The organism is Arthrobacter sp. CMU6 (assembly GCF_059090205.1).
The window spans coordinates 168,375-214,093 of record NZ_JBNHFL010000005.1 but is presented as its reverse complement, the minus strand read 5'-3'; the positions used below and the strand labels follow the sequence as shown (position 1 = coordinate 214,093).

The 45,719-nt window shown below is 67.5% G+C and carries 39 protein-coding genes (1 of these 39 only partly in view); 24 read left to right on the top strand and 15 right to left on the bottom strand.

The genetic code is table 11. The features are described from left to right. Positions 1-271: 271 nt before the first annotated feature. The gene (gene menD / locus AC5RWD_RS05620) at positions 272-1,951 is read left to right on the top strand and encodes a 2-succinyl-5-enolpyruvyl-6-hydroxy-3-cyclohexene-1-carboxylic-acid synthase (protein ID WP_494019070.1); all 1,680 of its coding nucleotides are present in this window, start codon (positions 272-274) and stop codon (positions 1,949-1,951) included. Between the two features lie 98 nt (positions 1,952-2,049). Here menD and AC5RWD_RS05615 read toward each other — a convergent pair whose 3' ends face one another. The 4 genes from AC5RWD_RS05615 to AC5RWD_RS05600 form a co-directional block, all read right to left on the bottom strand. Then, positions 2,050-2,853, bottom strand: a complete 804-nt coding sequence (locus AC5RWD_RS05615) for an amino acid ABC transporter ATP-binding protein (RefSeq protein ID WP_494019065.1) — start codon at positions 2,851-2,853, stop codon at positions 2,050-2,052. Positions 2,854-2,863: 10 nt separating this feature from the next. After that, on the bottom strand, positions 2,864-3,655 hold the full coding sequence (locus tag AC5RWD_RS05610; protein WP_494019064.1) for an amino acid ABC transporter permease: 792 nt from the start codon (positions 3,653-3,655) through the stop codon (positions 2,864-2,866). A gap of 97 nt (positions 3,656-3,752) precedes the next feature. Then, positions 3,753-4,559, bottom strand: a complete 807-nt coding sequence (locus tag AC5RWD_RS05605; protein WP_494019063.1) for an ABC transporter substrate-binding protein — start codon at positions 4,557-4,559, stop codon at positions 3,753-3,755. A 199-nt stretch (positions 4,560-4,758) separates the two neighbouring features. Beyond that, the gene (locus tag AC5RWD_RS05600; protein ID WP_494019062.1) at positions 4,759-6,180 is read right to left on the bottom strand and encodes an isochorismate synthase; all 1,422 of its coding nucleotides are present in this window, start codon (positions 6,178-6,180) and stop codon (positions 4,759-4,761) included. A 124-nt stretch (positions 6,181-6,304) separates the two neighbouring features. On the opposite strand from AC5RWD_RS05600, the gene AC5RWD_RS05595 reads away from it, so the two are divergent. The 4 genes from AC5RWD_RS05595 to AC5RWD_RS05580 all read left to right on the top strand — a co-directional run bounded on the left by AC5RWD_RS05595 (position 6,305) and on the right by AC5RWD_RS05580 (position 10,496). Beyond that, positions 6,305-7,084 carry a demethylmenaquinone methyltransferase gene (locus AC5RWD_RS05595; RefSeq protein WP_494019061.1) on the top strand — a complete coding sequence of 260 codons (780 nt, stop codon included), beginning with the start codon at positions 6,305-6,307 and terminating at the stop codon, positions 7,082-7,084. Positions 7,085-7,088: 4 nt separating this feature from the next. Further along, positions 7,089-8,423, top strand: a complete 1,335-nt coding sequence (locus tag AC5RWD_RS05590) for a geranylgeranyl reductase family protein (protein WP_494019060.1) — start codon at positions 7,089-7,091, stop codon at positions 8,421-8,423. A 9-nt stretch (positions 8,424-8,432) separates the two neighbouring features. Next, complete coding sequence (locus AC5RWD_RS05585) at positions 8,433-9,533, top strand: polyprenyl synthetase family protein (RefSeq protein ID WP_494019059.1); 1,101 nt, start codon at positions 8,433-8,435, stop codon at positions 9,531-9,533. A 684-nt stretch (positions 9,534-10,217) separates the two neighbouring features. Then, positions 10,218-10,496, top strand: coding sequence for a DUF559 domain-containing protein (locus AC5RWD_RS05580; protein ID WP_494019058.1), 279 nt, complete (start codon positions 10,218-10,220; stop codon positions 10,494-10,496). A gap of 140 nt (positions 10,497-10,636) precedes the next feature. Here the strand turns inward: AC5RWD_RS05580 and AC5RWD_RS05575 are convergent, their stop codons facing one another. Beyond that, positions 10,637-11,059: a hypothetical protein gene (locus tag AC5RWD_RS05575; protein ID WP_494019057.1), complete on the bottom strand. Its 423-nt coding sequence runs from the start codon at positions 11,057-11,059 to the stop codon at positions 10,637-10,639. Between the two features lie 14 nt (positions 11,060-11,073). Next, positions 11,074-11,745, bottom strand: a complete 672-nt coding sequence (locus tag AC5RWD_RS05570; protein ID WP_494019056.1) for a trimeric intracellular cation channel family protein — start codon at positions 11,743-11,745, stop codon at positions 11,074-11,076. Between the two features lie 60 nt (positions 11,746-11,805). Between AC5RWD_RS05570 and AC5RWD_RS05565 the strand changes: the two genes are divergently transcribed. The 9 genes from AC5RWD_RS05565 to AC5RWD_RS05525 all read left to right on the top strand — a co-directional run bounded on the left by AC5RWD_RS05565 (position 11,806) and on the right by AC5RWD_RS05525 (position 21,989). Next, positions 11,806-12,594 (top strand): sirohydrochlorin chelatase, encoded by a 789-nt coding sequence (locus tag AC5RWD_RS05565; RefSeq protein WP_494019055.1) that lies wholly within the window; start codon positions 11,806-11,808, stop codon positions 12,592-12,594. A 144-nt stretch (positions 12,595-12,738) separates the two neighbouring features. Continuing rightward, positions 12,739-14,478 carry a nitrite/sulfite reductase gene (locus AC5RWD_RS05560; protein ID WP_494019054.1) on the top strand — a complete coding sequence of 580 codons (1,740 nt, stop codon included), beginning with the start codon at positions 12,739-12,741 and terminating at the stop codon, positions 14,476-14,478. Between the two features lie 56 nt (positions 14,479-14,534). Next, positions 14,535-15,275 (top strand): phosphoadenylyl-sulfate reductase, encoded by a 741-nt coding sequence (locus AC5RWD_RS05555; RefSeq protein ID WP_494019069.1) that lies wholly within the window; start codon positions 14,535-14,537, stop codon positions 15,273-15,275. Further along, positions 15,272-16,219 (top strand): sulfate adenylyltransferase subunit CysD, encoded by a 948-nt coding sequence (cysD, locus tag AC5RWD_RS05550; RefSeq protein WP_314194858.1) that lies wholly within the window; start codon positions 15,272-15,274, stop codon positions 16,217-16,219. Before AC5RWD_RS05555 ends, cysD begins: the two co-directional genes overlap by 4 nt. Beyond that, on the top strand, positions 16,219-17,640 hold the full coding sequence (locus AC5RWD_RS05545; RefSeq protein ID WP_494019053.1) for a sulfate adenylyltransferase subunit 1: 1,422 nt from the start codon (positions 16,219-16,221) through the stop codon (positions 17,638-17,640). The genes cysD and AC5RWD_RS05545 overlap by 1 nt, the downstream gene beginning before the upstream one ends. Before the next feature lie 141 nt (positions 17,641-17,781). After that, positions 17,782-18,948: an RtcB family protein gene (locus tag AC5RWD_RS05540; RefSeq protein WP_494019052.1), complete on the top strand. Its 1,167-nt coding sequence runs from the start codon at positions 17,782-17,784 to the stop codon at positions 18,946-18,948. Between the two features lie 126 nt (positions 18,949-19,074). Next, positions 19,075-20,229, top strand: a complete 1,155-nt coding sequence (locus tag AC5RWD_RS05535) for an ABC transporter substrate-binding protein (protein ID WP_494019051.1) — start codon at positions 19,075-19,077, stop codon at positions 20,227-20,229. 55 nt (positions 20,230-20,284) lie between these two features. Beyond that, the gene (locus tag AC5RWD_RS05530) at positions 20,285-21,010 is read left to right on the top strand and encodes an ABC transporter ATP-binding protein (RefSeq protein ID WP_494019050.1); all 726 of its coding nucleotides are present in this window, start codon (positions 20,285-20,287) and stop codon (positions 21,008-21,010) included. Continuing rightward, positions 21,000-21,989, top strand: coding sequence for an ABC transporter permease (locus tag AC5RWD_RS05525; RefSeq protein ID WP_494019049.1), 990 nt, complete (start codon positions 21,000-21,002; stop codon positions 21,987-21,989). The genes AC5RWD_RS05530 and AC5RWD_RS05525 overlap by 11 nt, the downstream gene beginning before the upstream one ends. A gap of 401 nt (positions 21,990-22,390) precedes the next feature. On the opposite strand, the gene AC5RWD_RS05520 is transcribed toward AC5RWD_RS05525, so the two are convergent. Then, positions 22,391-24,844, bottom strand: coding sequence for an Rv1352/Rv1906c domain-containing protein (locus AC5RWD_RS05520; RefSeq protein WP_494019048.1), 2,454 nt, complete (start codon positions 24,842-24,844; stop codon positions 22,391-22,393). Positions 24,845-25,046: 202 nt separating this feature from the next. Here AC5RWD_RS05520 and cobA point away from each other — a divergent pair, with 202 nt between their 5' ends. Both cobA and AC5RWD_RS05510 read left to right on the top strand, forming a co-directional pair. Further along, entirely contained in the window at positions 25,047-26,318 is a 1,272-nt protein-coding gene (cobA, locus tag AC5RWD_RS05515; protein WP_494019047.1) for a uroporphyrinogen-III C-methyltransferase, read from the top strand. Positions 26,319-26,404: 86 nt separating this feature from the next. Continuing rightward, positions 26,405-27,871, top strand: coding sequence for an FAD-dependent oxidoreductase (locus AC5RWD_RS05510; RefSeq protein ID WP_494019046.1), 1,467 nt, complete (start codon positions 26,405-26,407; stop codon positions 27,869-27,871). 47 nt (positions 27,872-27,918) lie between these two features. On the opposite strand, the gene AC5RWD_RS05505 is transcribed toward AC5RWD_RS05510, so the two are convergent. From AC5RWD_RS05505 to AC5RWD_RS05495, 3 genes are all read right to left on the bottom strand, one after another. Beyond that, positions 27,919-29,244 carry an SRPBCC family protein gene (locus tag AC5RWD_RS05505; RefSeq protein WP_494019045.1) on the bottom strand — a complete coding sequence of 442 codons (1,326 nt, stop codon included), beginning with the start codon at positions 29,242-29,244 and terminating at the stop codon, positions 27,919-27,921. A 17-nt stretch (positions 29,245-29,261) separates the two neighbouring features. Continuing rightward, entirely contained in the window at positions 29,262-29,987 is a 726-nt protein-coding gene (locus AC5RWD_RS05500; RefSeq protein ID WP_494019044.1) for a DUF1206 domain-containing protein, read from the bottom strand. Between the two features lie 126 nt (positions 29,988-30,113). Then, on the bottom strand, positions 30,114-30,404 hold the full coding sequence (locus AC5RWD_RS05495) for a hypothetical protein (RefSeq protein ID WP_494019043.1): 291 nt from the start codon (positions 30,402-30,404) through the stop codon (positions 30,114-30,116). A 167-nt stretch (positions 30,405-30,571) separates the two neighbouring features. Between AC5RWD_RS05495 and AC5RWD_RS05490 the strand changes: the two genes are divergently transcribed. After that, positions 30,572-31,105, top strand: coding sequence for a hypothetical protein (locus AC5RWD_RS05490; RefSeq protein WP_494019042.1), 534 nt, complete (start codon positions 30,572-30,574; stop codon positions 31,103-31,105). 89 nt (positions 31,106-31,194) lie between these two features. Here the strand turns inward: AC5RWD_RS05490 and AC5RWD_RS05485 are convergent, their stop codons facing one another. From AC5RWD_RS05485 to AC5RWD_RS05475, 3 genes are all read right to left on the bottom strand, one after another. After that, positions 31,195-32,385, bottom strand: a complete 1,191-nt coding sequence (locus tag AC5RWD_RS05485; protein ID WP_494019041.1) for an AI-2E family transporter — start codon at positions 32,383-32,385, stop codon at positions 31,195-31,197. Between the two features lie 82 nt (positions 32,386-32,467). Beyond that, positions 32,468-33,148: a FadR/GntR family transcriptional regulator gene (locus AC5RWD_RS05480; protein WP_494019040.1), complete on the bottom strand. Its 681-nt coding sequence runs from the start codon at positions 33,146-33,148 to the stop codon at positions 32,468-32,470. A gap of 6 nt (positions 33,149-33,154) precedes the next feature. After that, entirely contained in the window at positions 33,155-34,438 is a 1,284-nt protein-coding gene (locus AC5RWD_RS05475; RefSeq protein ID WP_494019039.1) for an MFS transporter, read from the bottom strand. A 141-nt stretch (positions 34,439-34,579) separates the two neighbouring features. Between AC5RWD_RS05475 and AC5RWD_RS05470 the strand changes: the two genes are divergently transcribed. From AC5RWD_RS05470 to AC5RWD_RS05455, 4 genes are read left to right on the top strand one after another with little or no spacing between them, the layout of a single operon-like run. Further along, positions 34,580-36,244 (top strand): CYTH and CHAD domain-containing protein, encoded by a 1,665-nt coding sequence (locus tag AC5RWD_RS05470; protein ID WP_494019038.1) that lies wholly within the window; start codon positions 34,580-34,582, stop codon positions 36,242-36,244. An 11-nt stretch (positions 36,245-36,255) separates the two neighbouring features. Beyond that, positions 36,256-38,931, top strand: coding sequence for a PEP/pyruvate-binding domain-containing protein (locus AC5RWD_RS05465; RefSeq protein ID WP_494019037.1), 2,676 nt, complete (start codon positions 36,256-36,258; stop codon positions 38,929-38,931). Between the two features lie 57 nt (positions 38,932-38,988). Continuing rightward, on the top strand, positions 38,989-39,267 hold the full coding sequence (locus AC5RWD_RS05460; RefSeq protein ID WP_494019036.1) for a YciI family protein: 279 nt from the start codon (positions 38,989-38,991) through the stop codon (positions 39,265-39,267). 22 nt (positions 39,268-39,289) lie between these two features. Beyond that, positions 39,290-39,745: an alpha/beta fold hydrolase gene (locus AC5RWD_RS05455; protein ID WP_494019035.1), complete on the top strand. Its 456-nt coding sequence runs from the start codon at positions 39,290-39,292 to the stop codon at positions 39,743-39,745. A gap of 51 nt (positions 39,746-39,796) precedes the next feature. Here AC5RWD_RS05455 and AC5RWD_RS05450 read toward each other — a convergent pair whose 3' ends face one another. Next, positions 39,797-41,233 (bottom strand): PucR family transcriptional regulator, encoded by a 1,437-nt coding sequence (locus AC5RWD_RS05450; protein WP_494019034.1) that lies wholly within the window; start codon positions 41,231-41,233, stop codon positions 39,797-39,799. Between the two features lie 142 nt (positions 41,234-41,375). Between AC5RWD_RS05450 and AC5RWD_RS05445 the strand changes: the two genes are divergently transcribed. From AC5RWD_RS05445 to AC5RWD_RS05435, 3 genes are all read left to right on the top strand, one after another. Then, positions 41,376-42,806, top strand: coding sequence for an aminobutyraldehyde dehydrogenase (locus tag AC5RWD_RS05445; protein ID WP_494019033.1), 1,431 nt, complete (start codon positions 41,376-41,378; stop codon positions 42,804-42,806). Positions 42,807-42,836: 30 nt separating this feature from the next. Further along, positions 42,837-44,192 (top strand): 4-aminobutyrate--2-oxoglutarate transaminase, encoded by a 1,356-nt coding sequence (gabT, locus tag AC5RWD_RS05440; RefSeq protein ID WP_494019032.1) that lies wholly within the window; start codon positions 42,837-42,839, stop codon positions 44,190-44,192. 302 nt (positions 44,193-44,494) lie between these two features. Beyond that, positions 44,495-45,361, top strand: coding sequence for a universal stress protein (locus AC5RWD_RS05435; protein ID WP_494019031.1), 867 nt, complete (start codon positions 44,495-44,497; stop codon positions 45,359-45,361). A 52-nt stretch (positions 45,362-45,413) separates the two neighbouring features. Here the strand turns inward: AC5RWD_RS05435 and rarD are convergent, their stop codons facing one another. Continuing rightward, positions 45,414-45,719, bottom strand: partial view of an EamA family transporter RarD gene (gene rarD / locus AC5RWD_RS05430; RefSeq protein WP_494019030.1) — the 3' portion only. It continues 783 nt past the right edge of the window; 306 of the gene's 1,089 nt are visible here — the last part of the coding sequence; the start codon falls outside the window, past its right edge; it ends in the stop codon at positions 45,414-45,416.

Genomic DNA, 45,719 nt, shown 5'->3' with positions numbered 1-45,719 from the left:
CCGGCCGTCGCCCTAGCTGCGATGCCTTTCTCGAACCACGCTACAGCGGCCTTGCGCTGGACCTCTGACAACGAACTAGACGCACGCATAAAACTGCCCCCCACAAAACGGAACTGAATATTTCAGTCCAACTTCCGGGGAGCAGTTCAGAATCTGAGAGAGCGTCCGTTGGTGGCAGACTGGTTCGGTGACTTCGCACGAACCTGCCGAGCCTTCCGGCCCTACTGTCCGTACCCCAGACCACGCTGATCGCGAGCCCGCCCTGACGTCCATGGCGGCCGCACGGATAGCCGTGGCGGCGCTGCTCGACGGCGGGGTCCGGCATGTCGTGGTGGCGCCGGGCTCGCGGTCTGCCCCCATGGCCTACGCGCTTGCGGAGGCCTCCGCGGCCGGGAAGGTCGAGCTGCTGGTCCGGATCGACGAGCGCTCGGCCGGGTTCACCGCACTGGGTCTTGCCCTGGCCACCGGAGCGCCGGCAGCCGTGCTGACGACGTCGGGGACCGCCGTCGGAAATCTTCTTCCCGCGGTGATGGAGGCCAACCACGCCGCCGTCCCGCTGGTGGTGGTTTCGGCGGACCGGCCAGATGAACTGCGCGGAACGGGCGCGAACCAGACCACCATCCAGCTTGACCTGTTTGGCGAGCACGTCCGCTTCGCCGTGGACGTTCCCGCCGGCGAGAGCCCGCAGCGCGCGGTGGAAACCTCGCTTGCCGCTGCGACCGGGGCCTTCGAAGACACGCCGCCGGGACCCGTGCAGCTCAACCTCGCCTTCCGCGACCCCCTCGTGCCGGAGGCGGGGGAGCGGCTGCCGGAGCAGCGCGGCCACGGGACCTTCCGGATCGGCACCGAACCGCTCACCATGACCCTCGATCCCGCCGCCGCGGACCTTCCCGAACGGCGCACCGTGGTCCTTGCCGGGCACGACGCCGGTCCGGTCGCCGAGGCGTTCGCCCGCGCCCATGGACTGCCGCTGCTGGCCGAACCGTCGTCCAACTCGCGTTTCGGCCCCAACGCCGTCGGACCGTACCGCCTGCTGCTGGAGCACTTCGGCCCGGACTCGGACCAGCCCATTGAGCGTGCCGTGGTCTTCGGCCGCCCCACGCTTTCCCGGCCGGTGTCGGCGCTGCTGGCCCGGACGGATATCCCGGCAGCCCTCTATGAACCGGTGCCGGTTGCCTGGTACGAGCCGGGCCGGCGCCGCGAAACGCCCATCGCCGGCCTGGCCGAGCTCGCCGAGTTCGCCGGCTGGGGTCCGTCCGCCTGGCTCGACGCCTGGCTGCTCGCCGGAGCCGCGGCCCAACATGCCGTCGACGGCATACTCGCCACGGCAGAGGCGGCCACCGGTCCCGCCGTCGGCTCACTTGTCTGGCAGCATGCCCGCGGCCAGCTGGTCCTCGGCTCATCTAACGGCATCCGTGACGTGGACCTCGCCGGCCAGCCCGCACCCGAGCCGGCCGCCACGGTTTTCGCCAGTCGGGGCCTGGCGGGCATCGACGGCACCATTTCCACCGGCACCGGCATCGCCCTCGGCGGCCACCAGGAAACCACCCTGCTGCTCGGCGACGTCACCTTCCTGCACGACGCCGGCGGCCTCTTCCTTGGCGCCGGCGAGGAACAGCCGCAGCTGCGCATCGTCGTCCTGAACGACGCCGGCGGCGCCATCTTCAGCCTCCTCGAACACGGCGCGGTTGCCGAGGCCGGCGGCTACGGGGACGCCGTCGAACGTCTTTTCGGTACCCCGCACTCAGTGGACATTGCGGCACTCGCCGCAGCCTACGGCGTCGGGCATTGCTCGGTGAGTACGACGGCGGGACTCGCCGAGGCGCTTGCCGCGCCCCTCACCGGGCGGACCATCATTGAGGTTCGCACGGACCGGCACGAACTCCGGGCGCTGCACGGCAGGATCAAAGCAGCGGTAGGCGCGGCCGTGGCCGGGGTGCTCGCCGGCTAGGACCCGGACCGGGCATCGAAACGGTCCGGGGACACCCGAATGTGAGTGTCCCCGGACCGGTTCCGTGTCCTGAAGGAGTTTGCGTGTCCTGCGAGTCCCTACTCGGCGATCTCGATGTGGGTCGGGTCCAGGACGCGGCGGAGGAATTCCTTGGTGCGGCCCTGGGTGGGGGTGGAGATGACCTGCTCGGCTACACCCTCCTCGACCACAACGCCGCCGTCCATGAACACCACACGGTCAGCCACTTCACGGGCGAAGCCCATCTCGTGCGTGACCACCAGCATGGTCATGCCTTCCTTGGCCAGGTTCCGCATGACTGAAAGGACGTCGCCCACGGTTTCAGGGTCGAGGGCGGAAGTGGGCTCGTCGAACAGCATCAGCTCCGGATCCATGCTCAGCGCGCGGGCAATCGCCACGCGCTGCTGCTGGCCGCCGGAGAGCTGGTCCGGGTACCGGTCGGCGAGGTGGCCGAGCCCCACACGCTCAAGATTGGCACGGGCGATCCTGTCCGCTTCGGCCTCCGGGCGCTTCAGCACCTTGGTCTGCGCCACGGTGCAGTTTCGCAGCGCGTTGAGGTGCGGAAACAGGTTGAACTGCTGGAACACCATGCCCACCTTGCGGCGCATCTTGTCGATGTCCACGTCCGGGTCAGTGGCGTCGAAGCCGCCCACGTGGATGCTGCCCTCATTTGGCTGTTCCAGCAGGTTGACGCACCGAAGGAGCGTGGACTTGCCGGACCCGGACGGACCGATCAGGCACACCACTTCACCCGGTGCGACGTCCAGGCTGATGCCCTTGAGGACCTCGTTGGAGCCATACGACTTGCGCAGGTCTTTGATGGCCACACCGGCGGCGTGGACGCGCCCGCCTTGGGCAGGGGAGTGAATTTCGACGTCGTTCATGACTCTCTGCCTAACGCTTGGTCCGCGCGGAGCGGCTTTCGAACTTCCGGGCCAGGAGGCTCAGCGGGATGGTGACCACGAGGTAGAACGCGCCCGCCACCAGGAGCGGGGTGAGTCCTGCGCCGAGGCTGGAGATGCCGTCGCGGCCGAACTTGGTGAGCTCGTACTGGGACGCCGTCAGGCCCAGCACGTAGATCAGCGACGAGTCCTTGGTCAGCAGGATGACCTCGTTGGTCAGCGGCGGCAGGACAATCCTGAACGCCTGGGGGATGACGATCGTGACCATGGCCCGCCACTGCGGCATGCCCAGCGACCGCGCGGCTTCCGTCTGGCCCTTGGGCACGGCCTGCAGGCCTGCGCGGAGCGTCTCGGCGATGTAGGCGGCCGCCACCATGCCCAACGACACCATGACGACGACGGCAACGTTCCACTGCACACCGAACGCCAACGGAACCCCGTAGCCGAAGGCGATAAACACCAGCAGCGCCGGGATGCCGCGGAAGAATTCGATGTAGCCCGTGGCGATCCAGCGGTACAGCGGGAAGCTGGAGAGCTTCATGAGGGCCAGCAGCAGCCCTCCGGACAGACCCACGATGAACCCGAGGAACGTGTAGATCAGGGTGTTCTTCAGGCCCGACAAGAAGATGTCCGGGAACATCGGGCCGATTTTGCCGAAGTTGAAGACGTTGGTGGTAACGGTCTTCCAGTCGGTGGCCAGGATCAGCGCGGCCACAGCCACAACGAAAATCCCGGCCTGGACGTACAGACTTACTCTGGCCCGCTGTCGTGCGGTCATTGCCATGGTGTACTCACATTCGTTTTGCGCAGTTGAGGCCCCGTTCGGACTGTTGTACAGATCCCGGACGGGGCCCCTGCCACGTGGGTGTCAGGCGCGCCGGCTACTTAGTGGCTTCGCCGAACCAGTGGGTCTCGAACTTCTTGAGGGTTCCGTCGTCGGTCAGGCGCTTGAGCGTCGTGTTGACCTGGTCAAGCATGGCGGTGTTGCCCTTCTTGACCGCGATGCCGAGCTTTTCCCCGGTGGCGTAGTTCTCGACGCGCTTGAACTTGGAGTCGTCCTTGATGGCGTAGCCGAGGACTGACTGGTTGCCCAAAGCGGCGTCGATGGTGCCGGCCTTGAGAGCCTGGACCAGGAGGCCGGTATCCTCAAACTGCTGTGCGTCGAGGCCCTTGTCCTTGGCGTACTTGGCACCCGTGGTGGCCTGCTGGACGCCCACCTTCTTGTCCTTGGCGCTGTCGAGGTTGGTGATGCCGGATGCCTCGGTTGCCACGAGCGTCAGGTCGTCGTTCAGGTACGGATCGGAGAAGTCCATGACGGCCTTGCGCGTATCCGTGATGGATACGGACGAGATGGAAACGTCGCAACCGGTGAGTGCAGTGCCGGTCTCGATGGCCTCGAAGGAGCTGTCCACCACGTTGAGTTCGGCTTTCATGTCCTTGGCGAGCTCGCCTGCGATGTCCATGTCGAAGCCGACGATCTTGCCGTCCTTCTGGAATTCGAAGGGCTCGTAGGGGACATCGGAGCAGACGGTGAGCTTGCCGCCATTGATGAGCTGCACGCCGCTGCTGCTGGTGGCAGCCGGGGTGGAACTGCCGCCGCCGCAAGCGGTGAGGCTGATGGCCCCGACGGCGAGGATTGCGGCTGCCTTGGCGCTGAATTTGGCCGTGGCACGGGACTTGAGCTGCATTTCTTTACCTTTTGTTGCAGGGGTATGCGGAACTAAATCGGTTCATAGTGTATCGCCGAAGAGGAGATGTGCATCACAGAAAACTAAGTTTCACTATTTGATAACTAAACCACAACGTTTTTCAAGGGCTTTAATCGCTGGCCTGTCCGGAATCCGAGACAGGCTGGCCGCAGGCAGCGACACCACCTGCGGCCTGAGGTCAGCTGCTGATCCCCAGCGACTCCAGCATCGGCCGGAACTTGGCCCACGTCTCGGCAAGCTCCGCCTCGGGCTGGGAGCCTTCGACAATCCCGCAGCCGGCATATAGCCGCACAGTCGTGGGGGACTCGATGACGGCGCCGCGCAGCGCGATGCCCCACTCGCCGTTGCCTGCGGCGTCCAGCCAGCCGACCGGGCCGGCGTACGGCCCCCGGTCCAGGTGCTCGAGTTGCCGGATCAGCGCCCCCGCAACCTGCGTGGGCGTGCCGCATACGGCGGCGGTGGGGTGCAGCGCGTTGATCAGCGCAAGGCAGGTGGGGACGTGGCCCTCCACCTCGGCGAGCTCGGCCTTGACGTCGGACGCGAGGTGCCACACATTGGGCAGCTCCAGGATGAAGGGCTCGTCATGGGCATTCATTGCCTCGGAGAAGGGCGCGAGCTGGGTGGTCAGCGACTGGATGGCGATCTCGTGCTCGTGCCGCTGCTTCTCCGATCCGGCCAGAACACGCTCGGCGTAGTCCAGCGGCAGCCCCGCCTCGCCCACGGCGTCCCGGCGGTCCAGTGTCCCGGCGAGCACCCTGGCCTGCGCGGTGCGGCCCTCCACCTGGATGAGCATTTCCGGCGTCGCACCCACGAGGCCGTCCACGCCGTAGGTCCAGCATTCCCGGTACCGTCCGGCCAGCTGCCGGAGCACCTCGGCCGCGTTCACACCCTCTGGAATGGTGGCCACAATGTCCCGGGCCAGGACCAGCTTCTCCAGTTTCCCGGTGCGGATTTCGGCAACACCGGCGGTAACGGCGTCCATCCAGTCCTCTTCGCTGAGGGAACCCGTCTTCAGCGTGGCCGGAGCCCTCAGTGAGGCGGGGGCCGGAAGTACGACGGCGGCCCCCGGGTCCGGAAGTACGACGGCGGCCGCCGGGTCCGCGGCGGCCCCCGGCTCCGCGGGCCGCCCGTCCGTAGCGGAGGCGCCGGAGACGACGGCGGGGGCCTGGCCCGACTCCAGCCACCCCTTCAGGGCGGCGAACGCGCCCGCTTCGGTGAGCTCGACGTCGTCGGCCGTTATCTGGGTTAGCCAGGCGCGGCCGTCCCGGACGCCCACCACGATCTCCGGCACGATCAGGCGGGATTCATGCTCTGAAGCCTTGGAAAATGCGAAGGACCCGAATGCCACCGGGCCGGTGCCGGGACACTCCACGTGGTCGGTGATGTCTGCCTCGATGACCAGGTGGCGCCACCAGATGTCGGCCTCGAGGAACCGCTCCGGGCCAGTGGCGGTGAAGCGCGCGGCTTCGCCGTAGCCCACCAGGCCGGCCTCGCGCCGGGTCCAGCACAGAACGTCATCGCGGACCAGATACGACGGCAGTCCCTCGGGAGCCGATTCTCCATCCAAAGGGACTGTCAGGGTGCGGAGCGTGCTGGTCATGATGGGTCAACAGTACTCTGTTCTACTTAGCCCCCTCGGTACCTTTAAGTACCTCCGGCTCAGCCCACCACGCCCGGCGGCGGCCGTGTCACGAAGCCTGCTGAACTTTTGAGACAATGTCAGGGTGAACCGAGCATCCTTGGATAAGCGTCCGGACGAAGTAGCCACGATGTTTGACGACGTCGCACCCAAATACGACGTCGTCAACGATGTCCTCTCGATGGGGCAGACGCGCCGGTGGCGCAAGGTTGTGGTCGAAGCCATGGACGTCCGGGCAGGCCAGCGGGTGCTGGACCTGGCCGCCGGAACGGGAACCTCCAGCGAGCCATATGCCGATGCCGGCATAAACGTGGTGGCCTGCGATTTCTCCCTCGGCATGCTCAAGGTGGGCAAGCGCCGCCGTCCCGACATCGACTTCATCGCCGGGGACGCCACCAACCTGCCCTTCGCCGACAACACCTTCGACGCCAGCACCATCTCCTTCGGCCTGCGCAACGTCAACGAGCCCAAGAAGGCACTGGCCGAGATGCTCCGGGTCACCAAGCCGGGCGGCAAGCTGGTCATCGCCGAGTTCTCCCAGCCCGTGGTTCCGCTGTGGCGCACCATGTACACCGAGTACCTCATGCGCGCCCTGCCAGCCATCGCCACCAAGGTTTCCTCCAACCCGGATGCGTACGTCTACCTCGCCGAGTCCATCCGCGCCTGGCCGGACCAGGACCACCTGGCTGCTTGGCTGCAGGACTCTGGATGGCAGGACGTCACCTACCGCAACCTGAGCGGCGGTATCGTGGCCGTCCACCGCGCCCACAAACCGGTCACCGGTAACGGCTCGGCGGAAGCAATCGCCGCCCACACCGGCCCGGTGGCCAAGCTGCGCCGCAACCTCCCGCGGACCGCCCGCTGACACTGTGAAAGTACTGATTGTTGGCGCGGGTCCCGCCGGATCCACCGCCGCGTATTACCTCGCCAAAGCCGGCATTGACGTTACGGTCCTGGAAAAGACCAGCTTCCCGCGCGAAAAAGTATGCGGCGACGGACTCACTCCGCGGGCTGTCCGCGAGATCCAGAAGCTCGGCCTGCCGCACCCCGAGCAGGACGGCTGGCGCCGGAACAAGGGGCTGCGCCTCCTCGCCGGCGGCCGCAGCCTCGAACTGCCCTGGCCCGAGGTGTCCGACTTCCCGCAGTACGGCCTGATCCGCACCCGCCTGGGCTTTGACGAGGAACTCGCCCGCCATGCGCAGGCCGCCGGGGCCACCGTCCTGGAACGCCACAGCGTAACCGAGGCGCTCCGCGGCGAGGACGGCCGCGTGACCGGCGTGCGCGCAGCGACCCTGGACGAGTCCGGACGAAAGACGGGGGAGACGCTCGACTTCACCGCCGACGTCGTGCTTGCCGCCGACGGCAACTCGACCCGCACCGCCGTCTCCCTCGGCATCCAGAAGCGTGACGACCGGCCTCTGGGAGTCGCGGTGCGCACGTATTTCCACAGCCCGCGGCACGAAGACGACTGGATGGAAGGCTGGCTGGAACTTCCCGGCCGGGACGGCAAGCTCTTGCCCGGCTACGGCTGGGTGTTCGGCGTCGGCGACGGAACGTCCAACGTGGGCCTCGGCATCCTCAACTCCTCCAAGGAATTCGGCAAGCTCGACTACAAGCAGGTGCTCCGCGAATGGACCGCCGGCATGCCCGCCGAATGGGGCTTCACTCCCGAGAACCAGGTGGGGGAGATCCGCGGCGCCGCCCTGCCGATGGGCTTCAACCGCACTCCGCACTACTCGCCCGGCCTGCTGCTCCTCGGCGACGCCGGCGGCATGGTGTCCCCGTTCAACGGCGAGGGCATCTCCTATGCCATGGAGTCCGCCCGCTTCGCGGCCGAGTTCATTATTGACGCCAGCTCCCGTTCCGCTTCAGGCGGCTGGAACGCGTCCGACGCCGACACCCGGCTCGCCGGGTACGCGGACTACGTCCGGGAACAGTGGGGATCCCACTTCACGCTGGGGCGTGCCTTCGCAGCGTTGATCGGCAAGCCCGTCGTCATGAAGCTCGCCCTGCGGACCGGCATGCCCATTCCCGTGCTGATGCGCTTTGTGGTCCGGCTGCTGGCCAACCTGACCGACCCGTCGGCCAAGGGCTTCGAGGACCGTGTGATCCGCGTGCTCGAACTGCTGGTCCCGGCCACCTCCAACACCTCCGCCCTTGCCTCCTCCGGCGTCAAATCAGCGGTTTCCGCAACAAAAAGTTAGGGTTAACCCGTGACCAACTCCGCGAACCACAGCTGGACGCATGCCGGGCACGGCCTGCCGGGCTCCGAACCCAGCCTTAACACCACCGCCATCGCCACCGGACTGCAGCTGCCGGCAGGTTTCGCGGCCATCGCGGAGGACCCTGACCTGGGTCCTGCCATCACCACCAACCTGGCCCGGGTGGAGAAGAAGCTCCGCGAAGCGATCGCCAACTCCGACCCCCTGGCTGACGCAACGTCGCGTCACCTCGTGGAGGCCGGCGGCAAGCGCATCCGTCCCCTGCTGACCCTGCTCTGCGCCCATCTGGGTGACGCGTCGCTGCCCGCCGTGGTGCAGGCCGCGGTCGTGGTTGAGCTGACGCATCTGGCCACGCTGTACCACGACGACGTCATGGACTCAGCGCCCTTCCGCCGCGGCGCCCCCACGGCCCACGAGGTCTGGGGCAACTCCGTGGCTGTCCTCACCGGCGACCTCATTTTCGCCCGTGCCTCCATCCTCGTGTCCGAGCTCGGCTCCCGTGCGCTCGGCATCCAGGCCCGGACCTTCGAGCGGCTGTGCCTCGGCCAGCTGCACGAAACCGTCGGCCCGCGCCCGGACGAGGACCCGGTGGAGCACTACCTGTCCGTGATCGCGGACAAGACCGGTTCGCTGGTGGCGGCCTCCGGCCAGTTCGGTGCCATCTTCTCCGGCGCCGATGAGGCCTACGAGAACGTTCTGGTGGAATACGGCGAGAAGGTGGGTGTCGCGTTCCAGCTCGCCGACGACGTCATCGACGTCACCGGCGTCAAGGTCAAGTCCGGAAAGTCCCCGGGCACCGATCTCCGCGAAGGCGTCCCGACCCTTCCCGTGCTGCTGCTCCGCAAGGCCGCAGCGGACGGCGACCAGTCCGCCGTCGAACTTCTCAAGCTGATCGACGGCGATCTCTCCTCGGATGAGGCCCTGGCCGAAGCCGTCGCCGGGCTGCGCGAGCATCCCGTCACGGCGGAGTCCTGGGTGGTGGCCCGCGCCTGGGCGGCCGACGCCATCGCCGCGCTGGCCCCGCTGCCCGAGGGCGTTGTGAAGGCCTCGCTGTCCAGCTTCGCGCACGCTGTGGTGGACCGCGCCAGCTAGGTTTTTGGCCAGCCACGGAAGGGCCCGGCACCCGCGAACAGTTCACGCGAGGTGCCGGGCCTTCTGGCTTAACCGGCTTGATCCGCTCAAGGCTTGCCCGGCTTAAACGGAACGGCCCCGGTTCCAAGCAGCGTCACGAGTCATACGCTGCGCGGAACCGGGGCCGTCTCTCCGTTCGCATCAAATCCACCGGAGGCATTCAGTGGATCCGAGAAACACTCTATGACAGCTTTGTCACATTGTCCAAATCAGTTGTTAATCGGCGTGTCACACGGCTTACTGGGGACAGCCTTCCTGACCCTGCTTGGCTTCCCGCGGCAACGGACACGCCGGTGCGGCGGCTTACCCCGTAAGAGATTCCCGCCGAAGTGGGTCACACGACGGACCGGTTGCTTGTGCACATAGGCAAGTCCGGGCCTCCCCGGCGCCGCTCAGCGCGGACGACGGCGTCCTGGCCGCCTTTAGGGCGAACGGCCGGCTCACGTGCGTGTCGGCCGCGCGGTTCTACAGCCTCTGGGTGCTGCATCCACCGACGGAACTGCACCTGAGCTGCGGCAATGGAGTGCCTAGGCCGGGGTAGTTGACCATGGCCGTGTTTCCACGCTCCCGACCCCGGCTATCCCTTAGCGGGCCTGGCCGATGTGCTTCTTCACGCGCTGAAGTGCCGGCAGGAGCCTGAACATTTTGTCCGCGCTGGTCTCCATGCATGTCATCCTGCCAGGGGTGGGCGAGGTGGATTGCCTGGTTGAGGAATGCTTGGTGGTGGAGTCGGACGGCTCCACACATTTCCAGCCCCGGCAGGTCAAGAAGGACCAGCGGAGGAACAACGCGGGCATGCTCGGGGGCTACCTGACGCTGCGGTATTACTACGACGTGGTGTACCGTCCCGCGGCAATGGTGGAGGAGGTGCTGGCGGCGCTCCGGTTCCGGGCATTGGGCAGGTTCGCACCTGAGCACGAGTGATGCCCACCCAGATGAGTTCCGCCGTCGTGACCTTCTTTGCAGGCTCGGCTGCCGCGACACGCCGGCTCGGCGGCGAATCGCAGCCCGTCAGCAGCCAAACAGGGTCAGGACGGCGCCGCAGAGACTAGGAGGCGGGGAACCTAGTCCTCGTCGTTGAAGGCCCAGTCGAACATGTCGAAGACGAACTCGGAGAAGGTGCCTTCCTCGCTCTTCCACTGGCCGCGGGCGTTGTTCCGGCGGTACACGATGGGGTCCGGGACGCTCAGGTCGCCGATGCGGAAGCCCCAGGTAAAGTTTTCTTCCTCGTCCTCGAGGAACATGAGGAAGCCTTCGTCGTCCACCTCGAGTTCCTCGGGATCCCAGAAGTAGTGGTAGGCCTCCATGAGGTCCTCGCATCCGCCGAGCGCCAGGTAGAACTCGCGCAGCACGAGGGGGATGGTGAACTGGTGATCGGCGAGCTCCGCGTCCAATTCCTCGGCGGACAGCCCGTCTTCTTCCTGCCATTCGTCTTCGAGATACTTCGGAACAAGCGCACGGAACTTCTCGAGGAACATGTCAGTCATGGCTCTTATCCTAGCTAATCCCGGCCCCTTGAATTCCCGCTCTCGAGCCCTAGCCGGTGCCACCCCCGGACCGCCAGCGGAATGCGCCATGAGCGGCGCCAGGCCACCACGCGGAACGCGAAGACCAAGGCCGCCACGGCGCATGCGGAGAGGGGATTAAAGGCGCCGATGACCCACAGGACTGTGGTGAGTGCGGCGCCGCTGAAGGCAGGCAGGGCGTAGAGGTCCCGGGCATCGAACAGCTGCGGCACTTCGTTGGCGGTGATATCGCGCAGTAGCCCGCCGCCCACCGCCGTGGTGACGCCGAGGAGCACGGCGGCGACGGGGTTCATTCCAAGGGACAGCGCCTTGAGCGTCCCTGTGATGCAGAAGAGGGCCAGGCCGGCCGCGTCGAACAGGATAAGGAGTGAGGTGAAGCGCTGGACGCTGGAGAACAGGTAGTACACCAGCACGGTGGCCAGCAGCGGCGGCACCAGGTAGGCGGGGTTGCTGAACGCAGCGGGCGGGCCGGAGTTGAGGATGATGTCGCGGATCACGCCGCCGCCCAGCGAGACCAGGGAAGCGAGCAGCAGGGACCCGAGGAGGTCGAACTGCTTCCGCGCGGCCAGCAGCGAGCCGGACACCGCGAAAAAGAAAATGCCGGCCAGGTCCAGCCATGCCAGGGCGATGTCAAAAGAGAAAGTCATGGAGCGTCCCGGCATATTTCAAGGGGCGGACAGTGCAGCTCCAACGTTACGCTAGCCCCTATGAATAGCCCGATCCTGATCGCCTGTGCCCATGGGACCTCCAACGCGCAGGGAGCCGCCGAGGTCAACGCCCTTCGGGACGCCATTGCCGCGCTGCGTCCGGGGCTCGATGTCCGCGAAGCGTATGTGGACGTCCAGCAGCCCGATCTGGTGGATGTGGTGGCGGGGCTCCCTGCGGACCCCGCCGTCGCACAGGCCGGTGACCCAGCCGGCCCGCCCGCCGTCGCTTCCGCCGTCGTCGTTCCCCTGCTGCTCAGTGTGGGCTACCACGTGAAAGTGGACATCGCCAAGGCCGTTAAGAGCCGGCCGGGCACGGTGGCCGCTGCCCCGCTGGGGCCCGACCGCCGCCTCGCCGCCCTGCTGGACCAGCGGCTGCGGGAGGCCGGTGTTACGGACAACGACGCGATCGTCCTCGCCGCCGCGGGCTCATCCAACCCGAACGCCGCCGTCAGCGTCGAGGAACTGGCCGACCAGCTGAGGGACCTCCGGTCCAACCGGATTGTGCCCGCGTACGGTGCCTCGGCCAAACCGTCCGTGCCCGAAGCCGTCGCCATGCTCCGCGAGGAGGCCGCGGGCGGTGCCGGTGCGGGGGAGTCGGCCGGCGGCGTGAGCCTAGGCGGGCGCGTGGTGGTGGCCTCGTATCTCCTGGCGCCGGGCTTCTTCCACGACCAGCTCGCCAAGGCCGGGGCGGACCTCGTGACCGAGCCGCTGCTGCCCTCCCCGGTGCTCGCGGAGATCGCGCTGGAACGGTACGACGCCGCCCTGGCCGCCCACGCAGTCACGTCCTGAAAAGGGCAGGGAATCAGGCCGCCGGAAGCACAGGCGGCGGCGCCGTTCAAGGCCTCCCGGCGAGTCATGACGAAATGTTTCCTTAGGTGACTTAGCATTTCCGGTCCTTTGTGACGTATTTCGGCGCGGCTCTACAGTCGATGCATGACTGATACAGCTCTAGCCGGAGCGTCCACGGACAAGCCCGCGCGCCCCGCCCGTGCCTCCCGACCCGCCGCCAAGCCTCACGGCCAGTGGAAGGTGGACGGAACCACCCCGCTAAACGCCAACGAAACCTGGAAGCAGGAAGACGACGGCCTCAACGTCCGCGAGCGTATCGAGTCCATCTATGCCAAGGAAGGCTTCGACGCCATCCCCGGCCAGGACCTGCACGGCCGCTTCCGCTGGTGGGGCCTGTACACGCAGCGCAAGCCCGGGATCGACGGCGGCAAGACCGCGACGCTGGAGCCGCACGAGCTTGAGGACAAGTACTTCATGCTCCGCGTCCGCATCGACGGCGGTGCGCTGACCACCGAGCAGCTGCGCGTCATCGGCCAGATCTCCGTGGACTTCGCACGCGATTCCGCGGACCTCACGGACCGCCAGAACATCCAGCTGCACTGGATCCGCGTGGAGGACATCCCCGAGATCTGGCGCCGCCTCGAGAGCAACGGCCTGTCCACCACCGAGGCCTGCGGCGACGTTCCGCGTGTCATCCTCGGCTCCCCGGTGGCAGGCATCGCCAAGGACGAGATCATCGACCCCACCCCGCTCATCGAAGAGCTGGGCGAGCGGTTCATCGGCAACCCGCTGCTCTCCAACCTGCCGCGCAAGTACAAGACCGCCATCACCGGCCACCCGAGCCAGGACGTGGTGCACGAGATCAACGACTGCGCCCTGGTCGGCGTCCGCCACCCTGAACTCGGCGTGGGCTACGACCTGTGGGTAGGCGGCGCGCTGTCCACCAACCCGATGCTCGGCAAGCGCCTCGGCGCGTTCGTCACCCCGGAGCAGGCCGCGGACGTGTGGCTCGGCGTGACCAGCATCTTCCGTGACTACGGCTACCGCCGGATGCGCACCAAGGCCCGCCTGAAGTTCCTTTTGGCCGACTGGGGTCCGGAGAAGTTCCGCCAGATCCTCGAGGACGAATACCTCGGCTACAAGCTCGCCGACGGTCCCGCCGCACCCAAGCCGTCCACCCCGGGCGACCACGTGGGCGTGCACGAACAGAAGGACGGCAAGTTCTTCATCGGCGCCACCCCCATAGCCGGCCGCCTCTCCGGCGCGCAGCTGGTGAAGCTCGCGGACACCCTCGAGGCCCGCGGCTCCTACCGCCTGCGCACCACCCCGCACCAGAAGATCGTGGTGCTGGACGTGGAGAAGAACGAGGTGGAGCCGCTCGTGGCCGAACTCGACGCGCTGGGCCTGTCCGCCCGCCCGTCCGTGTTCCGCCGCGGCACCATCGCCTGCACCGGCATCGAATACTGCAAGCTGGCCATCGTCGAAACCAAGATGACCGCAGCAACCGCCGTCGCCGAGCTGGAACGCCGCCTGGCCGACCTCGCAGACAGCGGCCAGCTCCCGCACGCCCTGTCGCTGCACATCAACGGCTGCCCCAACTCCTGCGCCCGCATCCAGACCGCGGACATTGGCCTCAAGGGCATGATGCTCCCCACGCCCGACGGCGACCCCACCCCGGGTTTCCAGGTCCACCTGGGCGGCGGGCTGGCGTCCACCGACCGCGAAGAGGCTGGCCTGGGACGCACCGTCCGCGGCCTGAAGGTCTACGTGGCTGACCTGCCCGATTACGTCGAGCGGGTTGTCCGCAAGTTCGTCGCTGACCGCGCCGAGGGCCAGACCTTCGCCGAGTGGGCACACGCAGCTGACGAGGAGGCACTCCAGTGAGCAAGCACGCACTTGGAGTCGACCCGGTGGTTGAGCCTGCCCCGGTGGTTGAGCGGCTGGGGAGCGAAACCCCGGTCTCGACAAGCTCGACCAACACGCTCCGTTCCCACGAGGAGCTGAAGGCCCTGGCCGAGGCCGGCGCCGCCGAGCTCGGCTGGGACGCCCCTGCCCGCGACGTCATCGCCTGGGTGGAGCGCAACTTCGACATGCCCGCCGTCGCCGTCGCCTGCTCCATGGCCGACGCCGTCCTGCCGGCACTGGTCGCCGACCAGCTTCCCGGCGTCGACGTCCTTTTCCTGGAGACCGGCTACCACTTCCCGGAAACCTACGCCACGCGCGACGAGGTGGCCGCGAACCTCCGCATCAACGTGGTGGACGTACTCCCCGAGAACACCGTGGAGCAGCAGGACCGCCTCCTCGGCAAGGACCTGTTCGCCCGCGACGCCGCCCAGTGCTGCGCCCTCCGCAAGGTGGCCCCGCTACGCCGCACCCTCTCCGGCTACGAACTTTGGTTCACCGGCGTCCGCCGCGACGAGGCCCCCACCCGCACCAACACCCCGCTGGTGACGTGGGACGAGGCCAACGGCCTGGTCAAGGTCAACCCGATGGCGGCCTGGACGTTCGACCAGCTGGTCCAGTACTCGGACGACAACCTCCTGCCCGTCAACCCGCTCCTGTCCCAGGGCTACCCCTCCATCGGTTGCCAGCCCTGCACCCGCAAGGTGGCTCCCGGCGAGGATCCCCGCGCCGGCCGCTGGGCAGGAACCAACAAGACAGAATGCGGACTACACGTATGAGCACTTTCCTAACTGAGGAGACCACCCTGGTGACCGACGCAGCTGCCTCAACGCGCCTCTCCAGCCTGGACACCCTCGAATCCGAAGCGATCCACATCATCCGCGAGGTTGTGGCCGAGTTCGAGAAGCCGGCGCTGTTGTTCTCCGGCGGCAAGGATTCCGTGGTCATGCTGCACCTGGCCACCAAGGCGTTCTGGCCGGGCAAGGTCCCTTTCCCGGTGCTGCACGTGGACACCGGCCACAACTTCCCGGAGGTCATCGACTTCCGCGACCGGACGGTGGAGCGGCTGGGACTGAAGCTCGTCGTCGGCAGCGTCCAGGAATTCATCGACCGCGGCGAGCTGGCGGAGCGTGCCGACGGCACCCGCAACCCGCTGCAGACCGTTCCGCTCCTGGACGCCATCCAGTCCAATAAGTTCGACGCCGTATTTGGCGGCGGCCGCCGCGACGAGGACAAGGCCCGCGCCAAGGAGCGCATCCTGAGCCTGCGCGACGAGTTCGGCCAGTGGGACCCGCGCAACCAGCGCCCCGAACTGTGGAACCTGTACAACGGCCGCCATACGGTGGGCCAGCACGTGCGTGCGTTCCCCATCAGCAACTGGACCGAACTGGACGTCTGGCGCTACATCGAGCGCGAAAACATCGAACTTCCGGGCCTCTACTACGCCCACGAGCGCGAGGTCTTCGCCCGCGACGGTATGTGGCGCGCCGTGGGCGAGGTGTCCCAGCCGCTGCCGCACGAGGAAGTCATCACCAAGACCGTCCGCTACCGGACCGTCGGTGACATGTCCTGCACCGGCGCCGTTGAGTCGGCCGCCGCCACAGTGCGCGACGTCGTGATCGAAGTTGCCGCCTCCACCATCACCGAACGTGGCGCCACCCGTGCGGACGACCGCATCTCAGAGGCCGCCATGGAAGACCGCAAGAAGGACGGCTACTTCTAATGACTACCGACATTGACACCGCCCGCGCCGCGGCGCTCCTGGACGAGGCCCCGCTCGCTTCCGCCTCGCTGTTCCGCTTCGCCACCGCGGGATCGGTCGACGACGGGAAGTCCACTTTGGTGGGCCGGCTCCTGCACGACTCCAAGGCCATCCTCGCCGACCAGCTCGACGCTGTTGCCCGCACCTCGGCCGACCGCGGCTTCGGCGGCGCTGCAGGCGGCATCGACCTCGCCCTGCTGACCGACGGCCTGCGCGCCGAGCGCGAGCAGGGCATCACCATCGACGTCGCCTACCGCTACTTCGCCACGGACCGCCGCAGCTTCATCCTCGCGGACTGCCCCGGGCACGTGCAGTACACAAAGAACACGGTGACTGGCGCGTCCACTGCGGATGCCGTCGTCGTCCTCATTGACGCCCGCAAGGGTGTCCTGGAGCAGACCCGTCGCCACCTGTCCGTGCTGCAGCTGCTGCGCGTGGCCCACGTGATCGTGGCCGTGAACAAGATCGACCTCGTGGACTTCAGCGAGACCGTGTTCCGCGAGATCGAGGCCGACGTGCAGCAGGTGGGCCGCGAGCTGGGCCTCGGATCCGATGGGATCACCGACCTGCTCGTGGTTCCGGTTTCCGCACTCGACGGCGACAACGTGGTGGAGCGCTCGGAGCGCACCCCCTGGTACACCGGCCCCGCGCTGCTCGAGGTCCTCGAAACGCTGCCCGCCGCCGACGAACTCGAAAGCCACTTGGAGAGCTTCCGCTTCCCCGTGCAGCTGGTGATCCGGCCGCAGGGTGCGCTGGCACCCGACGCCGTGGCCGGCGGGCTCGACGTCGAGGAATACCGCGACTACCGTGCCTACGCCGGGCAGATCACCGAGGGGTCCGTGAAGGTGGGGGACAAGGTCAGCGTGCTGACGCCCGGCCAGGACCCGCGCACCACCACGGTCATTGGGATCGACTTCGCCGGCGCCTCGCTGGAGGAAGCCTCCGCCCCGCAGTCCGTGGCGATCCGCCTGGCCGACGAGTTCGACGTCGCCCGCGGTGACACCATCGCCGCCGCAGGCACGGTCCGCGAAAGCTCAGCCGACCTGTACGCGCAGCTGTGCTGGCTGTCCCCGAAGCCGCTCCGCGAGGGCGCCAAGGTCCTGGTCAAGCACGGCACCCGCACCGTGCAGGCCCTGGTCCGCAGCGTCAACGGCAAGCTGGACCTGGCCACCTTCAAGCTCGAAGGCGCCTCCAGCCTGGAGCTCAACGACATCGGGCACGCGCAGCTCCGGCTCGCCGCCCCACTGCCGCTCGAGAACTACCTGCACCACCGCCGCACCGGCGCGTTCCTGGTGATCGACCCGCTCGACGGCAACACCCTCGCCGCCGGCCTGGTCAAGGACCACCCGGGCGACCACGAGGACGAGCGCTACTCCATCTAAGGTCAGTGCACTGAGGTCGCCGGAAACGTGCGAGGCCGCCGCAAAATTGCGGCGACTTCACACGCTTGCGGCGACCTCGCTGTTTCCGGGCACTTGCCGCCCTCCGCCCGGCCCACCATCATCAAGAGTGGGAGGCGAAGCATGGAAACCATCACCAGCCGGCTCATCAACTGGGCATCGATCCTGGACGACAAGACCCGTGAGCAGGCACTGACCACCTCCCGCCTGCCCTTCATCTACCCGCACCTGGCGCTGATGCCGGACGCGCACCTGGGCAAGGGCGCAACCGTGGGGTCTGTCATCCCGACGCTCGGCGCGCTCATTCCTGCTGCCGTCGGGGTGGACATCGGCTGTGGCATGATCGCGGTGCGGACCCAGTACACGCTCAAGGACCTCCCGCGGGACCGGAAGCCGCTGCGTGAGGGCATCGAGCGCGCCGTCCCGCTGTCCGCCGGCCACAACAACCGCAGGGTGACAGCCACGGCGGAACCGCGCATCGCCGAACTGCACAGGCGGGCCGAAAAGGCGGGGTTCAATCCCGCGCAGTACGTGGCGAAATGGGACCTCCAGCTTGGTTCGCTCGGCTCCGGCAACCACTTCATCGAGGTGTGCACGGACGAGACCGACGCCGTCTGGCTCTTCCTGCATTCGGGCTCCCGGGGCGTTGGCAACAAGATCGCCCAGCACCACATCAACGTGGCGCAGGGAGTTGCCCGCGACAAGCGCATCACGCTGGAGGACCGTGACCTGGCCTACCTGGAGGAGGGGACACCGCAGTTTACGCGGTACATCAAGGAGCTGCGCTGGGCCCAGCACTTCGCCCTCCTGAACCGCGAGGAAATGATGGACCGGGTGATCCGGCAGTTCAGTGACTGGGTCGGCGGAACAGTCAAGGAGAGGGAACGGATCAACTGCCACCACAACTTCACCCAGCAGGAGACGCATTACGGAAAGTCGGTCTGGGTGTCGCGCAAGGGCGCCATCAAGGCTGAAGCCGGAGACCCCGGCCTGATCCCGGGCTCCATGGGAACGGCGTCCTACGTTGTGGAGGGGCTCGGCAACACCGCTTCCCTGAACTCCTCGCCGCACGGCGCCGGCCGGGAGTACTCGCGCAATGCTGCGCGCAAGGCCTTCTCGCTGGCGCAGCTGAAGGACGCCATGCACGGCATCGAGTTCCGGGCCAGCGAGGCGTTCATCGATGAGATCCCGGCAGCCTACAAGCCCATCGACGTGGTCATGCGCGACGCCGCGGATTTGGTGAAGGTGCGGCACCGGCTGCGCCAGCTGGTCAATGTCAAGGGGGATTAGCCCCGAAATTCCAGTGGCCCGCGGGCAGGCGGATTTTTGTGGCCGAATATGACGTTGGATGAACCTGCGTGACCCCGGGTTTCCGCTCCGTTGAACGCCGTTTATGCCAGTCCCTATGGTGAATCCATGAGTACTTCCAGGCCGGGCATGACCCGCATTGTGGCCGGTGAGAGCCAGACGCCCAAGCGCCGCCGTGCCTTGGAAGTCGCGCTTGCCGTCGGCCTCGTCCTGCTGATCAGTGTGGGTGCGGTTGTTGCGTCGGCTGTGGCCCGGGATTCCAATGCCGCGGCGGCCCCTGATGCGGCGGGCAGCCCCGCAGCCGAGCTGAAGCTGGGCTACTTCGGAAACATTACGCACGCGCCGGCGCTCGTCGGGGTGAAGCAGGGCTTCATCGCGAAGGAGCTGGGTGACACCAAGTTGAGCACCCAGGTGTTCAACGCGGGCCCGGCCGCGATCGAGGCGCTTAACGCCGGCGCGATTGATGCCACTTACATCGGCCCGAATCCGGCCATCAACTCTTTCGTCAAGAGCAAGGGTGAGTCCGTCAGCATCATCGCCGGGGCAGCCTCCGGCGGCGCGCAGCTGGTGGTCAAGCCGGAGATCAAGACCGCGGCTGACCTGAAGGGCAAGACCCTGGCCTCCCCGCAGCTCGGCGGCACCCAGGACGTTGCGCTGCGCGCCTGGCTCGGCAAGCAGGGCTACAAAACCACTCCCGACGGCGGCGGGGACGTTGCGATCAACCCCACCGAGAACGCCCAGACCCTGAAGCTGTTCCAGGACGGCAAGCTCGACGGCGTGTGGTTGCCGGAGCCGTGGGCCTCCCGTCTGGTGCTCCAGGCCGGCGCCAAGGTCCTGGTGGACGAGAAGGACCTGTGGGACGGGTCGCTGACCGGCAAGCCCGGCGAGTTCCCCACCACCATCCTGATCGTGAACAGGAAGTTCGCCGCGGAGCACCCGCAGACCGTCGAGGCCCTGCTCAAGGGCCACGTCGAGGCCGTGAAGTGGCTCAACGACACCCCGGGAGCGGAGAAGGCCGCCGTCGTCAACGCTGCCCTCAAACAGGACGCCGGCAAGGCCTTGGCCCAGAACGTTATTGACCGTTCCCTGAAGAACATCGTGTTCACGGTGGACCCGCTGGCGGGAACGTATAAGAAGCTGCTGCAGGACGGCGTGGACGCCGGCACCACCAAGCAGGCGGACCTCAACGGCCTCTTCGACCTCCGGGCGCTGAACTCAGTGGCCACGGAAAAGACCACAGCTGCAGGGCTGGGCCGGGACTAGCCCGGCCCGCATCTGCACCGCCGAATTTTACGCACCACGAACAAAGGACGGGACCATGCCAGTCGTACTGGAGAACCTGGGCAAGCGCTTCGGCGAAGGCGCCCCGGTGCTGGACGACGTCAACGCCACCATCGGCAAGGGCGAGTTCGTCGCCCTCCTCGGTGCGTCCGGCTGCGGCAAGTCCACCCTGCTGAACATCATGGCTGGACTGGAGCTCCCGACGTCGGGCGCCCTGGAGGTGCCCAGCGACGGCGCCGCCTTCATGTTCCAGGACTCTGCCCTGTTTCCCTGGCTCACCGCCCGCGAAAACGTGGAGCTGGCGCTGAAACTGCGCGGCCTCGGCAAGGCCGAGCGGCGCGTGAAGGCTGCCGAACTGCTGGACCTGGTCCATCTGTCCGAGGCAGCGGACCGCCGTCCGCACGAGCTGTCCGGCGGCATGCGCCAGCGTGTAGCCCTGGCCCGCTCGCTCGCGCAGGACCGTCAGCTGCTCCTCATGGATGAGCCATTCGCGGCCCTGGACGCCATCACGCGCGACCTGCTGCACGACGAACTTGAGCGCATCTGGAAGGAAACCGGACGCACCATCGTCTTTGTGACCCACAACGTCCGCGAGGCGGTCCGGCTGGGCCAGCGAGTCCTCCTGCTGTCCTCCCGGCCCGGCCGCGTGGTGCAGGAATGGGAAGTCACCGAAGAACACCGTACCGACGCCGGTCTTGCCGGACAGCTGACCGGGGTCATCACCGCCCGGCTGCGAGAGGAGATCCGCCGCCATGCCAAGTAATTCATCTCCCGTGGCCGAGCCCGTCGAGACCCCGCTGGTTGAGCCTGGGGCCACTGAGCTTTCGACAAGCTCAAGCACCGAATCCACAAAAATCCACGCCGCGCTGACCCGGACCTCTACTGGCTCGGCGGATCTTCGCGAACTGGAATCCGGGCTGGACTCGCTGCAGTCGGACGCGGTGCGCAAGGCCCGGGTCGACTGGAGCCGCGTTCTGCTGCCGGTCGCCGCCGTCGTGGTGCTCATCATCATCTGGCAGTTCTACGTTTCGCTGGGCTTCAAACGCCGCGACCAGGTGCCCGGCCCCATGGATGTGGTGGAGCAGTTCGGCACGCTGTGGGCTGAGGGTTCGTTGCAGGAGGCGGTCTGGACGTCGCTGCAGCGCGGGCTCCTCGGGTTCCTGATCAGCGTCGCGATCGCCACGCCGGTCGGTCTGCTCCTGGCCCAGGTGGCGCCGCTGCGCAGGGCGTTCGGCCCGCTGATTTCCGGCCTGCAGGTTCTGCCGTCCGTCGCCTGGGTGCCGGCCGCCATCATCTGGTTCGGCCTCACCGATGCGACCGTGTACTTCGTGGTGTTTATGGGCGCGATCCCGTCCATCATCAACGGCCTGATCTCCGGCGTTGACCAGATCCCGCCGCAGTACCGCAGCGTGGGCACCGTCCTCGGCGCCTCGCGGCTCCAGATGGCCGTGCAGATCATCCTTCCCGCAGCACTTCCCGGCTACCTCAGCGGGCTCAAGCAGGGCTGGGCATTCTCCTGGCGTTCGCTCATGGCTGCGGAAATCATTGCGGTGGGCGGCACCATCGGCTTCGGCCTCGGCTCCATGCTGAACCAGGGCCGCGACCTCGCCGACATGACCATCGTGATGTCCGCGATCCTCCTGATCCTGGCCGTCGGCATCCTGATCGAACTGCTGGTGTTCGCGCCAATCGAGAAGCGCCTGCTCCAGCGCCGCGGCCTCCTGGCAGGCAGCACCCGCTAGGCACCCCCAAAGTTAACCGGAAAGCCCGACGCGATGATCGCCGTCGGGCTTTCTGCTGCCCGCTGGGTTTGGCGCCTGCTGTCAGCCGAGCAGCGACCAAACCGGTGCACATCCAGACGCGACACGCCAGGGATGGGGCGCATTCAGACCCATTTCGCGGCCAAAGTCCCCCACGACGGCGGCCCAGACCACCTCAAGACAGCAGCCGCCGTCGGCCTGTCAGCCTTTTGTTGAGCCAAACAAAAATGGTTCACATTGACCCGGGATACGCCGAGAATAGGGCGGATTCTGGCCTCTTTCGCAGCCGAAGTCCCCCACGACGGCAGCGGGTGCCACCCTGCCGCAGCGCACAAAAGAGCCCGACGGCGATAATCGCCGTCGGGCCCTCGGCTAACCGTCCGTCAGCCGCGGGTTAACGTTCCACAGCCGTAGACCTGAAAGCCCTTCACCCAGGCAGGGATCGTTACGACCATCGGTCCGCTATGCGTGTCCCAATCCACGATGTCGCTGTAATCACCGCTAAAGCCTGCCAATGTCGTCCACATGCAGAAATCACCGGAGGCGTATCCGTAATAGGTTCCGGGCAGGATGTCGACGCCGACTCGGTAGGTACCGTCGGCCGTAATACGAGTGGTTTTCGCGCCAGTGGCTGGGGCGAGCGTCCAAGTGCCGCAGCCGTCGGTCTCAAATCCGACGTCGCCGGGTAGAACCTGGACATAAGTGCGCGCAGGTCCGTAGTCATTGACTTTGATTTGGCCTCCGGCGAAGCCGCTCAATCGGGACCAGTAACAGCCGGAGCCGGTCCCAGTTGCCTTGTACAAGCCAGGCTGCAGGTCTATGCCCACCCGGTAAATTCCATCTCTAGTGATGGTTGTCGCTCGTGCTCCGGTGGACGGGACCGTGGTCCAAGCGCCGCAGCCGTCACTTTCAAAGCCAACGTCACCAGGAAGGATCTGCACGTACGTAACTCCTGAGACGATGTCATTCTCAATGAGGTCACTAAGGCTCCCCGAGAACCCGCCGAGCCGTGCCCAGTAGCAGAAGGATCCGCCCGTGGATTTGTACAGGCCCGGCTTGATCTGCGTTCCCACGCGGTACGTGCCGTCACCGCGAAGGACAGTCACAGCCCAGACCGGCAGCTTGAATGCCGGACTCATTGTGACCCGGGTGTCCGAGTAGATCAGGCTCGCGGATACGCGGACCGTGATGGACTTGCCGTTGTCCGCCGCAGTGAGGCGGTAGGTGCGGTAACGCGCGCCGGAGATGGCGGAACCGTTGCGGTACCACTGGTACGCGTAGGCCGACGGCGCGGGGGAGTAGGTGCCGACGTTGGCGGTGAGGACAGAACCCAGTGAGGTTCCCCCAGTGATCCTTGGCGCCGTCTTCAGGGTGATGAGCGCCCTGGCGACGGTGACGGCGCCAGTGGTGACAGACCGCGTTGCATAGCCGGGCTTGGAGACCGTGACTTTCACGTTCACCCGTGAACCGATGTAGCTGGGGTTGAAGTACAGCGCGTATCCGGTGCCGCCCCTGATAGCTACGCCGTTCCGGTACCACTGGTACCGGATGGTCGTGCCGGCCGGCCAGCCCTGGGACACCTTGACGGTGCTGCCGTAACGGTGGGTTCCCACGACGGTCAGGGGCTTCGTGGCAACAATCGTCCCGGCTGCAATCGTGCGGGCGGCGGAGACACGGTCAACAGTGAGGAAGCCGGCCTTGGTTGCCCGCACCCGCACCTTGAGTGCTTTGCCGTAGTCGGCAGCGGAAGTCGTGTACGTACGGCCCACCGCGCCCGCGATGGCCGCGGTTCCGCGGTACCACTGGTAGGACAGCGCGGCGCCGCCGGGAGCCCACGTTCCGGCGTTCACCGTCTGCACCTGGCCCACGCGGGCGGTTCCGCTGACGGTGGGAACCGGCGCGGTTAGGAACGTCGCGGAGACTCCGGTGACCTGGACAGTGGAGAGTTCCACCGCGGTGAAGCCCGGCGCTGACAGGGTCACTTTGGACCACAGTTTCTGTCCGACATCCGCGGCTGTGACTGTGTAGCGCGACGTTGTGGCCGATGCGATGGCCACAGTTCCACGGAACCACTGGAATGCCACGGCTCCCTGGTTTGCGGAGTTATCCCACTGCGGAGTGCCCAACGACAGCTCCTGGCCCACGGCAGGCCGGCCCGCCACGGCGTTGCTCCAAACAACCCCTGTGAAGGCGCCCGGGCGAACGGTGACTGCCGCCGCCGCCGACACTTCGGTGCCGGGAGCCTGGGCCTCCGACGATGCCACCACAGTGAGCTGGACGCTCTTGCCGGCCATGGACGGGACGATGTTCAGGACATCCGCCTCGCCGACTGCGTGACCGGCGGTCTGGACGGGAACGCCGTCGATAATCCAGCTGCACTGGATCCAGCCGGCGCCGCTCCACTGGCCACCCGTGGACGTGAGGGTGCCGCCGACGACGGGATCCCCCTCGACGACGGGAAGGCTGATGTTTTTGGGAGCGGCCGGCGCCGCGGGCAGTGTTTCCTCGGGTGTAGCCTCGGCGGGTACTGTTTCCGCCGGCGTGGCCTCGGCCGACGGCTGTCCTTCCGGAGCCGGGTCAACCGGTGCCGGGTCAACCGGTGCCGGATCAGCCGGTGCGGGGTCGGCTGGTGCCGGGTCAACCGGAGCGGGGTCGCCCGGTGCCGGGTCAACCGGAGCCGGTGCGGGCTCCGTAACAGTGCCGGTTTCCATCGGCAGCGCCTGTGCTGCCGGAGCCATCAGGAGTCCGGCAAGCAACGCCATGCTGCCGGCTGTGGCAATGCTCCTGGTCAGCAGACCAGGGCGCGTCCGCGTACGGACGTGTTCGTGCAGAGACAACTAGTGTCCTTCCCCCATGTTGAGACCGATCGGTGGTCCCGATCGGAGTTATTGTAGGGCTCGCCACAGACAATTCCGGCCCGTCAGCGCCATGGCGGACAGGCCCCGGATTGCTTGTCGCAATGTGACGCAGCGTTACCTTGCGTGAACTGGTGTTTCCGCGCCGTTGGTCGGGCCCGTAACACAGCCCTACCGTTGATCCATGGCAATTCAGGACATTTACCCCACGGCGCTGCGCCTCCTTGGCCGCCCCGTGCTGGTGGTGGGCGGCGGACACGTTGCTGCGCGCCGCGCGAAGGGCCTGCTCGACGCCGGTGCCCGCGTCACCGTTGTTGCCCCCGAAGCCACCGCCGCGCTCCGCGAACTCGCCGACGCCGGCCTGCTCACCTGGGAGCCCCGCACCTACCGCTCCGACGACGTCGATGGCGTCTGGTTCGTTCAGACCGCCACTGGCGATCCCGCCGTGGACACCGCGGTAGCTTCCGACGCCGAAGCACAGCGCGTCTGGTGCGTGAACGCCTCCGACCATGAGTCCTCCGCCGCCTGGACACCCGCCGTCGCCGTGGTGGACGACGTCAAGATCGCCGTCAACGCCGGGGGAGACCCGCGCCGGGCCATGGCACTGCGCGACGCCGTCGCCACCGCCCTGGAGTCCGGCGACCTGCCGCTGCGGCGCCGCCGGGCCCACCGCGGATCCGTCGCGCTCGTCGGCGGAGGCCCCGGCGACACCGGCCTCATCACCGTCCGCGGCCGCCGGCTGCTGGGCCAGGCCGACGTCGTCGTCGCCGACCGCCTCGGTCCGCGTGAACTGCTCAACGAACTCGCGCCGGACGTCCGCGTCATCGAGGTCGGCAAGACCCCCGGCCACCACCCTGTGCCGCAGGCCGAGATCAACCGGATCCTGGTCGAGGAGGCGCAGCAGGGCCACCGCGTGGTACGCCTCAAAGGCGGAGACCCCTACGTCCTGGGCCGCGGCGGCGAGGAAGCAGAATTCTGCCGCCAGCACGGCGTCGAGGTTGAAGTGGTTTCCGGTGTGACGTCCGCAATCTCCGTCCCCGCGGCCGCCGGCATCCCGGTCACCCACCGCGGCCTGGCCAAGGGCTTCAGCGTCGTCACCGGCCACGAGGAACTGTCCGAGGTCCCGGCCCGCGCCGACCACACCGTGGTCCTCCTCATGGGCGTGGGCCAGCTGCGCGAGTCCGCGGCCGCCCTCGGCAACGCCGGACTGCCCGGTGACACACCAGTTGGTATTGTTGAAAACGGCTACCTGCCGGACCAGCGCGTCACCATCGGCACCCTCGGCACCATCGCCGACCAGGCTGAGGCCGTAGGCGTCGCCAATCCAGCAGTGATCGTCATCGGTGACGTTGTCCGCGTCAGCCCTTTCGCGCCGTCGCACTTCAAAACCGCTGACTACAGCACCACCAGCCCCAACAAGCCCCGCACAAGCACCACCCGCGTTCTCACCCCCTGAAACCCGTCGATTGCTCCATAACTGCCCTTATGAGGTTCAAAAGGGCGCCTGCGGAGCAATCGGTGCAGAAGAAAAGGAACACAGCCGTGTCAACCAGCACCACCGTAGGAACCGCCGCCCGCCCGTTGCGCGTGGCCGTCATCGGATCCGGCCCGGCCGGCGTCTACGCAGCGGACATCCTCACCAAGAGCGAGGCCGTCAAGAGCGGCGAGCTGACCGTGAGCATCGACCTCTTTGACCGCTACCCGGCACCCTACGGCCTGATCCGCTACGGTGTGGCCCCGGACCACCCGCGCATCAAGGGCATCGTCAACGCCCTGCACAAGGTCCTGGACCGCGGCGACATCCGCTTCTTCGGCAACGTCGACTACGGCACGGACCTCTCCATCGAGGACCTCCGTGCGCACTACGACGCCGTCATCTTCGCCACCGGCGCCATCAAGGACGCCGACCTGAACATTCCGGGCATCGAACTCGAGGGCTCCTTCGGCGGCGCCGACTTCGTGTCCTGGTACGACGGGCACCCGGATGTATCCCGTGAATGGCCGCTGGACGCGAAGGAAATCGCCGTGATCGGCAACGGCAACGTCGCCCTCGACGTGGCCCGCGTCCTCTCCAAGCACGCCGACGACCTGCTGGTCTCCGAAATCCCGGACAACGTCTACGCCGGCCTGAAGGCATCGCCGGTCACCGACGTCCACGTCTTCGGCCGCCGCGGCCCGGCCCAGGTCAAGTTCACCCCGCTGGAGCTGCGGGAGCTGTCCCACTCCAAGGACGTGGACATCATCCTGTACCCGGAGGACTTCGAGTTCGACGAGGAATCCGACCGCCAGATCCAGAGCAACAACCAGACCAAGACCATGGTCGGAACGCTCACCAACTGGATCGCCGAGCAGCCCGAGGACCTCTCCGAGCTCAAGGCCTCCCGCCGCCTGCACCTGCACTTCCTGCACAGCCCGGTGGAAATTTACGACGACGCCGAGAACCCCGGGCGCGTCAGCGGCATGAAGTTTGAGCGCACCGAACTGGACGGCACGGGCAACGCCCGTGGCACCGGCGAATACATCGACTACCCGGTCCAGGCCGTCTACCGCGCCATTGGCTACTTCGGTTCCGCCCTGCCGGAGATCGAGTTTGACCACAAGAAGGGCGTCATCCCGAACGCCGGCGGCCGCGTCCTGGACGCCTCCGGCGAGCACGTCCCGGGCATCTACGCCACCGGCTGGATCAAGCGCGGACCGGTGGGCCTGATCGGCCACACCAAGGGCGATGCCCTGGAGACCGTGACCTTCCTGCTGGAAGACCGCGAGAACCTGCCGGTTGCCGAGGCACCCGCTGCCAGCGCCGTCGTCGACCTGCTCGAAAGCCGCGGCGTGGAATACACCACCTGGGAAGGCTGGCTGGCACTGGACGCCCACGAACTCGCCCTCGGCGCCGAGGCCACCGCGGCTGGCGGCTCCCATGGCGTTGAGGTTGTGCGTGAGCGCATCAAGGTGGTGCCGCGCGAGGACATGGTTGCCATCTCCCGCGACGGGATCGCCGCCAGCGTCTAGCACCTGACAGCAACGGGGGCCACACCTGCGGGTGTGGCCCCCTTGCTTTAAGCTCCCGCGCCGCCGGCGGCCATGAGCTCGAGGCGCTGCAGGGTTTCCCGGTTGCGCACCGTGATGATCGGGTCGCGCAGTGCCTTGGGAACAGCCAAGCCCGGGCCGCGGACCGCGTCCTCGGCTATCGTGACCCGGCACTGCTCGCCGAGCTCTTCAATGGTGAGAATGACCTTGGCCTCGCCGATCGGCCAGCCGCGGGCGATCAGTTCCAGCTGCCGGCCCGGCTCGGCCGCGGTCACCTTGGTTGAATCGTTGATGAGCAGCGGCCAGGCGCCCACGGAGTGGTGGAGCAGGGCCCCGACCTCCGGCCAGCGCGCGTCCACGGAACGGATCCTCGAGGCGCCCACCACCCAGCCGGAATAGAGCCAGCCGTCCGCTATCACTGCCCACACTGACGATGCCGGTGAATTGAAGACCTGCGTGACGGTTGACATGGTATTCCTTTCGTCGGCCGGAGGCTGGCGCCGGGCGGCGGAGGTCCGGTCTGAAGCTTTGAGCCCGGCCGGATGGGGGTCGCCGGAAATCGGTCGGGCAGGGCGCCGCGCGGCACGGTACGAGCGCTCCCGGAGCCGGCGGGCCCAGGCATAAGTCCCGGCCCCGGGCAGGGGGTGCTTCAGCGGATCGAAGCGGATGGCCGTGTCCCCGCTGTCCGTACCTCCGCTATCGGGAGCGGCCCTCAGGTGCAGTACGCCTGCCTGCACCCACCGGCCTGCCGGGGCGGAGTAGGACAGCGCCAAGGTCCAGTCTCCGGTGGCCAGGGACTCCTTGAAGTCCCCGTCCGTGCTGGCCCTGCCCGTCGCGCGCCCGGGCAGCGACAGCGTCCGCAGCCCCAGCAGGACGGGGCCCTGGGCACCCTTGTAGGGCATCAGCGTGGTGAACTTTGCGGTCTCAATATCCAGCTTGGGCAACAACAGGAACCGGCCAGGAAGGCTCCATCCGGTCGAGGCAAACAGGACATCGGCGACGTCCTCGGAGTCGCCGGCGCCAGTGACCACCCGGAGCGCCAGGCCCAGAATGTCCGGCAGTGACTCCGGGAGCCCGACCGAGCGGGAAAACCGCCCGCGCACCTGGCGCGTCCCGGCGTCGTCGAGCCAGGAGATGCCGCTGGGCCCCGGAAGACCTGCAGCCGTGCGCCCCTCGGCACCGGTGAGTGTCAGTTCCCCAACCAGGCTGATGCCCCGCGGATGAATCGGACGGAAGGGGCGCACCGCCTTGACGGCCCGGAACACCGCGGCAAAACCGCGCCCGGCGACCTCGGCTGCCCGCTCCGTCGCCCCCTCTGCCTGTATTCCCCTGCCGGTGCTTGATTGTCCCCGCATGCGTCGCCTTTCCATGACTACATCCTGCCGAACTTTGACCGGACCAGAGCGAAAATTCCGTAGCAAATGAAACCTGCGCCGATGGCAAACAACAGGTAGGGGCCGAAGGCCTGGTCACGCAGCGCCTTCAGGCTCCCGTCAAGGCCGGTGGATTCCTCGGGGGTGTGCTTGGCGGCCGCGATGGCAAAGAGGAGGCCGGCCAGGAACAGCGCGATGCCTTTGGCCACGTGGCCGGTCACACCCAACGAGTCGATGATCTTGCCGCGGCGCGTGCCGTTGAAGTGGAAGAGCTCCTCCTTGAACCCACGCCGGAAACCTTTCACCATGAAGTAGATGCCCACGCCGATGACGGTCAGGCCCAGGGCACTGAGGATCACGCTGCCAAAGGGATTGGTGAGGAGGGCTGCGCTTACGTCCCTCGTGGACTCGCCGGAGTCACCGCGGAGCCCCACCGCAAAGCCGCCGAAACTGAGCCCGACGCTGCCGTAAGCGATCGCGAGGAAGCCAGAGGAGATCAGCTTCCCGATCCGTTCCTTGCGGGGCAGGCGCCGGGCCCGGAGCGTGGCTTCGCTCAGCTGCCAGAGGGAGAGCCCGGCGCACCCGATCATGCCGGCCCACATGAGTGCCGGTCCCCACGGATTGGCTGCCAGTTGTTCGATGGCACCGGTGGGTTCGGCCTCGCCGGGCTGGCCGAAGGCCAGGGCCACCGCAATGGCGCCCACGATGATGTGCAGCAGGGCCATGACAGCAAAACCCGAACGCGCGACGACGTCGAGCGCCTTGGTGTTCGATGCAGCCTCCGCGGCGTCGGCCGCTTCGCTGATCGTCGAGTCGTTGTCCGTCGTGACCTCCGGTTAGCAGTTGTCCATTTAGCCGTTCATCGGCCCTTCCGCGTGGATGCGCTCAGAGCCCTCACCCACGAGCCTCACTGTGCAGCGCACCACGAGGTCATCGGGTGCCGTGTCGATGTCGACGAGCGCTTCGCCCGCGCTGAGGACGGTGAATACTTCCGAGCCGGCCTCGACGTCGAAGCCCTTGCTTTTGGCAGCCTGCGTTGCGTTGGCCAGCGCCTCGCGCTTCAGCCCGTCCACATATGCCTGGTCGTCCTCGCGTTCGGAGTCACCGAATGCCCAGCCGAACAGTGTTCCTGTTGATCCCATGGCGTTGATTTTACGCCCAGGTCCATTGATATTACGGGCTATCGTAACGTTAGTAAGTGTGCTTACCATATGGGGACCATGACTTTGGTACGGCTGGCGGGCATCTGCTTGCAGGATCCGCGGCGGCCACTGTTCCGGATTGAACCTCTTGTATTAGGAAGGACATCATGGCTGGAAATCTCTTTGCGCGGTCTGTTCATGACCTCACGGCAGCGGCCTGGTTTGGCGGTTCGCTGATGGGCGCGATCGGGCTCAATGGAGCCGCGGCGGAGGCGAAAGACCCGGCTGAACGGACCCGGCTGTCGAGCCGCGGCTGGATGAAGTGGGCTCCGGTGCAGACGGCCGCCTTCGCCACGCATTTGCTGGCGGACCTGTTCATCGCACTGGAAAACAAGGACCGGATCGCCCAGCAGGAAGGCGTTGCCCGGGACACCCTCTACAAGACGGCGGTCACCCTGGCGGGAGCGGCGGTTACCCTGTACGCCGGCGCGCTGGGAAAGAAGGTGGACAAGCTGGCCGACGAGGGTGCCGAAGGTGCCACCGAACCTCGGCCGGGAGCTTCGCAGAAGCTGCAGTCGGCGCAGAAGCAGCTGAAGGCGCTGCAGTGGGCCATCCCCGCCTTCGCCGCCTCGGTCATCGTCCTGGGCGCCAAGCACGGCGAAATGCAGCGGCCCAAGAACGTGTTCAAGGGCCTGCGCTGACAGCAGCCGGGAAGCGGCCATAACGCGAACGACGCCGGCCGGGCACCTTGGGTGCCCGGCCGGCGTTGCGCTCGTCCCGCCGTCGTGCCTTATGTCGGCTGGCTGTTTGCGGGCGGAAGATTCGGATTCATGTCCTGCAGGTGCGGGTCCTCGGCGGTCCACACCTGGATGATGGCCCATGCCACGGCCGCCAGCGGAACGGACAGGACGGCGCCGATGATGCCTGCCAGGATGGTGCCCGCCGTCAGGGCCATGAGGATGACCAGGGCGTGCAGCTGCAGCGACTTGCCCATGACGACTGGCTGCAGCAGGTCGCCTTCGAGCTGGTTGACCGCGATGACCACCGCCACCACGATCAGCGCCACGACCGGTCCGTTGGCGACGAGCGCCACCAGGGCGGCGAGGATCCCGGCCACGGTTGCCCCGACGAGGGGAATGAAGGCGCCGATGAAGACGATGATGGCCAGCGGGATGGCCAGCGGCACCTGCATGATCAGCAGCGCGGCGCCGATGGCCACGGTGTCCACGAGCGCAACGATGGCCGTGCCCCGGACGTAGCCGCCCAGGACCTCCAGCGTCCGCTTGCCCACGCGCCGCAGCCTGGCTTCGCGCTCCCCGGAGAAGGGCCGCAGGAGGAAATTCCAGATCTTCGCCCCGTCCTTGAGGAAGAAGAAGAGGATCACCACCACGAGGCTCGCTCCGGCCAGGAACTCCGTGACCACGGACAGGCCGGTGATGGCGCCGGACCGGACCTGGCTGCTCGTGGCGAACTGGACGGCGCCTTCCCGGGCCTGGTTCAGCTGCTCGCGGTCAATCGGGACCGGGCCTGAAAGGAGGAAGTTCTCGAGTTCGTCGAGCCCCTCGGAGGCCTGCTGGACCAGCTCGCCCCACTGGCTGCGGACAGAGAAGTAGATGACGGTGCCCACGCCCGCCAGCAGGAGCAGCAGGGCAACAAAGGCCACAGCCGTGGCGAGCCCGCCGGGCAGTCCGCGGCGCCGCAGCAGGTTGACAAACGGGCCGATGGCGGCGGCGAGGATCAGGGCGATCAGCACCGGAATGACCAGCAGCCGGACCTGCAGGAGGCCGTACACGGACACGGCCGCCACAGCAAGCACCAGCAGAACCTGGGCGCACCGTATCCCGAGCCTGCCGAAGTTGTCGGCCCACAGCTCCCGGGGAGGTTTGTGCTGCGGTTGCGCGGCAGCGTTTCGGGGCGGGAGCGGACCGGACCCGAGCTCTTGGGGTGGATCTTGCTCGGACAGGCGGGCTGTACGGGCCATGGGAACTCCTACTCATCAGGTCAATCAGTCGACTGGCTTGGTTAGTAAGCCTACTGACGTTTCCTGTTGAGGTGAAAGCCCGTTACTCCCGGAGCCACTCCGCGCAGGAGTTGAGGTTCCGGTGCACGCTGGCCACGGCGGCATCGCCGTCGCGTGCTTCGATGGCGTCCACGAGGTCCCCGTGGCCGGCCTGCGGCAGGCCGTCGAAGCCGGGGCGCCGGTGCTGCTTCAGCAGGTCGGCGTGGAACACGTCGCCGAAGCTGACATAGAGCTCGTGCAGGAGGGGGTTCCCGGAGGCCTGCGCCACGCGTACGTGAAAGCCCCAGTCCGCACGGGCCCAGCGCGCGTAGTCTCCGGCGTGCCAAGCGTCCCCACGCTCGGTGAGCAGCGCGCGCATGGCAGCGACGTCGTCGGCCGTTGCATGCCGGGCGGCGAGGCGGGCGGCCTGCGTGTCGAGTCCCACGCGGACCTCGAGGATGTGTTCGTCCGTGTGTTCCTTGTAAAGCCGGCGGGCGGCTCCGGAGATTTCGCTGGTGGCACGGACGTATGTTCCGTCGCCGCGGCGGACCTCGAGCATCCCGCTGTGGGCCAGTGCCTTGACCGCTTCCCGGAGCGTCCCGCGGGACACGCCCAGCCCGGACATGAGCTCGGTTTCGGAGGGTATGCGCTGCTGCAGCGGCCATTCGCCCGACTGGATCATTTCGCGGAGTTTGGCGGTGACTTCGTCCGCCAGCGGCTGGCGGTGCGACGTGCTCAGGGTCATGGCGTCCTATTCTTTCATTCCGGCGGGGGCGGTTCCGGCGGCGCCCGTTCCCGCTGAGCCGGCGCCGGTGGCGCTGACTCCGCCAGCCCGGCCGCTGCTGAGCAGGTGCGCCACGACGATCTGAACCACTGCGATGACCAGGAGCAGTGCCAGCGGCAACGTCCAGCTCCCCGTCGCGCTGTGCAGCAGGCCCATGCCGAAGGGTCCGACGGTGGCAAGAAGGTAGCCGGTGGACTGGGCCAGGGTGGACAGGGCCGTTGTCTCGGCGGTGTTCCGGCCGCTGCGGCTGATGATCACCATCACCAGGGGGAAGATGCCCAGGCCGAAGCCCAGCAGCACCGCGGGGATGACGGCCAGTGAAACGGGGAGGAAGAGGAGTGCGGCAATGCCTGCGGTCATGGTCAGGGTTGCGAGGTGGACGGCGGGACGCAGCATCCGCGGCCGGGAACCGATGGCGATCAGCACCATGCCGGCCGGGACCGAGACCAGCTGCATGATGCCGAACATGAGGGCGCTGTCCGCCGGGCTGAGGCCCATGGTGGTGAGCATGTACGGGAACCAGCTGAGCAGGGCATAGGCGAGCAGCGCCTGCAGGGTGAAGATGCCGGTGAGCAGCAGCCCCGTCTTGGTGCGCAGCAGCGGCCAGGGGGAGATGTGTCCGGCCGTTCTCCGGATCCTGTTGCGGTGGGCGTGCAGGGTCACGGGCAGGAAGCCCAGGAACGCGGACAGGGCAAGGATTCCGATGGTGCCCAGTCCGGCCGACGGTGACCCCAGCAGTTGCGCCAGCGGAACCACCATGACGGCCATGACGGTGGCGCCGCTGGTCATGGTCACGGTGTAGACGGCCGTCATGAGGGACGTGCGCGCGGCGAAGTGCTCCCGGATGAAGGACGGCATGGACACGTTGCAGACAGCCAGGCCGGACATTCCCACCACGGTGCCCACCACCAGCATGCCGGTGGTGGGGATGCCCCGGACCAGCAGGCCGGCTGCCAGCATGCCGAGCGAGAGCAGGATGGCCTTCTCCACTCCGAGCTTCCCGGTCAGCCACGACGTCGCGGCTCCGGCCACGGCGAAGCACAGTGTGGGAATGGAGGGGATCAGCGAGGCAACCAGCGGACCGTAGCCCAGGACCTGCTGCAAGTCGTGCAGCAGGGCCGAGGCGCCAGTGATGCCGGCTCTCAGGTTCAGGCCGATGAGCACCAGGGCAATGACGCCGGCGACGACGGCGGTGCGCGGCTTGGTGGGGTACGTGGCTGAGGTCCGGGGTGCTGAGGAAGTAGTCGCCATGTCTTAACGTTAGACGTTTGACGTTTGATGTCTAGAACTTTGTGGGGAAACTCTCGCGGGCACTCCGGCCCGGGCATAGACTCAGCCCAGCAGGCGCTTCGAGCGCAGCAACCCGGCAATGGGAAAGGACGCCGCGCAGCCATGACTGCCGAAGGGCTTGAGACCGAGAAAAAGTACGACGTCGACGCCGGCACAGCGCTGCCTGACCTTGCCGCGATCCCCGGTGTGGCCGGCGTGGGTGAACCCCATGATGCCGAACTTGAAGCCGTCTACTTTGACACCGAGGACCTGGTTCTGGCCTCCCGCCGCATCACGCTGCGCCGCCGGAGTGGCGGAGCCGACGCCGGCTGGCATGTCAAGCTGCCACCGGACGCCGGCGCTGCGGCCGGGAGTGGGTCCGCCTCGGAGGAGGGGCCGGCACCCCGCCGGGAGATCCACGCCCCGCTGGGCCAGTCCGACGTCGTTCCCGAGAGACTGCTGGCCCACCTCCATGCGTTCCTTCGCGGAGCGGATCCCGTGCCCGTGGCCCGCCTGAGTACCCGGCGCACCAGCCATGCACTTTACGGGGACGACGGCGTGCACCTCGCCGACTTTGCCGATGACACCGTGGAAGCGGAACTGCTTCAGGGGGCGGCCGGGAAACAGCAGTGGCGCGAATGGGAACTCGAGCTGGTTCACGGCCAGCCGGGGGTATTCACGGCAGCAGCAGCGGTGCTGGCCGCGGCCGGTGGCCGGCCGTCGGCACACGAGTCGAAGCTGCGGCGCGCCCTGGGGCCGGCGGCGCCGAAAGCCTCCGGGACTGCAGGACCTGAAGGTGCTGCCGAACCTGAAGGCACTGCCACAACGGAAGGCGGGGGAAAGCAGCCCGGCGGCAGGAAACCGGGTAAGAAGTGGCCGGCGTCCGCCGTCGTAAGCGCGTACCTGGCCGGGCAGATCAGCGAAATCCTGGCCAACGACGCCCGGGTGCGGCTGGAGGAACCCGACGCGGTCCATGCGATGCGCTCGGCCACGCGCCGCCTGCGGTCGGCCCTGGCGGTTTACCGGAAGCTCTACGGCCAGGGCGCCGTGGGCAGGCTGCGCGACGAGCTCAAGTGGCTGGGCCGGATCCTCGGCACGCCCCGCGACGCCGAAGTGATGCAGAACCGGCTGAGGGCCAACACCGGCAAGCTTCCGCCGGGGGTGGCGGCCGACGACGTGAAGCGGCGGATCGAGCGGGAGCTGGGCGCCAGGCTCGACGCCGGCTACCGCAAGGCGCAGGAGGTGCTCCTGACCGACCGCTACTTCCGCCTGCTCGATGACCTCGAAGAGTTCCGTGACCACCCGCCCGTCCGGCCCGCGGCTTCGGCACCCGCGCGCAAGGCCGCCGGCAAACTGGTGGGCAAGTCGGCCAAACGGCTGCGCCGCGCCCACAAGGCGGCTCTGCGGGTCAAAGACGGCGCCGGCGAAAAGCCCGGCATGGAGCTCAAAGATGTCACGGCGCATGAAACCGCGCTGCACCAGGTGCGGAAGGACGCCAAACGGCTAAGGCATGCGGCCGAGACTGTGGATCCCGTCTTTGGCCGGCGCGCCGCCAAGCTGGCCAAGGTGGCGCACAAACAGCAGAAGATCCTCGGTGACCACCACGACAGCGTGATGGCGCGGATTTTGCTGGGGAAGCTCGCTGGCGGCCCCGGCCTGCCGGAGCCGGTGGAGGCAGCCTACGGTTCGCTCCTGAAACAGGAACAGAAGAGCACAGCCAAAGCCGAAGCCAAGTACCGCAAGGCGCACCGGAAGTCCCGGAAGGCAATTCGGCGCGGAGTGGGATAGCAGGGCAGCCGGTGGACGAGCACCCAGAACGGCATGCATCGCGCCCGGGGAACACGGTCATCAGCCTTTCCGACGTGGACGCGGACATGGTGCCCGAGGTGGGCGGCAAGGCTGCCCACCTCGGTGTGCTCCTGGCTGCCGGATTGCCGGTCCCGCGCGGCTTCTGCGTGACCACCGCGGCCTACCGGCGGCTGGCGGACGCGGCGGGAGTCGAGCCGTCCGAGCCGTCCGAGCGGACGCGAAGCAGGCTGGCCTCGGCATCCTTGCCCGGGGACATCGTCGAAGCCATCCTTGCCGCCTACGCTGATCTGGGCGAGGACACCCCGGTGGCCGTGCGCTCCTCTGCCACTGCTGAGGATCTTCCCGAGGCCAGCTTCGCAGGGCAGCTGGACACGTACCTCAACGTCGTCGGTTCCGAGGCGCTGTTGGATGCGGTCCTCCGCTGCTGGGCCTCCCTGTGGACGGACCGGGCCGTGGCCTACCGCGCAGACCACGGAATGGATCAGCGCCCGGTCGGCGTCGCCGTCGTTGTTCAGGAGATGGTGGACGCCGCCGTCGCCGGGGTGATGTTCACGGCGAACCCGTTGACCGGGCGGCGCAGGGAAACCGTGATTGACGCCGCACCCGGACTCGGCGAGGCGCTGGTCAGCGGGGCTGTGAACCCGGATCACTTCACGGTCGATGCCGCGACCGGGGAGATCCTTCAGCGCCGCCTGGGCGACAAACTCGTTGAAAGCCGGCCCGCCGAGGGCGGCGGGACCCGCTTGCTGCACCGGCAGGATGGCGCGCGGCAGGCGTGCCTGACGGACGAGCAGGTCCGCACGCTGGCCAAGATCGGGACGCGGGTGGAGGAGCTGTACGGGGAACCGCAGGATATGGAGTGGGCCGTCGAACCGCACGGCGGGATCCGGGTGCTGCAATCCCGTCCAATCACCACGCTGTTTCCCCTGCCCGGGCCCCACAACCACGACGACGGCGCCCGGGCCTACCTTTGTGCCAGCCTGCTGCAGGGGCTGACCCGGCCGCTGACACCCATGGGTCTGGCATCCTTCACCCTCATGAGCAATAGCTACCGGTCGGCATTCGCCGGCAACGAACCGGCGGCCTACCGTTCCGTGCAGATCGGGATGCGCATGTATGTCGATGTCACGCCCCAGCTGCGCAGCAAGGGCGGGAGGCGCGGCCTGCTGAGGGCCATGAAAGTGGCCGACGCCCGGTCCGTGGAGGTGTTGGCCTATCTGGCCGCCGACCCCCGCTTCGCCGTCACCAAGGCCACCAGGGTGGCTTCGCTGAAAGCGGGACTCCGGGCCTCGCCGCCGTTTGGCCTGCTTGGGCACGTCCTGGCCGCGATGGTCAATCCAGCCGCGGCGCTGGAACGGGTCAGGGCAGCGGACCGTGAGTTGGACCGCATGCTGGTGCTGCCGGAGCCGGCCTCCGGCGCCCTGCGGCTGGATTTCGTGGAACGCTTCCTCACCAAAGACATCACGCCCGCCGTGATGCGGGTACTGCCGCCGGCCGCCGCGGGGTATATCTGGCTGGGTCTGGCACGGCTGCTGCTGGGCCGGCTTGTGGAGGCCGGCGACCTGCAGGCCGTGCTGCGAGGTTTGCCGCACAATGTGACCACCGAAATGGATCTGGAGCTCTGGCGGACCGCCACCTCAATCCGGGAGGACCCGGATTCAGTCCGCGCGCTCACCGGGGAGGACCCGCAGGTACTCGCCGGCCGCTACCTCGAAGGAACGCTGCCCGCCGTCTGCCAGGACGCCCTGCGCAGCTTCTTCGCAAAATACGGTCACCGCGCGGTGGCCGAAATTGATCTTGGCGTTCCCCGGTGGCGCGAGGACCCCGCGCACATCGTCAACGTTGTGGCCAACTACCTCAAGCTCGCGGACCCGGGGCTCGCTCCGGACCGGCTCTTCCGGCGGACCGCAGAAAATGCCGAAGCGAAGGTTGCCGAGCTGGCCGAACGCGCCGCCCGGTCCAGGGGAAAGCTGTTCGGCAGAATCGTTGCCCACAGCCTGCGGCGGGCACGGGAAACCGCCGGCATGCGCGAGTACCCCAAGTTCCGGCTGATCACGGCCTTCGCTTTCCTCCGCCGCCAGCTCCAGCAGGTGGGCGAGGAACTCGCAGGCGCGGGCCGGATCACGGCGCCGGACGACGTCTTCTTCCTGGACCTCACCGAAGCCCGCGTGGCATTGCGCGGCGCGGACCTGCGCGGACCCGTCGCCGAGCGCCGCCAGAGCTACCAGCGTGAAGTGCGGCGCCGGCGCATTCCCCGTTTACTGCTTTCCGACGGCACCGACGTCGAGGCGGCCATGGCCGCGCAGGCGCATGAAGCGCCGTCCCTGGACGGGCAGCTGCGGCAGGGAACCCTAATGGGGACGGCGGCCTCCGCCGGAACCGTGACAGGCAAAGCCAGGGTGATCCTGGACCCGGCCGGCGCGCATCTGGAGCCGGGCGAAATCCTCGTTGCGCCGTCAACGGATCCCGGGTGGACGCCGCTCTTCATGACCGCCGGCGCACTGGTCATGGAAATGGGCGGACCCATTTCCCACGGTGCCGTGGTGGCGCGGGAATACGGAATTCCCGCCGTCGTCGGTGTCCCCGACGCCACCATGCGGATTCGAACCGGGGACACCGTCACCGTGGACGGGGCCGCGGGGACGATTGCGGTGAAGGAGGAGTGACCGCCGTCCGGCGGTGTCACTCCCGCCCTTCCGACGGCGGCGGGTAGGATCGCGTCCATGGAATTCGTCGTGATGTACAGCCTGCGTGAGGGCGCCGACCGTTCGCGTGTTCTCGAGACGTACCCCCGCCACAAGGCCTACTACGAGGAGTTCCGCGCAGGCGGCGGCGGGTTGGTGGCGCTCGGCCCCTTCCAGACGGCTGACCCAGCTGGCGCATCGATGGGAATCTTCACGTCGCGCGAGGACGCCGAACGCTTCGTGGCCGGCGATCCCTTCATCACCGAGGGGCTCGCGGAACCGCGGATCCTCGACTGGGACGTGGTGCGTTTCGAGTAGCGCGTCAGCGCCAGGAGGGCACGTGAGCACCTTCGTTCTTGTCCCCGGCGCCGGGGGAGTGGGCTGGTACTGGCACCGGCTTGTTCCGGAGCTGGAACGGCTGGGGCACGCAGCCATTGCGGTCGATATCCGTGAGGACGACCCCCGTCTGGGACTGCAGGAGTATGCCGACATCGTCGTCGCGGCTGTCGGCGACCACCGCGATGTGGTGCTCGTGGGCCAGTCCCTTGGCGCCTTCACGGTCCCGGTTGTCGCGGCGCGGGTGCCGGTGGAGCTCATCGTCCTGCGGCCCGACGTGCCCACCAGGGCCCTGGTTGGCCGCGATGACCGGTTTTTCCCTTTGGACTTTCAACGGGGCGTGGTCCGGACCCGGCTTGGCCTGGGGATTGACGAAATCCCGGGCGGACACCTGGTCGCCCTGAGCAACCCGGTCGAACTCGCAGCCCGGCTGGATGGCTTTGCCCGCGGATCCCTGTGACCACGGGGTAAGCCAGTTCAGCCGGTGTGCCCGGCCACTGGTTCAGCCGGCTCAGCCGGTGTGCCGCGCCCCGAGCCGGGCCACCGCCAGGGCCAGCCATAGCTGCACCCGGTCGGCGGTGACGGAGGGGTCGTACCCGGTGAGCTCGGTGATCTGCGCCAGCCGGTAGCGGACCGTATTCCGGTGCAGGGTGAGCGCCTCGGCGACGGCGGCGACCGAGCCGTTGTTGTTCAGGTAGCTCTCCAGCGTGGCCATCAGTTCGGCGCCGTGGGCGGTGTCGAAGCTCCGGAGCGGGTCCAGCGATTCGTTGGCCATGTCCGCCAGCGGCACGTCCTCACTGGCCAGGAGCAGGGAGGTCAGGCTCAGCCGTTCGGGCTCGTTCACCGGCAGCCCGTGACTGGCTGCGTCCCGTGCCTCGAAGTAGCTCCAGCGCAGTCCGTTCGGTTTGGTGTAGGCGCCGCCGATGCCGATGGCGGCGTGGATGCCGGCCTCGGCGAGGTGGTCGCTGAGGCTCCTGGCCATGGCGGTGGCGCCGCGGCCGTCGTCGGCCACCACCGTCACCAGGTCCTTTCCGACGACGGCGGTCACCGCTTCCTCCAGCGCCTGCGGCAGTGAGGAGCTGACCAGCTGCTTGTGGTGCGCCTCGGAACCGGCCAGAATCACCACGTTCTTGCGCGTGCTGTTGATGCCCGTCCCGGCGAGGCGGCGCTGGGCCTCGCTGGGGTCCAAGGTTCCGTGGATGACGTCCTCGAGCACCTGCCCGCAGAGCGCCCGTTCGGCCTGGCGCTGTTTGACCATGTTGTTGAGTTCAACGCTGATGAGGTTCTGCGCGTAGCCGATGATGCCGGAGTCCTCGAACGGCTGCTTCACCCAGAGGGTGCAGGCATCGCGGCGGCCCGTGGGGATGGGGTACGTGGTCCAGGAGTCCGCGGTGGGCGGCTCGTTTCCGCTGTTGTACAGCTGGGCGGTGAACTGGGTGAGCGCGATCTCGGTGCGGAGCATGCCGCCCAGGTGCCGCAGGAGTTCGGCGAGCCCGCCTCCGGTCAGCAGCGCGCGGGCCAGGATCTGGTGTCCGGCGATGAGACGCTCGAGCTTCGAATAGTGGTCCGCGGACTGCGCGTCGGCAACGAGCTTGCTGATGGCGATGAACGGGGTGCCATAGGGCACTTCGACCACCGGCAACCCCCACCGGTTCGCTTCCGCCACCAAAGCCGGTGGAACGGCGTCGTGCGAGAGACCCACGCCGAAACCGATGCCGACGGCGCCGGCGCGCTGGACCTGGCGCACAAAGCGGCGCTGCTCGGGCGCACTTTTCATCCGGAGCCCGGTGGTCAGCACGAGTTCACCGCCGTTGAGGAAGCGCTGCGGGTCTTCCAGTTCGGTGACCGCAACCCAGCGGATGTCCTGGTGCGAAGTGGTCTCCGCGAGGCTGGATTTCTTGAGTCCCAGAGACTGCACGGCCAGTAGCGCCGCGAGGGAAATTGCCATGGATCAAGCGTAGCGGGAGGCTGGCCGATCGCACTAAAGCAGCGGTACAAGGGTGTGCAGGTGGCTATTCCCCGCGGTGTCGGGCTGGAATAGGCTCGAGTCAGCCGCATCACACCATTCAGGACGAAAGAGGTTGTACACCGTGGTTCAAACCTTGCAGAACTTCATCAACGGAGAGTTCGTCACGCCTGCAGGCACAGGCCTGATCGACATCGTGAACCCCGTTACCGGGGACGTGGTGGCCAAGTCGCCCGTCTCCGTAGAGGCTGATGTCGACGCCGCCATGGCTGCCGCCAAGGACGCCTTCAAGACCTGGAAGCACGTGACCCCCGGGCAGCGGCAGCTCATGCTGCTCAAGCTCGCCGACGCCATCGAGGCCAACAGCGACGAACTCGTCGATGCCCAGCACCGCAACACCGGGCAGGTCCGCTCCCTGATCGCGTCCGAGGAAGTGGCAGCAGGCGCCGATCAGCTGCGCTTCTTTGCCGGTGCCGCCCGCATCCTCGAAGGCAAGTCCGCCGGCGAGTACTTCGAGGGCCACACCTCCTTCGTCCGCCGCGAGCCGATTGGCGTAGTGGCCCAGGTGGCACCGTGGAACTACCCGTTCCTGATGGCCATCTGGAAGATCGGCCCCGCGCTTGCCGCCGGCAACACCGTGGTCCTGAAGCCTTCCGACACCACGCCCGAATCCACGCTGGTGCTGGCAAAGCTGGCCAAGGACATCCTGCCGGCAGGCGTCTTGAACGTCATCCTCGGCACCGGCGAAACCGGCGCGATGATGGTGGAGCACAAGGTCCCGGGCCTCGTGTCCATCACCGGGTCCGTCCGCGCCGGCATTGCCGTCGCATCGGGGGCCGCGAAGGGCCTCAAGCGCGCGCACCTGGAACTGGGCGGCAAGGCCCCGGCTATCGTCTTCAAGGACGCCGACATCAAGAAGAGCGCCGCGGCCATCGCCGAGTTCGCGTTCTTCAACGCCGGCCAGGACTGCACGGCCATCACCCGTGTCCTGGTGGAGGACTCGGTGCACGACGACGTCGTGGCCGCCATGGTGGAACACACCAAGACCCTCCACACCGGCTCCCAGAACGACGAAGACAACTACTTCGGCCCGCTGAACAACGTCAACCACTTCAAGGCGGTCAGCGCCGTCGTCGACTCACTGCCGGCGCACTGCCGGATCGAGACCGGCGGCCACCGCGCCGGAGAGAAGGGCTTCTTCTTCGAGCCCACCATCGTCACCGGCGCCAAGCAGACGGATGACATCGTGCAGAAGGAAACCTTCGGCCCGGTCATCACCGTGCAGAAGTTCAGCACGGAACAGGAAGCCGTGGACCTGGCCAACGACGTCGAATACGCCCTGGCCTCCAGCGTCTGGACCAGCGACCACGGCACGGCCATGCGGCTCAGCCGGGACCTTGACTTCGGTGCGGTCTGGATCAACACGCACATCCTCCTCACCGCCGAAATGCCCCACGGCGGCTTCAAGCAGTCCGGCTACGGCAAGGACCTCTCCATGTACGGCGTCGAGGACTACACGCGCATCAAGCACGTCATGTCCGCACTTGACGCGTAGTCCCCACCGGCGCCCAGAAAGGCTAACTTCATGACCACCACCGCCAACGAAATCACTTACCGCCTCGAGCAGAAGCGCCGCGTCCAGGCCGACTTCCCGGGCCCCAAGTCCCTGGCCCTGACTGAACGCCGCAAGGCAGTAGTGGCCGCAGGCGTCGCCTCCAGCGTTCCGGTTTACGTCGCAGACGCCGACGGCGGCATCATCCACGACGTCGACGGCAACTCCTTCATCGACCTCGGCTCGGGCATCGCAGTGACCAGCGTCGGCGCGTCCGACCCCGCCGTCGTCGGCGCCGTGAAGGAGGCCGTGGAGCACTTCACCCACACCTGCTTTATGGTCACCCCGTACGAAGGCTACGTCGCGGTCGCCGAGCAGCTGAACAAGCTCACCCCCGGCACCCACGAGAAGCGCACCGTCCTGTTCAACTCGGGCGCCGAAGCCGTGGAAAACGCCATCAAGGTGGCCCGCCTGGCCACCGGCCGGGACGCCGTCGTCGCATTTGACCACGCCTACCACGGCCGCACCAACCTGACCATGGCGCTGACCGCCAAGGCCATGCCGTACAAGACCAACTTCGGCCCGTTCGCGCCCGAGGTCTACCGCATGCCCATGAGCTACCCGTTCCGCGAAGAAAACCCGGAGATCACCGGTGCCGAGGCCGCCAAGCGCGCCATCACCGCGATCGAGAAGCAGATCGGCGGCGACCAGGTGGCCGCCATTATCATCGAACCGATCCAGGGCGAGGGCGGCTTCATCGTCCCGGCCGAAGGCTTCCTGCCGGCGCTGTCCGCCTGGGCCAAGGAAATGGGCATCGTCTTCATCGCCGATGAGGTCCAGTCCGGCTTCTGCCGCACCGGCGAATGGTTCGCCGTGGACCACGAGGGCATCGTTCCGGACATCATCACCATGGCCAAGGGTATCGCCGGCGGCATGCCGCTGTCCGCCATCACCGGCCGTGCGGACCTGCTGGACGCCGTCCACCCCGGTGGCCTCGGCGGCACCTACGGTGGCAACCCGGTGGCCTGCGCCGCCGCCCTGGCCTCCATCGGTTCCATGCAGGAATACGACCTCAACGCCCGCGCCAAGCACATCGAGGAGCTGGCCCTCGGCAAGCTGCGCGATCTCGCTGAAGAGGTTTCCGTGATCGGCGACATCCGTGGCCGCGGCGCCATGCTGGCCATCGAGCTGGTCCAGGCCGGTTCGAAGGAGCCCAACCCGGAGCTCACCAAGGCCGTTGCCGCCGCCTGCCTCAAGGAAGGCGTCATCATCCTGACCTGCGGAACCTACGGCAACGTCATCCGCCTGCTGCCGCCGCTGGTGATCAGCGACGAGCTGCTGCTCGACGGCCTCGAGGTGCTCGCCGCGGCCATCAAGGCCAACGCGTAGTTCACGCCGCTTTGGCGCGAACTGGCAGATAACGCCCTCAAACGCGGAAAAAGGGCATTATCTGCCATCTCGCGTTTTATAAACGCACGACGACGGCGGGCCGGGTACCAAAAGGTGCCCGGCCCGCCGTCGTTCTCGCCGCCGACGTACTCACCGTTGCGTTCCCGCCTCCCTGCCGTGTTCCAGCCCGCTCGCGCGGGCGCCGCGGTAGAGTCATCCTCACCACTGCACTTCACGCCGCAGGGCGGTGAGCGCCGCAGGGAAACGGGCGCCGGCCTGCACTACCCACAGAGGGGTTTCGCATGCGATACGTAGTCGGTTACACACCCACCGAGCGAGGCGCTGACGCTGTCGCCCTGGCCACTTCACTGGCCCTGGCCCAGGGCGCCGAACTGGATCTGGTCTATGTGGTGAAGCCGGGCGCGCCGTACGTGGCCCTGAACCCGGAAGGCAGCCGGGTCAGCGCCGCGGAGCAGGAGGTGCTGACGGCGGAACGGGAGGGCCTGGGCCTGGTTCCGCAGGGGTTGCCCGCGAAATTCCATGTGCGGGAGGCCGATTCCTTCGCCGGCGGGCTCATCGACGCGGCGATGGAGTTCGAAGCCGGACTCATCGCTGTGGGAGCGGCCAGTGCGGGGCTGTTCAAGCGCTACACGGTGGGGTCCGTGGCCAACGCGCTGCTGCACGCCTCGCCTGTTCCGGTGGCACTCGCGCCGCGCGGCTACCAGCGGACGGCGCCCATTACGCGCCTGACGCTGGCCGTGGGGCAGCGGGCCGGAGCTGAGGCGGCAATAGAGACGGCCATTAGGGCAGCGCAGCGGCGGGGCGTGCCGCTCCGGCTGGTGTCGCTGGTGCAGCTCGATGCCGCCGGTGACTCTGGCGAGGCCATCAATGCCGCGCATATCCACGCGAACACCGTCCTGACGGCGGCATCGGGGAAGGTGCCGGCAGGGCACGAGGTCGGCGTGGCTGTGGCCCACGGCCGCACCATTGAGGAAGCCATCGACGGACTCGAATGGGACGACGGCGAGATCCTTATCGTCGGGTCCTCGCGCCTGGCCGAGAAGAACCGCATGTTCCTCGGCAGCACGGCCAACAAGGTCCTGCGCGCGCTGCCGGTGCCCATGGTGGTTGTGCCGCGCGACTACGACCGCGCGGACTCAGCACCTTGATCGTCCTGCCCCTCCGGGCGCGAACGGACAGTTGGGGCCCGCGCCGGGGTGCTTAAGTGTTCGTTCGCGCTTTCCTGCGGGCGAGCCGCTTGGCCGCTGAGCTCTTGCGCGTCGCGGCCAGCATGTCCACGGTGAGCACCAGCAGGGCAAGCCATACGACGCCGAAGCCGATCCACCGGTCCACCGTCATGGCCTCGCCGAACACCACCAGGGCAACGATGAACTGCAGCACCGGTGCGAAGTACTGCAGCAGCCCGATGGTGGTCATGGGCAGCCTGCGGGCGGAAGCGCCGAAGAACAGCAGCGGCACGGCCGTGATGACGCCTGATGCCAGCAGCAGCCAGAAGTGCCCGGGGCC

Excerpts from the sequence above, each read along its gene's own strand:
- menD (WP_494019070.1), top strand. The coding sequence starts at position 272 with ATGGCGGCCGCACGGATAGCCGTGGCGGCGCTGCTCGACGGCGGGGTC.
- AC5RWD_RS05615 (WP_494019065.1), bottom strand. The coding sequence starts at position 2,853 with ATGAACGACGTCGAAATTCACTCCCCTGCCCAAGGCGGGCGCGTCCAC.
- AC5RWD_RS05610 (WP_494019064.1), bottom strand. The coding sequence starts at position 3,655 with ATGGCAATGACCGCACGACAGCGGGCCAGAGTAAGTCTGTACGTCCAG.
- AC5RWD_RS05605 (WP_494019063.1), bottom strand. The coding sequence starts at position 4,559 with ATGCAGCTCAAGTCCCGTGCCACGGCCAAATTCAGCGCCAAGGCAGCC.
- AC5RWD_RS05600 (WP_494019062.1), bottom strand. The coding sequence starts at position 6,180 with ATGACCAGCACGCTCCGCACCCTGACAGTCCCTTTGGATGGAGAATCG.
- AC5RWD_RS05575 (WP_494019057.1), bottom strand. The coding sequence starts at position 11,059 with ATGACTGACATGTTCCTCGAGAAGTTCCGTGCGCTTGTTCCGAAGTAT.
- AC5RWD_RS05570 (WP_494019056.1), bottom strand. The coding sequence starts at position 11,745 with ATGACTTTCTCTTTTGACATCGCCCTGGCATGGCTGGACCTGGCCGGC.
- AC5RWD_RS05565 (WP_494019055.1), top strand. The coding sequence starts at position 11,806 with ATGAATAGCCCGATCCTGATCGCCTGTGCCCATGGGACCTCCAACGCG.
- AC5RWD_RS05560 (WP_494019054.1), top strand. The coding sequence starts at position 12,739 with ATGACTGATACAGCTCTAGCCGGAGCGTCCACGGACAAGCCCGCGCGC.
- cysD (WP_314194858.1), top strand. The coding sequence starts at position 15,272 with ATGAGCACTTTCCTAACTGAGGAGACCACCCTGGTGACCGACGCAGCT.
- AC5RWD_RS05545 (WP_494019053.1), top strand. The coding sequence starts at position 16,219 with ATGACTACCGACATTGACACCGCCCGCGCCGCGGCGCTCCTGGACGAG.
- AC5RWD_RS05540 (WP_494019052.1), top strand. The coding sequence starts at position 17,782 with ATGGAAACCATCACCAGCCGGCTCATCAACTGGGCATCGATCCTGGAC.
- AC5RWD_RS05535 (WP_494019051.1), top strand. The coding sequence starts at position 19,075 with ATGAGTACTTCCAGGCCGGGCATGACCCGCATTGTGGCCGGTGAGAGC.
- AC5RWD_RS05530 (WP_494019050.1), top strand. The coding sequence starts at position 20,285 with ATGCCAGTCGTACTGGAGAACCTGGGCAAGCGCTTCGGCGAAGGCGCC.
- AC5RWD_RS05525 (WP_494019049.1), top strand. The coding sequence starts at position 21,000 with ATGCCAAGTAATTCATCTCCCGTGGCCGAGCCCGTCGAGACCCCGCTG.
- cobA (WP_494019047.1), top strand. The coding sequence starts at position 25,047 with ATGGCAATTCAGGACATTTACCCCACGGCGCTGCGCCTCCTTGGCCGC.
- AC5RWD_RS05505 (WP_494019045.1), bottom strand. The coding sequence starts at position 29,244 with ATGCGGGGACAATCAAGCACCGGCAGGGGAATACAGGCAGAGGGGGCG.
- AC5RWD_RS05500 (WP_494019044.1), bottom strand. The coding sequence starts at position 29,987 with ATGGCCCTGCTGCACATCATCGTGGGCGCCATTGCGGTGGCCCTGGCC.
- AC5RWD_RS05495 (WP_494019043.1), bottom strand. The coding sequence starts at position 30,404 with ATGGGATCAACAGGAACACTGTTCGGCTGGGCATTCGGTGACTCCGAA.
- AC5RWD_RS05490 (WP_494019042.1), top strand. The coding sequence starts at position 30,572 with ATGGCTGGAAATCTCTTTGCGCGGTCTGTTCATGACCTCACGGCAGCG.
- AC5RWD_RS05485 (WP_494019041.1), bottom strand. The coding sequence starts at position 32,385 with ATGGCCCGTACAGCCCGCCTGTCCGAGCAAGATCCACCCCAAGAGCTC.
- AC5RWD_RS05480 (WP_494019040.1), bottom strand. The coding sequence starts at position 33,148 with ATGACCCTGAGCACGTCGCACCGCCAGCCGCTGGCGGACGAAGTCACC.
- AC5RWD_RS05475 (WP_494019039.1), bottom strand. The coding sequence starts at position 34,438 with ATGGCGACTACTTCCTCAGCACCCCGGACCTCAGCCACGTACCCCACC.
- AC5RWD_RS05470 (WP_494019038.1), top strand. The coding sequence starts at position 34,580 with ATGACTGCCGAAGGGCTTGAGACCGAGAAAAAGTACGACGTCGACGCC.
- AC5RWD_RS05460 (WP_494019036.1), top strand. The coding sequence starts at position 38,989 with ATGGAATTCGTCGTGATGTACAGCCTGCGTGAGGGCGCCGACCGTTCG.
- AC5RWD_RS05450 (WP_494019034.1), bottom strand. The coding sequence starts at position 41,233 with ATGGCAATTTCCCTCGCGGCGCTACTGGCCGTGCAGTCTCTGGGACTC.
- gabT (WP_494019032.1), top strand. The coding sequence starts at position 42,837 with ATGACCACCACCGCCAACGAAATCACTTACCGCCTCGAGCAGAAGCGC.
- AC5RWD_RS05435 (WP_494019031.1), top strand. The coding sequence starts at position 44,495 with ATGCGATACGTAGTCGGTTACACACCCACCGAGCGAGGCGCTGACGCT.